Annotated in this window: 44 protein-coding genes, 4 tRNA genes and 2 riboswitches (2 of these 50 cut by a window edge); of the genes, 18 read left to right on the top strand and 30 right to left on the bottom strand. The window is 35.6% G+C overall.

Annotated features, from left to right (window positions below; genetic code table 11):
* Window positions 1–755, bottom strand: partial view of an oxygen-dependent tRNA uridine(34) hydroxylase TrhO gene (trhO, locus tag EG359_RS16495; protein WP_076353231.1) — the 5' portion only. It extends 622 nt beyond the left edge of the window; 755 of the gene's 1,377 nt are visible here — the first part of the coding sequence; it begins with the start codon at window positions 753–755; its stop codon lies off the left edge, out of view.
* A 407-nt stretch (window positions 756–1,162) separates the two neighbouring features.
* Between trhO and EG359_RS16490 the strand changes: the two genes are divergently transcribed.
* Window positions 1,163–2,692, top strand: coding sequence for a trypsin-like peptidase domain-containing protein (locus EG359_RS16490; RefSeq protein WP_076353230.1), 1,530 nt, complete (start codon window positions 1,163–1,165; stop codon window positions 2,690–2,692).
* Between the two features lie 72 nt (window positions 2,693–2,764).
* Here EG359_RS16490 and EG359_RS16485 read toward each other — a convergent pair whose 3' ends face one another.
* From EG359_RS16485 to EG359_RS22505, 3 genes are all read right to left on the bottom strand, one after another.
* A complete protein-coding gene (locus tag EG359_RS16485) occupies window positions 2,765–3,220 on the bottom strand; it encodes a hypothetical protein (protein ID WP_076353229.1) in 456 nt (151 codons plus the stop codon).
* Window positions 3,220–3,600: a RidA family protein gene (locus EG359_RS16480; protein WP_045491236.1), complete on the bottom strand. Its 381-nt coding sequence runs from the start codon at window positions 3,598–3,600 to the stop codon at window positions 3,220–3,222. Before EG359_RS16480 ends, EG359_RS16485 begins: the two co-directional genes overlap by 1 nt.
* A 127-nt stretch (window positions 3,601–3,727) precedes the next feature.
* Window positions 3,728–6,313: a putative LPS assembly protein LptD gene (locus EG359_RS22505; RefSeq protein WP_076353228.1), complete on the bottom strand. Its 2,586-nt coding sequence runs from the start codon at window positions 6,311–6,313 to the stop codon at window positions 3,728–3,730.
* A gap of 53 nt (window positions 6,314–6,366) precedes the next feature.
* On the opposite strand from EG359_RS22505, the gene EG359_RS16470 reads away from it, so the two are divergent.
* The 9 genes from EG359_RS16470 (at window position 6,367) to EG359_RS16430 (ending at window position 10,956) form a co-directional block, all read left to right on the top strand.
* Window positions 6,367–7,656 carry an N-acetylmuramoyl-L-alanine amidase family protein gene (locus EG359_RS16470; protein ID WP_174567016.1) on the top strand — a complete coding sequence of 430 codons (1,290 nt, stop codon included), beginning with the start codon at window positions 6,367–6,369 and terminating at the stop codon, window positions 7,654–7,656.
* A 59-nt stretch (window positions 7,657–7,715) separates the two neighbouring features.
* A tRNA-Glu gene (locus EG359_RS16465) sits at window positions 7,716–7,790 on the top strand.
* Window positions 7,791–7,801: 11 nt separating this feature from the next.
* The gene (locus EG359_RS16460; RefSeq protein ID WP_076353227.1) at window positions 7,802–8,122 is read left to right on the top strand and encodes a hypothetical protein; all 321 of its coding nucleotides are present in this window, start codon (window positions 7,802–7,804) and stop codon (window positions 8,120–8,122) included.
* A 66-nt stretch (window positions 8,123–8,188) separates the two neighbouring features.
* The gene (gene rpsT, locus EG359_RS16455; protein ID WP_076353226.1) at window positions 8,189–8,443 is read left to right on the top strand and encodes a 30S ribosomal protein S20; all 255 of its coding nucleotides are present in this window, start codon (window positions 8,189–8,191) and stop codon (window positions 8,441–8,443) included.
* A 10-nt stretch (window positions 8,444–8,453) separates the two neighbouring features.
* Window positions 8,454–8,525, top strand: a tRNA-Glu gene (locus EG359_RS16450).
* 87 nt (window positions 8,526–8,612) lie between these two features.
* Window positions 8,613–8,684, top strand: a tRNA-Glu gene (locus EG359_RS16445).
* 66 nt (window positions 8,685–8,750) lie between these two features.
* Window positions 8,751–8,822, top strand: a tRNA-Glu gene (locus EG359_RS16440).
* 362 nt (window positions 8,823–9,184) lie between these two features.
* On the top strand, window positions 9,185–9,958 hold the full coding sequence (locus EG359_RS16435; RefSeq protein WP_076353225.1) for a T9SS type A sorting domain-containing protein: 774 nt from the start codon (window positions 9,185–9,187) through the stop codon (window positions 9,956–9,958).
* A gap of 218 nt (window positions 9,959–10,176) precedes the next feature.
* On the top strand, window positions 10,177–10,956 hold the full coding sequence (locus EG359_RS16430) for a T9SS type A sorting domain-containing protein (protein ID WP_076353224.1): 780 nt from the start codon (window positions 10,177–10,179) through the stop codon (window positions 10,954–10,956).
* Window positions 10,957–11,223: 267 nt separating this feature from the next.
* Here EG359_RS16430 and EG359_RS16425 read toward each other — a convergent pair whose 3' ends face one another.
* The 19 genes from EG359_RS16425 to EG359_RS16335 form a co-directional block, all read right to left on the bottom strand.
* Window positions 11,224–13,503: a DUF5074 domain-containing protein gene (locus EG359_RS16425; protein ID WP_076353223.1), complete on the bottom strand. Its 2,280-nt coding sequence runs from the start codon at window positions 13,501–13,503 to the stop codon at window positions 11,224–11,226.
* A 29-nt stretch (window positions 13,504–13,532) separates the two neighbouring features.
* The gene (locus EG359_RS16420; RefSeq protein ID WP_123867422.1) at window positions 13,533–14,729 is read right to left on the bottom strand and encodes a cell surface protein; all 1,197 of its coding nucleotides are present in this window, start codon (window positions 14,727–14,729) and stop codon (window positions 13,533–13,535) included.
* 14 nt (window positions 14,730–14,743) lie between these two features.
* Entirely contained in the window at window positions 14,744–15,880 is a 1,137-nt protein-coding gene (locus tag EG359_RS16415; protein WP_076353222.1) for a YncE family protein, read from the bottom strand.
* Window positions 15,877–18,012, bottom strand: coding sequence for a TonB-dependent receptor plug domain-containing protein (locus EG359_RS16410; protein ID WP_317043346.1), 2,136 nt, complete (start codon window positions 18,010–18,012; stop codon window positions 15,877–15,879). The genes EG359_RS16415 and EG359_RS16410 overlap by 4 nt, the downstream gene beginning before the upstream one ends.
* Before the next feature lie 32 nt (window positions 18,013–18,044).
* Window positions 18,045–18,230, bottom strand: a riboswitch (cobalamin riboswitch).
* Window positions 18,231–18,434: 204 nt separating this feature from the next.
* Window positions 18,435–19,382 carry a transporter gene (locus tag EG359_RS16405; RefSeq protein WP_076353221.1) on the bottom strand — a complete coding sequence of 316 codons (948 nt, stop codon included), beginning with the start codon at window positions 19,380–19,382 and terminating at the stop codon, window positions 18,435–18,437.
* Window positions 19,383–19,395: 13 nt separating this feature from the next.
* Window positions 19,396–20,445, bottom strand: coding sequence for a cytochrome-c peroxidase (locus tag EG359_RS16400; protein WP_076353220.1), 1,050 nt, complete (start codon window positions 20,443–20,445; stop codon window positions 19,396–19,398).
* The gene (locus EG359_RS16395) at window positions 20,438–21,265 is read right to left on the bottom strand and encodes an MbnP family protein (protein WP_076353440.1); all 828 of its coding nucleotides are present in this window, start codon (window positions 21,263–21,265) and stop codon (window positions 20,438–20,440) included. The genes EG359_RS16400 and EG359_RS16395 overlap by 8 nt, the downstream gene beginning before the upstream one ends.
* Window positions 21,266–21,467: 202 nt before the next feature.
* On the bottom strand, window positions 21,468–21,839 hold the full coding sequence (locus EG359_RS16390) for a hypothetical protein (protein ID WP_076353219.1): 372 nt from the start codon (window positions 21,837–21,839) through the stop codon (window positions 21,468–21,470).
* Window positions 21,840–21,843: 4 nt separating this feature from the next.
* Window positions 21,844–22,518, bottom strand: a complete 675-nt coding sequence (locus EG359_RS16385; RefSeq protein WP_076353218.1) for a superoxide dismutase — start codon at window positions 22,516–22,518, stop codon at window positions 21,844–21,846.
* Between the two features lie 63 nt (window positions 22,519–22,581).
* Window positions 22,582–23,259, bottom strand: a complete 678-nt coding sequence (locus tag EG359_RS16380) for an SCO family protein (protein ID WP_076353217.1) — start codon at window positions 23,257–23,259, stop codon at window positions 22,582–22,584.
* Window positions 23,246–23,518: a YHS domain-containing protein gene (locus EG359_RS16375; RefSeq protein ID WP_084180369.1), complete on the bottom strand. Its 273-nt coding sequence runs from the start codon at window positions 23,516–23,518 to the stop codon at window positions 23,246–23,248. The genes EG359_RS16380 and EG359_RS16375 overlap by 14 nt, the downstream gene beginning before the upstream one ends.
* 211 nt (window positions 23,519–23,729) lie before the next feature.
* Window positions 23,730–24,092 (bottom strand): hypothetical protein, encoded by a 363-nt coding sequence (locus EG359_RS16370; RefSeq protein WP_076353216.1) that lies wholly within the window; start codon window positions 24,090–24,092, stop codon window positions 23,730–23,732.
* A 468-nt stretch (window positions 24,093–24,560) separates the two neighbouring features.
* Entirely contained in the window at window positions 24,561–26,210 is a 1,650-nt protein-coding gene (locus tag EG359_RS16365; protein WP_449384913.1) for a heavy metal translocating P-type ATPase, read from the bottom strand.
* A gap of 377 nt (window positions 26,211–26,587) precedes the next feature.
* The gene (locus tag EG359_RS16360) at window positions 26,588–27,007 is read right to left on the bottom strand and encodes a Fur family transcriptional regulator (protein WP_076353214.1); all 420 of its coding nucleotides are present in this window, start codon (window positions 27,005–27,007) and stop codon (window positions 26,588–26,590) included.
* Window positions 27,008–27,024: 17 nt separating this feature from the next.
* On the bottom strand, window positions 27,025–27,924 hold the full coding sequence (locus tag EG359_RS16355) for a cation diffusion facilitator family transporter (protein ID WP_076353213.1): 900 nt from the start codon (window positions 27,922–27,924) through the stop codon (window positions 27,025–27,027).
* Window positions 27,925–27,938: 14 nt separating this feature from the next.
* The gene (locus tag EG359_RS16350) at window positions 27,939–28,817 is read right to left on the bottom strand and encodes a bestrophin family protein (RefSeq protein WP_076353212.1); all 879 of its coding nucleotides are present in this window, start codon (window positions 28,815–28,817) and stop codon (window positions 27,939–27,941) included.
* A 133-nt stretch (window positions 28,818–28,950) separates the two neighbouring features.
* Complete coding sequence (locus tag EG359_RS16345) at window positions 28,951–30,180, bottom strand: efflux RND transporter periplasmic adaptor subunit (protein ID WP_076353436.1); 1,230 nt, start codon at window positions 30,178–30,180, stop codon at window positions 28,951–28,953.
* A 76-nt stretch (window positions 30,181–30,256) separates the two neighbouring features.
* The gene (locus EG359_RS16340; RefSeq protein ID WP_076353211.1) at window positions 30,257–34,618 is read right to left on the bottom strand and encodes a CusA/CzcA family heavy metal efflux RND transporter; all 4,362 of its coding nucleotides are present in this window, start codon (window positions 34,616–34,618) and stop codon (window positions 30,257–30,259) included.
* 136 nt (window positions 34,619–34,754) lie between these two features.
* Window positions 34,755–35,081, bottom strand: coding sequence for a DUF6660 family protein (locus tag EG359_RS16335; protein ID WP_076353210.1), 327 nt, complete (start codon window positions 35,079–35,081; stop codon window positions 34,755–34,757).
* Between the two features lie 349 nt (window positions 35,082–35,430).
* On the opposite strand from EG359_RS16335, the gene EG359_RS16330 reads away from it, so the two are divergent.
* The 7 genes from EG359_RS16330 (at window position 35,431) to EG359_RS16300 (ending at window position 45,173) form a co-directional block, all read left to right on the top strand.
* Window positions 35,431–36,270 carry a hypothetical protein gene (locus tag EG359_RS16330; RefSeq protein ID WP_076353209.1) on the top strand — a complete coding sequence of 280 codons (840 nt, stop codon included), beginning with the start codon at window positions 35,431–35,433 and terminating at the stop codon, window positions 36,268–36,270.
* A 6-nt stretch (window positions 36,271–36,276) separates the two neighbouring features.
* A complete protein-coding gene (locus tag EG359_RS16325; RefSeq protein ID WP_076353208.1) occupies window positions 36,277–36,762 on the top strand; it encodes a hypothetical protein in 486 nt (161 codons plus the stop codon).
* A 107-nt stretch (window positions 36,763–36,869) separates the two neighbouring features.
* Window positions 36,870–37,772, top strand: coding sequence for a SpvB/TcaC N-terminal domain-containing protein (locus EG359_RS16320; protein ID WP_084180368.1), 903 nt, complete (start codon window positions 36,870–36,872; stop codon window positions 37,770–37,772).
* On the top strand, window positions 37,729–43,569 hold the full coding sequence (locus EG359_RS16315; RefSeq protein ID WP_123867420.1) for an RHS repeat-associated core domain-containing protein: 5,841 nt from the start codon (window positions 37,729–37,731) through the stop codon (window positions 43,567–43,569). The genes EG359_RS16320 and EG359_RS16315 overlap by 44 nt, the downstream gene beginning before the upstream one ends.
* Window positions 43,559–44,053 (top strand): hypothetical protein, encoded by a 495-nt coding sequence (locus tag EG359_RS16310; protein ID WP_076353205.1) that lies wholly within the window; start codon window positions 43,559–43,561, stop codon window positions 44,051–44,053. The genes EG359_RS16315 and EG359_RS16310 overlap by 11 nt, the downstream gene beginning before the upstream one ends.
* A 72-nt stretch (window positions 44,054–44,125) precedes the next feature.
* Window positions 44,126–44,533: a hypothetical protein gene (locus EG359_RS16305; RefSeq protein ID WP_076353204.1), complete on the top strand. Its 408-nt coding sequence runs from the start codon at window positions 44,126–44,128 to the stop codon at window positions 44,531–44,533.
* 154 nt (window positions 44,534–44,687) lie between these two features.
* Window positions 44,688–45,173: a hypothetical protein gene (locus tag EG359_RS16300; RefSeq protein ID WP_076353203.1), complete on the top strand. Its 486-nt coding sequence runs from the start codon at window positions 44,688–44,690 to the stop codon at window positions 45,171–45,173.
* A 116-nt stretch (window positions 45,174–45,289) separates the two neighbouring features.
* Here the strand turns inward: EG359_RS16300 and EG359_RS16295 are convergent, their stop codons facing one another.
* Together EG359_RS16295 and EG359_RS16290 are read right to left on the bottom strand one after the other, a co-directional pair.
* Entirely contained in the window at window positions 45,290–46,783 is a 1,494-nt protein-coding gene (locus EG359_RS16295) for a RagB/SusD family nutrient uptake outer membrane protein (RefSeq protein WP_076353202.1), read from the bottom strand.
* A 17-nt stretch (window positions 46,784–46,800) separates the two neighbouring features.
* Window positions 46,801–49,737, bottom strand: coding sequence for a SusC/RagA family TonB-linked outer membrane protein (locus EG359_RS16290; protein ID WP_076353201.1), 2,937 nt, complete (start codon window positions 49,735–49,737; stop codon window positions 46,801–46,803).
* Between the two features lie 83 nt (window positions 49,738–49,820).
* A riboswitch (SAM riboswitch) is annotated at window positions 49,821–49,917 on the bottom strand.
* A 243-nt stretch (window positions 49,918–50,160) separates the two neighbouring features.
* Here EG359_RS16290 and EG359_RS16285 point away from each other — a divergent pair.
* Entirely contained in the window at window positions 50,161–50,568 is a 408-nt protein-coding gene (locus EG359_RS16285; protein ID WP_076353200.1) for a type II 3-dehydroquinate dehydratase, read from the top strand.
* Between the two features lie 153 nt (window positions 50,569–50,721).
* On the opposite strand, the gene pckA is transcribed toward EG359_RS16285, so the two are convergent.
* From pckA to bshC, 5 genes are all read right to left on the bottom strand, one after another.
* Complete coding sequence (gene pckA, locus EG359_RS16280; RefSeq protein WP_076353199.1) at window positions 50,722–52,338, bottom strand: phosphoenolpyruvate carboxykinase (ATP); 1,617 nt, start codon at window positions 52,336–52,338, stop codon at window positions 50,722–50,724.
* Between the two features lie 127 nt (window positions 52,339–52,465).
* On the bottom strand, window positions 52,466–53,371 hold the full coding sequence (locus EG359_RS16275) for a GYDIA family GHMP kinase (RefSeq protein WP_076353198.1): 906 nt from the start codon (window positions 53,369–53,371) through the stop codon (window positions 52,466–52,468).
* Window positions 53,372–53,382: 11 nt separating this feature from the next.
* Entirely contained in the window at window positions 53,383–54,258 is an 876-nt protein-coding gene (fabD, locus tag EG359_RS16270) for an ACP S-malonyltransferase (RefSeq protein ID WP_076353197.1), read from the bottom strand.
* Window positions 54,259–54,327: 69 nt separating this feature from the next.
* The gene (locus EG359_RS16265; RefSeq protein ID WP_076353196.1) at window positions 54,328–56,268 is read right to left on the bottom strand and encodes a LysM peptidoglycan-binding domain-containing protein; all 1,941 of its coding nucleotides are present in this window, start codon (window positions 56,266–56,268) and stop codon (window positions 54,328–54,330) included.
* A gap of 38 nt (window positions 56,269–56,306) precedes the next feature.
* Window positions 56,307–57,671 carry the 3' portion of a bacillithiol biosynthesis cysteine-adding enzyme BshC gene (bshC, locus tag EG359_RS16260; protein WP_076353195.1) on the bottom strand. 222 nt of this gene lie beyond the right edge of the window, so the window shows 1,365 of its 1,587 coding nt (coding positions 223–1,587); its start codon lies beyond the right edge, outside the window — the gene reads right to left on this strand; the stop codon is at window positions 56,307–56,309.

Genomic DNA, 57,671 nt, shown 5'->3' with positions numbered 1-57,671 from the left:
TGGTCAAATACGAAGTTTTTACCAATAAATTTACTTTCTATTCCTTCTTCCTTAATTTGACGGGTATATTCAATGATTCCACCTTCTAACTGGAAAACGTTCTTAAAACCTTGGTGTTTAAAGTAAGCACTGGCCTTTTCACAACGGATTCCACCGGTACAATACATTAACAGGTTTTTATCTTCTTTAAAATCTTGCAGTTGATCATTAATGATCGGTAGACTTTCTCTAAAATTTTCAACATCAGGAGTAATAGCTCCCTCAAAGTGCCCTACTTCACTCTCGTAGTGATTTCTAAAATCAACTACAATCGTGTTGGGATCCTCTAGCATATTATTAAATTCCTGAGCTTTTAAGTGAATTCCCTTATTGGTAACATCAAAAGTTTCGTCATTCAAACCATCAGCAACAATTTTATTTCTAACTTTTATGGTTAACTTTAAAAAAGAATGATTGTCCTGATCTACTGCTACATTTAGACGAATCCCTTTCATGAAGTCATAAACTTCCAGCGTATTACGAAAATCCTCAAATTGATCTGCAGGAACACTCATCTGAGCATTTATTCCCTCATGTGCAACATAAATACGACCTAGGGCATCAATGGCGTTCCAGGCTATAAATAATTCGTCGCGAAATTTTTTGGGATCTTCAATTTTGGCATACGCATAGAAAGACAAAGTAAGACGATCCTTACCAGCTTCATCAATAAGTTGAGCTCTTTCTTCTGCGCTTAAGGTGTTATACAGTTGCATGCTATAAACGTTTTAAGTGAGAAAAATATTTTCGCAAAGATAGTAATTTTTCAATTAATTGCATTTCTTAGACATAATCACAATTCAAAAAGCTCGATTAATGGAACTTTGCACGATGAGTAATAATTGATTACGAAAACACCACAATGGCATTGATTTTTCTATACTATACTCTTTTACATTACACTGTTAGATTATATGATGATGTATCATTTTCTTTAATATTTTTTTAATTTTTGTTAACTATCGTGTTAACAATTATGACATAATGTACAAAATGACATAATAGCCGTTAAATTTTAGTTAAAATTGAAACATAGCATACTAATTGCTTACTTATTTAACATTAAATTTGTTTACTCAAAAACATTAATAAGAAATTAATTAATAAACAAGAAAGATATACAATGAAGAGTACTTTAAAAAAACTATTACCATTTGCAGTAGTCGGAGTAATTTCAGGAGCTACTACCGTTGGAGCTATACAATATTTTGGACATACCTCCAACAACGGAGATCAATCTTTTTTCACAACATCCGCACCTACGGCAACATTTGCCGGAATGAATACCGGAGCGGTAGGTGATGACTTTGTAAAGGCGGCAAAGACAACCGTTCCTGCTGTAGTTACGATTAAAAATTATCAAAGTAGAACTGCAAACAGAGCATCTGAGCAGGATCTATTTGACTATTTCTTCGGAGATCCTTTTGGAGGAAGAGGCCAGCAAAGGCAAAAGCAACAGCAGGCTCCGGACAACATGCCTTCAGGGATGGGTTCTGGTGTTATCATCTCTCCTGACGGTTATATCATCTCGAATAACCACGTTGTAGCGGGTGCCAATAAACTGGAAGTTGTCCTGAGCAACAAAAAATCATATATAGCAACCTTAGTTGGTACTGATCCTAATACTGATATTTCTTTATTAAAGATTGAAGAAAAGGGACTTCCTTACCTAAACTTTGCAAACTCAGACAATATTGATGTAGGACAATGGGTACTTGCAGTTGGAAACCCGCTGGGATTAAACTCTACCGTAACAGCAGGAATTGTTTCTGCTAAAGGAAGAGGTATCGGAATCTTAGGAAGCCAAGGAAAGGCTGCTAATCCAATTGAAAGCTTTATCCAAACAGATGCCGCGATTAACCCGGGTAACTCTGGTGGTGCATTGGTAAACACGAATGGTGAACTTATTGGGATCAACTCGGCCATTCAGTCTACTACAGGATATTATCAAGGATACGGATTTGCCGTTCCAGCTAACTTAGCAAGAAAAATTGTTGAGGATATCAAGAAGTTTGGTATTGTACAAAGAGGATTCCTTGGAGTTCAGTCTTTAGATCTTTCCAATGATCAGCTAGTAGCAGCATACAATAAACAGTACAAGACTAATCTTAAGTCTGGCTCAGGAGTATATGTAACAGGATTTGGTGATAATAGCGGTGCAGAAGATGCAGGCCTTAAAAAGGGTGATATCATTACTAAAATAGACAGCTATGATATTACAGATTTTGCTGACCTGTCAATGTCTATCGGAAGCAAACGTCCTGGTGATAAGGTACAGGTAACTTATTCAAGAAATGGTAAAGAATCCACAACAAGTGTAACTCTTAGAGACCAGAAAGGAGGTACTTCTACCAGAACAAAGGCAGATCTTAGTATTGCAGAAAAGATTGGTGCCGAATTCAACCCTCTTAATGAGAGATTCAAGACAGAATATGGCTTAAACAGCGGTGTAGTTGCTAAGAATGTTTCAGAGGGTAGTGAAATGGCGAAAATCGGAATTGTAGACAACTATATTATCATTGAAGTCAATGGTAAACCGGTGAATTCACAGAAAGATGTAGAAAATATCCTGGATAAATACCAAGGAAATGTACAGATAAAATTTGTAGATGACTACGGAAGAATTTATACTAAAGGATTTAAAATGCCTTAATCAAAACTAAACAATAATTATTTTCATATCAACAAAAAACGCTGCAAATATTTGCAGCGTTTTTTGTTATTTTTATTTAGGTTTATTCATTTTTTCAGCGATTCTTTTCTTCTTATTCCGTTCATAGATCACTTCTACAATCTTACCACCAATCCAGGAAAACGGGAAAAAGGTAAGGAAGATAGAAATCTTATAGAATGTAGGATGATAAGGAAATATAATCACATCCAACATCGCAATGAAAAGCATAATAAAGCCGATAAGAATAGCATAGGCTACCTTGGCATATTTAACGATGATTGCCGTTGCTACACCTCCAATGGTAGTTCCTAATCCGGAAATAAATAACAGGAAGCCAAAAAAGGCCTTATCATCTTTCATACTGAAAAGAAACCTTTGCCAATGCTCAAATGGAGCAAAGGCCTCAAAAGTTACCCATTGCGGAAAAACTCTTATACCAAGAGTAATAATAAGCCCCGCAATACCAAGGCCTACCAACACCGCAATTGTATTTCTTATAAAATTCATTAATCCTGATGTGCAATCATAGAAATTTCGATATCCACATTTTTAGGCAGACAAGAAACCTGTACTGTTTCACGAGCAGGATAGCTTTCTGCATCTAAATAAGAAGCATAAATATCATTCATTACAGCAAAATCATCCATACTTTTAAGGAAAATTGTTGCCTTTACAACATTTTTGAAAGTCATTCCAGCTTCAGTAAGAATTGCCTCAAGGTTTTTCATTACCTGATGTGTTTCTTTTTCAATTCCCTCTACCAATTTACCAGTTGCAGGATCTACAGGAATCTGTCCGGAGATATATAACACTCCATTCGCCATATTAGCTTGTGAATAAGGCCCGATTGCTGCAGGTGCATTAACTGTGTTGATTATTTGTTTCATATGTGGATATTTATTTTTTTAATGCCATATGGAATCGCCCTCTTCATTTTTTCCTTTCCAGCCGATTTCATTAGATTTTATTTTGCTTGCAAATATAAAATTTATATTCACAAATGCCAATCTGATATTAGAAAGGTGAATTTGGCTGCGTAAAGCTTCGGTCTTTATACTTCAATGCATCGCTTAAGATATTGGCTTTGATCCCAATAAAGAAGTCATACACTTTATATTGCCCGAATGGCACCCAGTTAAAATTAATGGTAAAACTTCGCTGATCTCTTGAAAAACCAATCCTTGTGTATGCCAATTCTTTGGTCACCAAATCATAGTGGGTACTGCCATTGATGTTCCAATATGGGGTAAGCTTAATACTTCCGTCAAGACCAATGGATGCAATTTTGCTACCAAATCGGCTAAGACCTTTTGAATAAGCATAATTCGCATTAACATTCAAAGTCCAGGCTTGATCGAAATGAGCATAGTGATCATCATCAAAATAATAATTTTCATTTCGAATCTCTCCTTTCATGGAATACTTTTTAGCATAATCTTTCTTTTCTCCAAAAATTTCGCTGCTCAAAGGATAAGATAACTGAACATTGAATCCCTGTACTCCGAAATGTCCGAATTGCTCAGTTCTGATTCCGGTATCCTGTCCTGGTAAAAACTCAATTTTATAAGGTTCAAGGGAAAGACTTGTATTTACTGTAAGTTTGTTATTAAAGAAAGAAGACTGCCCATTGATGGTGAAAATAGACCAAGGGTGAGTTTTTGCAGCAAAGTTATAGCTCCCTGTAAGGTTTAGGGATTCAAAGATCTTGATCTTCTTCACACCAGTTGAGTCGCTTTTAGACTTTACCTTCATTTCGATATTATTCCCGATACTAAAACCTAATGCTCCTACCATACCACTTGACGGGCTTCCTATGATCCCTTTTTCAAAAATGGAATATGGAGTAATAGCACCTGTTGCATTATAGTAATTTCTATAATATCCGAAGTTAGGACTTGAAAAATCCGGAGCATATGTAAATCCAATACTTGGAGTCATCATATGTCTTATTGCCTCTACAGCAGATCCTTTTTTGAACTTCATCATCCCATAAAGCGTTGTCTGAAGACTGGCTGTTGTAGAGAAAGTAGAATATCCTGTGAAGTTTTTATTGATCTCATCCACTGTAACATTCTTTATAGGATCATAATATCTGTTAAGTGTTTTTGTCGTTAAACCATTGTCAATATTTGCACTTAAACTGAAAGTAAAATACTTCGCCAATGTAGTATTGGTAGCCAACGCAATATTGTTCTTAAGACCCGTCTGCATTTTATCCCACATTTCCTTTTTAAACAATTCATTTTCCTGAGTGCTTACAAAGTTGGTAAGATTGAAACCAGTATTTACCGTAATATTTTCAAGAAGTCCCTGTCTCACTCCCGTTTTTGATTTAAACAGATAAAACTGATTAACCGCTACGTTCATTTGTGGCAAACGAAGATCGGAAGAACCTGTTGCAAAATTCTGAGAATATGATGCCGTCCCTGTAATAGTAACCGGAAGCTTCAAAAACCTTTTGGTAAGAGTTACCGTAGAGTTCTGCTGAGTATTCAGGACATTCTGGTTGAAAATATTACTGTTGTTAAGTGTATTGTTATAAAACTTCGTACTTACGATATCCACCTGTGCACTAAACGTAAGGAAAGGGTTCGCTTTAACATCCTGTGCATGGCTCCAGTTAATTCTATAGGTACTGTTTTTATTATAATCATCCAATCCCTTGATTCCTCTTACCATTGTTCCAACATCTGCATTAAAGGTTCCTGAATAGCGGTATTTCTTCTGATAGTTCACCTGAGGACGCAGGTTCCAGCTTCCTTTGGTATAAATGTCAGCAAGAACTTTAAGGTCAAAATGTTCACCAATCGGCTGGTAATAGCCTATTCCATTTAGGAAGAAACCTACATCTTCTCTTTCCCCAAAACTTGGGATAAGAATACCTGCCGCTCTTTTATCAGAAAACGGTAAGATGGCAAATGGCAGATATAGAGGTGTAGGAACCTGTTCTATAAACATCTGAATAGGTCCGGTAACGATCTGAGATTTATTTTTGGTTTTGATAAGCTTGATATTGTAAGCTCTCATAAAATAATCCGCAGCCGTATCTTTTTTCTTTAAAAAATATTCATCTGTAGTATAGTCTGCTTTACGCATTGCAAACACAGAATCATTATATTTTTTTGTTTTTTGCGCTATAATTACCCCTTCACTTTCCTCCGTTCTGGCATTGAAAGCGATAGCCTGTTTGGTTTTTGTATTATAACTAAACTCGTTGGTTTCATATTTCTTCCCTGCCTGGGTAGTGATTACAGGTTCTATTATTTTTCCTAAAGAGTCTTGTTTCCCCCTGGCATAGATCAGATTTTTATTATCATCAATAGAAATATAATCTGCATCAATCTGCATATCCTGGTATTTTACCTGGGCATTCTTGTTAAGGAATGTCATTTTCTTGGGGATATCTCTTCGTTGATCATCTGCTTTTGTATGAAGTATATCATCTAAAGCTTCTTTTTTTACAACTATGGTATCCTTTTTGGAAATAGTATCATTAACCGCATTTTTAGGCAATTTCTCAGGCGTTTTTTGTGCTAAAAAATTGTTAAAAATTAGGATAATTAAAATTTGTAATATATTTTTGAGGACGGTTTTGGCCAATTTTATTATATATAATTAAGGCCCAAAATTAATATAATTTTTATAACTGTAAGATGCACAAACAAAATTTTAAAATAATTTTATCATTTCTCCTTATTCTAATGAGTAACTTTTTTTTCTCTCAAAAGAAATTTACAATCGTTTTGGATGCCGGACATGGAGGAAGTGATCATGGGGCTAACAGGTCCTATTCGGACATTGGAAGAATAGCAGAAAAAGACATTACGCTTGCCATTACCCTAAAGGTGGGGGCAATGCTTGAAAAAAACAGGGACTTCAAGGTTATCTATACCCGTAAGATAGATGAATACCCGTCTCTCTCAGACAGAACCAATCTTGCCAACAGAAGTAAGGCCGATTTATTTGTATCCATTCACTGTAACTCTTCAGCGAGACCTACAGCCTATGGAACAGAAACTTATGTACAGGGACCTAACCAAAACAACGAAAATCTTGAGGTTGCAAAAAGAGAAAATGACGTGATCTTTCTGGATGAAAAGGATAAGCAGATCTTCGGATCCTACAATCCTGAATCTCCGGAGTCTCTCATTGCATTAAAGCTTCAACAAAGTAAATATCTTGAGTCCAGTCTTCTTTTGGGAGGATTGGTAGAGGATAATTTTGTGAATAAGGACAAAAGATCTTCAAGAGGGGTATTTCAAAAGAACCTTCACGTTCTACGTATGAATGCCATGCCATCTGTACTGATAGAAACTGGTTTTATTAATCACCCGGAGGAAAGTCACTATATAGCTTCCGAAAAAGGCCAGAGTGAAATAGCAGAAAGTATTTACAATGCCATCATTGATTATAAAAAAGCGGTTGACAGAAAATCCGGAGGGTCATCTTTTACCTCCAGAAAACAAGAACCGGAAAAACCGGCTGAAACTCCGCTGAAAAATGATTTCAGAATACTATTGATGAGTTCTCCTACTAAATATAACGAGAATGACCCTGCCCTGAAAGGATTAAGCTATATTCTAACCCTTAAGGAAAACGGACAATACAAGTATTACTACGCGGTAACCAATATGGCTTCTGTAAAAGACATTAATCTAAAAAGCGCCAAAGACGCCGGATTTAGAAATGCCTTTGCAGTAGGGTTCATGCCAAACCAAAAAATAAGCATGGGTTATTATACCCTCGAAGTATACACTGGTGAAAAATTAAACGGAAATTCATACATCCTTCAAAACCTGAAAGATGTGGAAAGAGAAAAAGACAATGGGGTTTTCTATTACACCTACGGAAAGGTATATACGTTGGAAGATGCTGTAAAGCTTCAAAAAGAAGTTGAAGCTAAGGGCATCAAAAACACAGTGATACAAAAAGTATATAAATAATTTAAAAAAATAATTTTGAGGTTTAAAAGTTAATTATTACTTTTGCAACCTCAAAATTTGGCCTATTCGTCTAGTGGTAAGGACTCAAGATTTTCATTCTTGCAACAGGGGTTCGATTCCCCTATAGGCTACCAAATTTGATATCATGCCGGATTTAAAAATACAAGAAGCAAAATTGCTTTTTAAAAAAGTCCACTCTAACCCAAAAAGTTACGATTTACAAATCAATGAAGAAGGGATTACAGGCAGGGATGATAAAATAAGTTTCAGACTTTACAGGACTGGAGAAAGGGTTGCTTTTGAAGTAACAATAGACGAACTCACTTTCACCAATACAACTGGGGAATGGAACAACGCACTGATCATGCTTGGAAATACGATCAAAAAAATAGAAAAAGAACAGGAAAATTTAAAAATAGAACAAGCAATAGATAAGCTTAGAAAGTACCTTTCAGAAGAAAATTAAAAATTTTCAAAATAAATTTGGTAGTTAAAGAAAAAGTTTATAGTTTTGCACTCACATTTAAACGATATGGCAAATCATAAATCAGCTCTAAAGAGAATTAGACAAAACGAAACTAGAAGACTTCGTAACAGATATTATCACAAGACTGCTAGAACAGCATTGAAGACCTTAAGAAATGAGGAGAACAAAGCTGCAGCTACAGAACAGTTGCCAAAAGTTATCGCTTTATTGGATAAATTAGCTAAGAAAAATATTATCCACAAAAACAAAGCAGCTAACTTAAAAAGCAAATTAACAAAGCACGTTAATAAATTAGCGTAAAAATATAGCTGGCCCGTTCGTCTATCGGTTAGGACCTCAGATTTTCATTCTGGTAAGAGGGGTTCGATTCCCCTACGGGCTACTTAAATCTTTAAAAACCACTGTATAACATCAGTGGTTTTTTAAAGAAAAAGTAGAAAAGCTATTATTTTAAATAAAAAATCTAACCGGCCCGTTCGTCTATCGGTTAGGACCTCAGATTTTCATTCTGGTAAGAGGGGTTCGATTCCCCTACGGGCTACAAGATTAAGAGTTGATACTTATAAAAACAAAAACTAACACATTACCTCGGTAATGGAAGATAGAGGGCCCGTTCGTCTATCGGTTAGGACCTCAGATTTTCATTCTGGTAAGAGGGGTTCGATTCCCCTACGGGCTACAAAAAGGATTTTTTCGGAAATCCTTTTTTTTGTTTCTATACCCTCCTCTATTTATCTTTTTCATACAAAGCTTCATCATCATTGATCTTTTATAAAGATATACAACCTCACTTTTACTACTCCCTTTATCGGATATCCTTTATACTTTGAAATACCCGGACAAATACTTCCCTAGCAAACCACCGATAATCAATTCCTTTATTCTCCACAATAATCTTTAACCTTTACATTAGGTTTCAAACCATTTTATTCAGCAATATTAATTCCACCTTAAAAATCACCACAAATGGAAATATTATTTCTTACTCTTCCGTTAAATGCTTAAATTTGAATAAAACTATTCATTAAAAAAATAAATAACATGAAATTTAATTTACTTTTGGGAAATTTCTCCTCTTTTAAAGCTGCGTTAGTCACTTTATTTTTATTTTCAATGCAAGCTTTATCATTTGGACAAGATAGAATTTACGCTCACGCTCAAAGCTCAGGCGTATTTGGAGTAGCATGTCTGGGATGCCGTGTAGACAACCCGCTCAATGCCATTGGGGGTAACGAAGATGATTATTCTACAATGGTACTGGGAACAGCTCTATTAGGAGGAATCCAGCAGACTTTAATTTTTCCCGATCTTAGATCGGATACAAGATTGGTTGTAGGAATCGGAACAGACAATATTCCATTATCTGTACAGCTTTTAAGTGGTGTTACTCTTGAAACAATGAATGGAGGTACTTCTAACGAAGACCGTAGAACGATAGACATAAGTCTCCTTAAGCTAGGAGCTACCCCAAACAGAGGTACGGTAGAATTCAAGCCGGCCAAACCTTATGATGGAATAAGAATAGGCTTAACAGGAGGAGTACTAAGCCTTGGTGGTGGATTCAGAATTTATTATGCCTATCAGGATCCATTGATTAGCATAATGGCACACAGCCAGAACGGACAGGTTACTCTTGATGCCAATATTTCATTAGAAGGGGCAGAAATTGCTTTAACGAATACTTCAGGAAAAGAAGTGCATCGTTCCAAATTAAGATCCAAAACCTTTGAATCTAATCAGCCTGAAGGGGTTTACTTCATGACCGTTCAGACCAAGGAAGGAAAAACATATTCTAAAAAAATTATTATTAAATAATTCTCAGAAAACAAAAACGGCAATCTTTATAAGGCTGCCGTTTTTTTTATGCTTAATCACAGGGAAAATCAAATTATAAAACATATTATTTCTAATTCAAAAAATTATAGTTATAAAAACCAAATATTAATAAATCACAAAAAATAGAAATAAAATAATCAACATAATCATTTTATATGTAAATTTACAAAAAACTAAAAATCTTAAAATATCAACATATGAAAACCAATTTATTAGTGAGACAGCATGCTATAAAAGCAGCGATGTCAGCCCTATTTTTGTTCTTAATGAACTCCATGTCTTTTGCACAGATTGTAAAGTATTATGCCAGCAGCCAGACGAATCAAGTTCTTGGTATCTGCATAGGCTGTGGCGTAGTAAATCCTCAAAATGCTGTAGGAAGCAATGAGAATGATTATTCTGTTCTGCAGGTTTCAATAGGCTTGCTAGCCCGTACTGAACAAACCTTAATTTTCCCAAATAGTGCTTATACCAATAAGCTGGTAATAGGTATCGGGTCAAATGGAACTCCTTTATCTGCACAAGTATTGGGAGGTGTATCTATTGAAACATTTAATGGAGAAGTTTCAAATAATGATTACCAAAATCTAAGCAATGACATTCTTAAGCTAGGAGACACAGATCCAAGCAAAGGTGAGATTGAACTTACGATGAACAAGCCTTATGACCGAATTAAAATAAATGTGAATTCCGGTTTACTTAATTTAGGAGGTGAACTTAGAGTATACTATGGATACCAATATAAGGATCCATTTATCAGCTTACGTGCCCACAGCCAAAACGGACAGGTCACTCTTGATAAAAATCTTCCACTGGAAGGTTCGGAGGTTACCCTTGTTAATACTTCAGGAAAAGAAGTATTCCGTACTAAGCTGAATTCAAACACTTTTCAAACCAACCAGCCTGAAGGCATCTACATCATGACCGTTCAGACCAAGAAAGGAGAAACTTATTCTAAGAAGATCTTGATTAAATAAAATTTTAAACCCTGGAAACGGCTGGCTTTTTTAAGTCAGCCGTTTTTATTTTATACCTACATCAGACAAGCTTGATGATAATTTACTTCTCAATAGTTCTTTATTTATACTGATTAAAAGGGATATAATAATTAAGCATTGTTATATAAATTACTCTTGATTAAATAAGATTACTCTACATCATATTGTTGATTAATTATTATTTTATAAAAAAGCCCCGGCCAAAATTGGCCAGGGCTAAATGAAACAAAATTAGCTATGCTAAAATTAATTTTTAATTAGTTTTTGCTGATACACCGCTTTATCAGTTACTGCTTTCAGCATATACATTCCTTTTGGTAACATGCTTACATTTACTTGTCCATTGCTGAACTGTGTGTTAACCAATTTACCGGAAGCATCATATATTGCTATATTGATTACTTTTTCCTGTGTTTTGATATAAAGGATGTCTGTAACCGGATTCGGATAAATACCAAATTCAAGTTTCTTCACCTCAGCAGTTGCTAAAGTAGCCGCATTACTATTTACTGTAAGTGTTTTGTCAATAACCTTACCATTAGAATTGAAACTAATTACAATATTAGCTGTTCCAGAAGTAATTGGTGTAATTACCAGTTCTTCATTGGCATTAATTTCTGCAGAAACAACTGTAGGATTACTGTTTGATTTCACAGATTTAATAATAGATGACCCAAAACTATCTTCGTCAGAAACCATTGTTTTCAGATCAATGGAAGTCGCACTTGAGGCTGTTAACTGTGTCGGGAAAGTATTGCTTACAGTTGGAGCTGTATTATCCGGGAATACTGCTAATGATGGGAACCAATAATAATCATCCAGTGTTCTGGTATTAATCAAATTACCAGTAGCATCAAATGTGTGGATCCAGTTTTTTTGAAAATGGGCACCAAATCCGCTTTCTGTGGTATTCAGGATAAGATTTCCGGTGGATGGATTTACACGCAATGCTGCTCCGTAAGGAATCTGCTTATAGGTTCCTGTTTGCCCTGGAAGTGTAATAAATGCCTCGTTAAATCCTTTTGTGGTAACGTCAAATTTAACAATTTGATTTCCTGCAACAAATCCGCTTCCGCCTTTAATCCAATATAAAGTATTTTCTGTATTACTTGCTGTAAAGCTTCCTGCATTCCAAGCGCCCCATGAATCTGAGTATGTTGTAGTAGGGATATTATAATATTGTACTGCAAGAGTTGCTGGATTGATGTTGGCTAATTTCTGCTTCTGAATTGCCCAAACGCTTCCATCTTTTGCCTGAGCAATAGAAATAAAAGGCCCAGCAATTGTATTTACTAAAGTATCGGTATTAGGATCGATCACTAAAATACCTGCACCCTGCTTCACTGCAAAAACATATTTTGAAGTACGGATCATGTTCCCAATCTGCCCCGCATACTGACTTCCTCCACCTGTTCCGGTTATGAGGCTTCCCACCTGCAGATTATCAATATTAAATAAAAAAATTCCATTGGAAGCACCAATATACCCCTTGTGTTCGTTCACTCCCAGAAAAGATCTTCCATCTCCACCTCCGATATCATTGAATCCTGCAATTTTCTGCATGGTTTGTGCATTGGCAATGACCAATCTACCACCGGGTGTATATTGTGCATCTCCTGCATCAGCAGCCTGCTTGGATACAAAGTAAAATTTATCTCCATAGATTGTTCCGAATTGTGTAGTGGCTCCGAAAGCATGATTGTTATTCGCATTACTGTAAACGCGATTAGTGATCTGTCCGTTATTATCAATAAAGTTAACAGAACCGTTTGTATGTCCGTACCACTCTTCATTTACCATAAAGAATCCATTGGTAAAGTTTGTAGAACTTACGTAAGGAGAAACAGGTGTCATTGTAGAAGAAATTGGGAATGATCCTGACATAGGGCTATAATTCCATACATCCCATGAACCATTTTGAAGCACACGTGACGTAGCTCCTACTCCTGAAAAACCAAAGTCTGCATCTGTAGGATCTTTTACCCAGTATGACCAGAAGCCATTATACCATCCCGCATTCCAATGATCATTAGTATCCTGAGCTACATACTCATCAAAATCATAAGCTGTAGTGTTTACAATACCATCTAACGGATATAGTGGATAGGTAGCATTTCCTCCTTTAATAAGAGCTCTGCTGTTCTGTCCGTTCAGGTCAAAGCCAATCCCTCCTATTGCGGTTCCAAACTGAGTCCCCTGATATAATAATGTATAAAACCTATGGTCTGCCTTTGCAATAGCCTTAAGCATATCTTCTCCGGTAGCATTTCCGTCCCATTTAAATCCCCATACCAAGGCATCAGGATTTTTGCTATCATTCCACTGTACAACAAATGCAGCCTGATTGGAACCTGTTCCTACCCAGTACTGCACATCAGAAAAACTGAGCGTAGTCGTTGTATTATTAATGGTATTTAACTGATTATTCCCTGAAAGATCATTTCGGGGTACACCCTGTACTTTCATCTGAGCATTCGTGAACAATGCAAACAGAAAAAGCATGATAAAAATGTAAAACTTTTTCATTTTTTATTAATTTAAATTATTTCGTTGAATTATTTTTTATAATGTAGATCGTAGGCTCCGGCAACTTCCGTGGAAACTTCACCCAGCCATCCGGCTTCCTGATTGATTCCTGTATGCACTCTTACAAAATCAATTCCCGGTAATTTCACATATCTTCCGTTACGGTCAACAGCCCACGAGATATCAATATTGGAAGCTTCATCCGTATTGGGAGCATTATCAGCATATCCAAAGTCATATGATTTCCCTACCCAATACGTTCCAGTCCCGCTTTGATCATAAAAATTATCTTTAAGCCTAGTTCCTGTAAATCCGTAGGAAGCATCTGAAAACCACAAAGGATAGTAGCTTTGTGCGTGGAATGTATTCTTAGTTTTAAACCCGCTATTCCCAAGATTATCCTGCCATTTGATGTATTCGATATCGGTCTGCCAGCCATCATTTCCAGGAACAGGAACTTTATTTTCGTTGGGCTTGAAATAGGTTATGCTGTAATCCTTTGTTGTCGTATTTTTAAAATATTCACTTCCTGCAATTTCATACCATTCATTGTCATCGGGTTTTCCGTTTTTGTTTCTGTCGTAGGCAACCATAATAATTCCCGGCTCACAGCTTCCTGAACGGGGATCATTGGAGGCATTTCCAAAGAATGCATTTCCCAGAATCTTAAAATCTCTTCCGTTTAAATTGGGTATGGTATGATCAAATCCAAATACTACATATCCTCCGAAGCCTCCAAGACTTAACATTGTAGAATTGGAACCCACAAGAGAAGCGCTAGCTTTTTGAAGCATATCTGCAGAGGTGTTACCTTGAACATATTCAGGGATTTCATTCATGAACTGCCCTACAGCCGGACGAAAATCAAGTACCTTGGCAATGTATTTACTTAATGTTCCTGTTTCCTTGGTCACAACGATTTTAGAATGATATACTTTTTCCTCACCATTATGTCCGATCTTTAATGTTAAAGGAAAGGCATCTGCTTTTGCACTGATGAATTCCAATTCTGAGTTGTTGGAAATAATAGAATCATTAATGCTCCAGGTAAAACTTCCTGAAATATTGGTGGGAATATTCAGTACTTTAAAGCGCTCAATGGTGTAGGAGTCATCTAACCCGTTAAAGGAAAATTCATTATCATCATGCTTACAGGAAGCTATGATTCCTACAAAAAGAAGTGATAAGGCTCCGGTTTTTAAATAATTAGCAGTTCTTTTGTTCATGTCTCTCAGTTTTATTATTTATATAGAAAAGCGAAATGGGCAGGGATATTTCCACCCTCTGTTTTCCATTTAAAATGTCCGTTTTTATCAAAGCAATACACATATCCCATCGATACATAATTTCTTGCATCAGTAATGTAAATATCTTCGGTGATAGGGTTTACAGCAATTCCGTAAGGAGTTTTAATGATGGCTTCATACTCCGGATCAACAATTCTGTTGGCAATAATCTGCTCGGTCTTTACATCAATGATTCCGAATGTTTTCTTATAGGTATGGGTATTGTAATTGAATTCGTTTCCGTAGAAATAGAGCTTGTCATTAACGATTGTCATTTCATTGACAGCAAGGTGAAAGTCTTTTTTTATTGCTCCTGTAGAAGCATCTAGCAAATATAAATTGGAAGGAACATCATAGTAATCTCCTCTTGAGCTTACATACAAATCTCCATAGTTATCTTTTTTAAGACGATGAAGATTAATAGCAACATCAATCTTTTTGGTTTCTGTAAAGTTGTTTAAGTCTATAACGGAAACTGTTCTGTCATAGTTGGGAACCATATATCCTCCTGAATTGGCTACAAACAGCTTATTACCTACGATTTCCATTTCCTCAGGCTGATATCCTACGGTTACTTCTCGTTGGATGGCAAGAGATGCAGTATCAATTTCCACTACTTTTCCCTTAGGTGCATTGGGATTGATGTCTACAGGACCCACATAGCTGCTGGCATAAGCTTTTCCATTATTGAATGCTAAGTATCTGCAGTTCTGCAAATGAATTGATTTTATGCGCTTGGCTGTTTTGGCATCAAGAACTTCAATGGTGTTAGAAACGTTGACCACAATGTATAGCTTACCCCCATAGATTTTAATGTCATTTCCCACATCTCCCAATTCTTTTAAAACATTGGGATTAATTTCTGCATAGATATTCCTGTAGTACGTTCCTGTGGTATAATCAAAAAAATCCAATGTACATTTGTTACTTCCCATGTTCCCTTCATTCAATACATAGAACCCTTTTATGGCTGTATTTTCAGGAGGAGCAAGACCATCCACCACCTCCATCGGGATCACTATTTCATCCGTACGGCAAGCTACAAGAGAGACCAATGCAAAAAGTAAAAAAAAGATATTCAGTTTTCTCATAAGGTGAAGTTTAAAGTGAGTCTAAAGTTTCTTCCCGGCATAGGATAATTCTGTACAACATCATAGTACTGATTAAAAACATTATTCATTTCAAGGTTAATCTTAAATGGGTGCCCGGCCAGACTCAATTTTTTCTGAACGGAAAGATCATGGGTGTACCAAGGCTGAACAAAATTGTATTGAATATTATCCATCTGGCCGTCATAGCGCTTTCCTACGTAGATCATACTATAATTAAATCCCCAATCCTTATAGTCAGCCATCATGGTAAAAGATCCGCTATGCCAAGGGGTATAAGGAATTTGCTGGCCATAAAAGGTATCTCCTGGAATGATTCCCCATCCTTTATCTGTCTTATCCTTGGCACTTTGATAAGTATAGGATAGTAACGGCTTCAGCTTTACCTTTCCCAGCATCATTTCTGCCTGAACATTTACATCTGCTCCAATGATTTCAACTCTTCCAAGGTTAACCATCATCCAGCGAAACATATTCACAGTAGGTACTGCAACAATCTTATCCTTAACTCTGTTATAATATCCGTCTACTTTCACATAAAATGACTTTAGTAAAGAATTATTATATTTTTTCTGATAGGTAAACCCGATGTCATGCTGAAAGGTAAATTCGGGTTCCAGATAGGTACTTCCGATATTGGTGTAATACAGGTCATTAAAAGTTGGCAGTCTGAAAATCTTTTTATAGAAAGCTCTAAGGGTAAGCTCCGGAATGGCAGCAGGCTGATAGCTCATAAATAGAGCCGGAGTCCATTCTCTCCTGTCATCTGGTCTTTTATTTCTTCTTACTTCCTCAAAGGTAAAGGTACCCAAGAGGCTTCCCAGAAACTTTAATCTGTTCCACTGATAAGTGGTAGCCAATGCTACAAGTGTAGTATAACGGGTAGGATACGTAAAATTTGTTAAATCAGCATTCAGATTATTATACTGAAAATCTCCACTTAAACTTACATCCCAATTAGAATTAATAGAATATAAATTGGAAGAAGAAAGATACACTTCCCTTTGAATGTAAGTATTGATTGAACTTTTAACAGTCTGAGCCAGTACAGTGTCATTGAAATGAGTATAATCGTAGGCAAATTTCGCCTTAAGCTGGGTTTCAAACTTTGGAAATAGTTTCTTTCTAAAATTGGCCTGTACAAAATAGTTTTCATCAAGCATTCTCGCTCCTCTTGCCTTAAAGCGGTATTTTACAATAGGCGCCGGAATACCACGATCTGAAATATAACCGTAACCACGTATATTCCAGCTTCCGTTATTTAAAGTACCATTAACGGATGTTTCAAAACGTTTTGCCTTAATATCAGAGTCATATCTTTTAGCAATTGTATCGGTAGCGGTTTCCCCATTAGGATATTTTCTGGTATAACGAAATTTGTAAAGTCCATCACTTTGCAGAAACTCGGCACTAACGCTTGCAGAAATTCTTTTTGAAATCTTTTGTTCTAAACGGAAAGAGGGGTTAAATAAATCGATGGAAGCACTTTTGGCTCTAATGACCAGATTAGTCTTTCTGGTTCCTGTAAAAACAGGGGTCTTGGGCTGTAAATAAATAGATCCCGATGATCCAAAATCCTTTGCGGGCTGGAAGATCTCACTCTTTTGCCCGTTGTATAATGAAATCTCTTCCAGATCATCCAAGGAATATCTTCCTAAATCTACGACTCCATTTTGAGCATTCCCCAATTGAATTCCATCATAGAAAACTCCTACGTGCTGGCTTCCCATACTTCGGATATTAATGGTCTTCAAACCACCCATTCCTCCATAGTCCTTGATCTGGACTCCTGAGAAATACCGTAAAGCATCTGCCACAGAGTGACTGTTCAGCCTTTCAAGCTCTTCCCCCTGCAAGATCTGAGCAGGAAGTATTTCTTTAAAGTTCTTTTTGTAAATATTGACAACCTTAATGGTTTCTTCCTTAATGCTGTCTTTTTTCTTCGTTTGGGAAAACAAGAATTGAGATGTTAACACGAATACTGTGAAAACAACCTTATGAAATTGAGATGTAGTCGGTTTTGGCCCCATTAGCTCATTCAGGAATAATGATAACGCTAATGGATAGATATAAGAAAGCAACGATAAGGCACAGCTGTTACTGCACAAAATCATTGTTGTCCTAAGCTTTATTCCACGAAAGCGTCAAACGTTTATATTTTCTGGCAGGTCTTCTGACTTACTCCATTTTTGAAATCCTTCCCATTAAAAAAGCAGTGGATATATTCTTCAAAAACTTTGGTGTGGAGCTTACAGCAGCGGGTCTGTTCCGGATTTTCACCGGATTCCCTTTTAAGAGCTTTTTAGGGCTCACCAAATTTCGGCAAAGATAAACAATTATTAATATATAGACCTAAATAACAAAATGATTTACAATATCATAAATAAATGACTTTGAAATTTGATTTTAAATATAAGATGATTAAAAAAACAAAGTTTAATTTTTAGAATACATTGAGGAGAATAGACTCTAAAAATTAAACTTTGAAGAAAATAGAAAGCAATATCTTCTCAGCTCTTTTTGCTTTCTGTAAAAATTATATTCCAATATTCACAAAAACACTGAAACGTGATTTCGCTTCAATATCTCCTCCGGCAAGGTGAGTATAAGCCGGCAGCATGATTTCACTTCCCAGACTGAATCTTTTATAAGAGGCCTCAAATCCCAGTTTTCCATATAAAGCACTTCCGGCCGTATTAGGTAAGGCTTCATCAAACTGTTTGTTTTGAGCATATACTTCTCCCTGTACCCCTGCTTTTGCAGAAAAAATAGTTTTTTCATTTCCTGCAATCTGATAGAACCCTGTAGCAGCATAGTTCCATTGGTTTCCGAAACGATAGTTCTTTTTATTTTCCGTTTTTATGGTGTAATCTGTATTAATCAATACTGCAATTTTATTCTTTTGAAATTTATAGTTCAGCGCTGCCTGATAATCCCAGCTTCCAGTTCCCAACTGAAAGCTCGGGTTAACCCCTGAGATTCCTTTTTCATCAAACTTCCCCAAAGGAATTTTCACTCCTAATCCTCCACTTAGCTGATGAAAACTATCCTTAGAATTAAAAAGCTTATAAATTCCCATCAGATTTAAATCTCCTATTCCATTGATCCTGATATCACCCTGCATTGTTTTCTTCTCATGAAAATGGAATGGCAAACTTGCATATACACTCAGTTTTTGGGTTAATGGTATCTTTCCCCAAATCTGTAAGGTATTGAAATACTGATCCTGTGTCAAGTCCTTTACAAATAAATTTTCCTTTGCTTTGTAATGCTGCGCAAAGTATTTAATTCCTATAAATTGTGGATTCAATAAGGATTCAAAACCTGATGAACCGTTTCCTGCAGCACAACCGCAGGCATCACAATCGTCATCAAAATCTATTGTCCTAAAATTATTCTGTGAAATATCAGCGCTGTCCCTGATTGTTTTTGCCTGGCCCATTGTAAACAGGACCATACTTATGATTAAAATGATCTTCTTCATGTCTGTATTTAAATTATTCTGCGAATTTTGGATTGGTGATAAAACCTTTATCGGATAAGGTTTTCAGAAAGGTAATAATCAATTGCTTTTCCTGACTGTTCATGGCAATTCCAATGTGATTATTCTGTTTCAGTTGCGGATCCAGATTAGGATTATCTTCTACGTTGTCTGAGTAAAAATTAAGGACTGCTTCTAACGTATAAAATCTTCCGTCATGCATATAAGGAGCTGTATACTCCACATTTCTCAAGCTGGGTACCCGGAATTTCATCCAGTCATTCTGATTCAGGGTTACTCGATGAAGACCTGCATCTTTAAATTGATTATTGTAATACATTCCTGTATTTCTAAAGCTTTCATCAGTAAACAATCCTCCGCTATGGCAAGACGCACATTTCTGATTGAATAAAGCCATTCCCTGAGATTCTTCAGAAGTGAGACTTTCTTTTCCTTGCTTGAATCTGTCATACTTGGAATCGGCAGAAATCATTGATGCCATAAATTGTGATAATGCCTTTAAGATCCTTTCGCCTGTTACATTTTCATCTCCATAGGCTGCACTGAATAGTTTTTTATACTTCGGATCATCTTTTATTTTGGAAATAGCTTCCGGCATAGAGCTATCCATTTCATTCACATCCGTCATCGGGATAATGGGTTGTTCATTTAAATTATGAATCACCCCATCCCACATATACCTTTTGAGAAATGCCATATTCTGAATGGGGGGCACATTTCTAATTCCTATCCTATCATCAACACCGTGGCTTACCGTATGTCCGTGATGGGTAAAAGCATTTTCCTGAATATGACAAAAGCCACAGGAAATGGTATTATTTCTGGAAAGTCTTCCCTCATAGAACAATTTTCTACCCAGTTCTACTCCATTTTTGGTAACCGGATTGGCAGATTTATCAAAAGTCATTTCCGGAAAATAAGATGGAAACCTCAGATCATATGCTTCATTTTTATCAAGCGGCTGCATCACCTCATCCGAACAAGAAGTACAGCTCAGGAGAATAATCCCCAGAGCCAGTACTGTTTTTATGAAAAAATTAGTCATTGTGTACATGATCTACCTTAAACATTTTTGTAAGATTGTTGGTAACATCCACCAAATGCTGGCTTGAACCCATCATCATTGCATTAGCCTCCGTAAGAGTTAATGACTTATCTCCGCTTAAAAATTGGTTTAAATCTGCCAAAATATGAATGGATGGTCTTATTTTACCATTTACTCTTGCTGTTGTAGGAAGATTCAATGTAATTTCTCTGTACAGATCAGGAGTGTTATTCTCCGCAACTTTCCCCATATTTCCTGTATGGTTCATAAATTCGGTGGTTGCCGAACCTGTTCCGTATTTCCCTTCTAATTTTACAAAGACATAGCCTGCAGCCCATGACCATGACATCCCTTTTTGTTTCGCTCTGTTCCAGAATTCAGCCTGACCGTCCATTCCTAATAGATATGCATTTTGACTGATTCCCAATCCAAATTTTATTTTCTTATAATTATTTTTCGGGATTTCGTTAAGATTTAAATAAATAATTCCTGCTACGGCATCTGCCTGATCTATTATAAATGCTCCTTTATCAGGGTTATTTTCGTTGTATTTGAATTCATTCCCATTTTCATCAATCAGGGTAATGTTGCTGATGACGTACTTTAAGGTCGAAAAATTATGTTTTTGCCCCTGAGAAGAGGTTTGTACGGTTTGGTTCAGGACAATATCCCCAAGATTATTAAATCCGTTTTCAAATTTGATCTGAAGAGTTCCGGGGGTAGTATCCTGCGGATTATCATCATCCCTGCTGCTGCATGATGAAAAAGAAAATAAGGTAAGGGCAATAAAGAATAGTGATAAAAATTTATAAATTTTCATTGTTGATTTTTTAAGTTGAATTATAATTTTTGAATGTAAAAACATTCTTTTTTTACCACAAAAGACACAAAAGTTCTTACCCTTAAGTTTATTAAGTGATAGGCTTTATGCATCATAAGAACACTTAAGTTTTTTAAAAATCTTTGATTTTTAATTTAAATAAGCTTCTGTGACTTTTGTAGTTGAATAGTGATAGTTTAACTTAAAAAACCGGGGGTTTGAAAATGTGTTTCAGAAACAGAAAAGAATATTCTGTTTTATAGATAAAATTGAAATTGAAAAATGGGATTTTTTCTGTGATAGTAACCTCTGTAATATCAGGAAGAATATAAATATCAAGAATTTTCTGTCCTGAATTCTTCACCTTACTGAATGGTGTAGACTCTGCATTATCATTGGCTTTAGCCAGCTCCTTGCTCAAGTAACATTTTCCGTTACAGTGAACTTCCGGCTTGCTTTTGTTAATACATAAGGTATCAACAATATAATTATAATTTACAGCATACTCTACCAGTGGTATCAGAGGTCTGAACACCATATAAAGGGTAAAAAGTATGCCGTAAAATATTTTCATGAAGTTATTTTTTGTTTAAAGCTTCTTCATATCTTTTGCTCACTTCTTTCCAGTTCAATACATTCCAGATTGCAGAAAGATAATCTGCTCTTTTGTTCTGATACTTCAGGTAGTAAGCATGTTCCCAAACATCAATTCCTAAAATTGGAGTTCCTTTCTCTTCTACAATATCCATTAAAGGATTATCTTGATTTGGCGTTGAAGAAACAAACAGTTTTCCAGTTTTATCCACAGAAAGCCAAGCCCATCCTGACCCGAAACGATCTGCTCCGGCTTTACTCATTTTTTCCTTAAAGGCATCCATGCTTCCAAAGGTTTCATTAATTGCCTTTGCTAATTTTGCTGATGGCTGGCTATTTTTTTCCGGTGTAAGGATAGTCCAGAAAAGCTCGTGGTTGTAATGTCCACCTGCATTATTTCTTACTGCAGGACTTAACTTGGATGTTTCAGAAAGAATCTGAATCAAGGTTTCCTTTTCCTGTGGTGTTCCTGCAATGGCCTTATTCAGGTTAGCGGCATAGGCTGCTCCGTGTTTAGAATAATGGATCTCCATTGTTTGTGCATCTATAGAACCCTCCAATGCATTATAAGCATATGGCAGAGGTGTCTGCTTAAATTGGGCCATTGTAAACTGAGCCGCAAATACTGCTCCTAAAGCAGCAATTTTCAAAATCTTCATAACATTTTGTTGTATGGTTAAACAATATTTTTTTGTTAAATGGAAGCCCTATGCTTCCGCTACTTACTTTAAAAGCTTCTTGATATCTTCTATCAAAATTTCTCTGTCAGGGTGATATTTTCCGATTAGCTTCGGAGTTTTCCCCTCCGGATCTTCATAATTTAATCCTGAATAATATAGGATCGGCATATTTTCCTTGTTGTATCTGCATCGGATGTTTCCGTCCTGATCCACCAGGGCAATCATTCCGCTATGATTTAAACTTTCGCTTTCATCCTCTTTATCTCCTACATAAATATTGAATTTATCTGCAAGATTACCGATATAGGTTCTGTCACCCGTCAGGAAATGCCAGTTCGGAGATTTCGCCCCAATTCTTTGAGCATGTTCTTTTAAGGCTTCCGGAGTATCATTTTCCGGATCAATGCTAATGGAAATAATTCCGAAGTTAGGATCATTGATCTGGTTTTGAATAGCCTTCATATTGGTATTCATCACAGGACAGATGGTGGGACATTTGCTGAAGAAAAACTCTACCAAGTATACTTTTCCAAGCATATCCTTATTCGTAATCTTTTTACTGTTTTGGTCTGTCAGTTCAAAATTAGGAACCGGCATTACCGTATACAGATTCTTCTTGAAATACCCCATTCCTATGCCTATTCCCAGAAACAATAACGCTATAACTGCAATCGGGATGATAACCTTGCTCTTGTTATTAGTCTGTTTATTTTTGGGCATAACTTTCAGGATTTTTCTTGAATTCATCTTTACAATAAGAACTACAGAAACCGTACGTCTTATTTTTATATACCGCAGTATCTTTCAAAAATTCCGCCGTTTTCATATGACATATAGGATCTTCTTCGTTCACTACCTGTACATTTTTTATATTTTCCTTGGAAGAACTCATATTGTTTTTATGCTTCACCTGAGGTTCTTTTGCACAGGATAGCAATGATATTGACAGCAATGCCGCCAAAATAAATGGAGATTTCATTTTAATGTTAAATTGAAATTAATATTATTGAATAAAGGTATAACACTAAGCAATGCATCTTGAAAAAAATCCAAACTTTAACAAAATCACTATTGAAGCTCATTGGATTACAACGTAAAAAGACACAATGATTTTATTTAAAATTATCCTGTCTATTTAAATGGGTAAGATATTGCCAGTTATAAAACTAAAATTTTAGTTTATATTAAAATTAAATGAGTGGAGGATGAAATATCCTGAAAAAATAATCTGAAGAATGAAAGTCAAGATACTCTGAACCTGGATTTTCCACCAGCTGTTCAAAGTCTTTTTGACCCAAAAAGGAAAGGATATCGTTGGAAAGAAAAACATCCAGCCCCGCAATCTTTATAGTTTGTGAACTATTGGATTGCTTTTCTGTTTTAGCCAGTTCTTTTTCTACATAGCATTTTCCTTTACAGGTAGATTGAGGAATTTCTCTGTTTTCACAAAGATTATTTACAATATAATCATAGTTTACCACATAGTTTACCAGTGGCAAAACAGGGCGTATTGCAACTGTAAAAATGATAAATATGGAAATGAATACCTTCAACTCTTCAGTTTTGTGTTACAAATATACTATTTCGAAATTGTTTTATGCTCTATTTATGATGAATGTCATTGATGGTTTTTATTGTTTTGTAATTTTTATCTCTCGCGGATTTTGCGCATTAAGCTGATATTTCTAGGTTGGAAATTCGCCAGGACGCTAAGTTTTTTTTTTAAACTCTGTGGTAAGACGCAAGGATTTTATCTCCGATAAAATTAAAAGATTTTTTGGTAATTTTCATCTCGCGAATTTTGCGGATTAAGCTGATATTTTTGTTTGGAAATTTGCCAGGATGCAAAGTTTTTTTAAAAAAAATTCTGTGGTAAGGCGCAAGGATTTTTTGGTAATTTTTATCTCGCAGATTTTGCGGAATAAGCTGATATTTTTGGTTGGAAACAATTCACTAAAAAAGCTCCACTGAAAACAGCAGAGCCTTTATTAATATAATTTAGTTGTGTTATTATTTACTTTCTAGAACTTCATTCTCTGAATTCTTACCGCATTTAAAATAGCTAACAGCGCTACTCCAACATCTGCAAATACAGCTTCCCACATGGTTGCAAGACCTCCGGCTCCAAGTACTAAAACCACTGCTTTTACAGCAAAGGCCAGAATAATATTCTGCCAAACGATCTTTTTCGTTTGCTTTCCAATATTGATAGCCATTGGAATCTTGCTCGGCTTATCATCCTGAATAACTACATCTGCCGTTTCAATGGTGGCGTCACTTCCTAAACCACCCATAGCGATTCCTACATCACTTAAAGCAACTACGGGTGCATCATTAACACCGTCTCCTACAAAAGCTACTGTTTGATTTTTTGCCTTAATCTCTTTTACCTTATTTACTTTATCTTCCGGTAAAAGATCTCCAAAAGCATTGTCGATACCAAGTTGGTCTGCAACATATTTTACAACGGTTCCTTTATCGCCACTCAACATTGTGGCTTTTACGCCCATTTTGTGAAGATTATCAACTGTTTCTTTTGCATCTTCTTTTATACTGTCGGCAATAGTGATATACCCTGCAAATCTTTTATCGTAAGCTACTGCGATAAGGGTGTACACAATATTAGCATGGTTAATATCGTATTGGATATTGAATTTATCCATTAACTTGAAGTTTCCTACCAAAAGTTCTTTTCCGTTAACTGCAGCTTTTAATCCATGTCCTGCAATTTCCTCTACATTTTCCAGCGGAATGGAATAATTAATATCTCCTACATAGTTGTGAATGGCGGTTGCCACAGGGTGTGTGCTTTTGCTTTCCAGCACATTGACTAATTGAAGGATTTCATCTTTATTAAATTCGGAGATAATGCTTACTTTCTGAACTTTGAAGACTCCTTCAGTCATCGTTCCCGTTTTATCCATCACAACATTTTGAATCTCAGCAATGCTGTCCAGGAAGTTACTTCCTTTAAATAAAATTCCGTTTCTGCTGGCAGCTCCGATTCCTCCGAAATATCCCAACGGAATGGAAATTACCAATGCACAAGGACAAGAAATTACAAGGAAAATTAATGCTCTGTACAACCAGTCTCTGAACTGATAATCATTGACAATGAAATAGGGCAGGAAACAAATTCCTATGGCAAGAAAAACTACAATCGGCGTATAAACCTTAGCAAATTTTCTGATGAACAACTCAGTAGGAGCCTTTTGAGCAGTTGCATTCTGAACCAGTTCTAAGATTTTACTTAATTTACTGTCTTCATAAGCCGTAGTTACCTTAACAAGGGCTATACTGTTCATATTGATCATCCCTGCCAATACAACTTCACCTTTATTTTTGGTGTCCGGTTTACTTTCTCCTGTTAAAGCAGCTGTATTGAATGATGCCGAATCCGAAAGTAATTCCCCGTCCAATGCCAGTTTTTCTCCGGGCTTCAACTGGATGATATTCCCTACTTTGGTTTCTTTGGCTTTAATGGTTTTAGGCTGATTACTTTCCATAATCGTTACCTCATCGGGACGCTGATCCAGTAAGGCTTTTATATTTCCTTTTGCTCTGGTTACCGCCATAGATTGAAAAACTTCTCCTACGGCATAAAAAAGCATTACTGCAACTCCCTCAGGATATTCTGCAATGGCAAAAGCTCCAATAGTAGCAATGCTCATCAGAAAGAATTCTGAGAATACATCTCCTTTAATAATACTTTTATAGGCATCTTTTAATACCGGAAATCCCACAGGAATATAGGCTGCCAGAAACCATACTAACCTTACCCAGCCTGTAAACCATGCCGGTTGTATATAATTGTCAAAAGCAATTCCTAATAATAGGATCACAAAGGATATGATGGCCGGCAGAAACATCTGAAAGATCGTCTGATCTCCGGAATCATGGGAATGATCATGCCCGTCATGGTCATGTCCATCTCCTTCTGAATGATTATGATTGTGTCCTTTTGGTTCTATTTTTTCTGGGGTTGTACTACAGCACTTTTCCATAACTGATATTTTTATACAAATTTAATGGTGAGACGGATGCAATGCTATTGCAAACTTTCAAGACAGTTTTCACATATTCCTTTAGCAAAAAGCCTTATTTCATCAATCCTGAAATTGGTCTGAATATTTTCGGGAAAGGAAATATCCTCTTTACATGTCGTTTGTTTACATATTTTGCAATAGAAATGAAGATGCCAGTCCTTATGGGTTTTCTCATCACAATCGTCATCGCATAACTTGTATTTTGTGGTTGTATTTTCCTGTATGCTGTGAACAATTCCTTTTTCTTCAAAGGTTTTTAATGTTCTGTAAATGGTAATTCGGTCTGCATTATCAAAGTGATTTTCTATTTCAGAGAGAGACATTGCTGCGTCCTGTGAGCTTAGAAAATCGTATACCAGAATCCTCATACTGGTGGGTTTGGTATTTTTATCAATGAGCTTATTTTCTATATCTTTTTTCATTTTCAACAATTTAAAATTTACAGATGGACTTCATTTTCTTCGTAACCCTCTTCTTCTATCTGAAAAGTGGTATGACTTATTTTAAAGTTCTCCACCGTTTTTTCTGTTAATGTTTTTAATAATTGATTCTGTGGATATGTTTCTTCTTTCACAATGTGGGCACTCATTGCATTCACACTTGATGTTAAAGACCATACATGAAGATCATGAACGTTTTTTACCCCCTGTGTTTGCTCCAGCGATTTGCGCAGCTCATGGATGTCTACATCATTTGGAGTTCCTTCTAATAATACGTTGATTGCTTCTTTCAAGAGTCTCCACGTCCTTGGAAATATTAAAAGGCCAATGGCTGCAGAAATCAACGGATCGGCATAATACCAGCCTGTTGTCCACATAATAACTCCGGCAATCATTACTCCTACAGAAGTTAACATATCTGAAAGAACTTCAAAATAGGCTCCCTTCATATTAAGACTTCCCTCTGAATCTTTTCTTAGAATCATCATTCCTACAATGTTTACTACCAGCCCTATCCCTGCCACAATCAGCATAGATTTACTCTGTACTTCCGGTGGATCCTGAAAACGTCGATATGCTTCAAAGAGAACATATATTGAAATTCCTAACAGCACCACTGCATTAATAACTGCTGCCAGTATTTCTGTACGGTAATATCCGTAGGTTCTGGAAGGGTCTGCTTTTTTCTCACCTATTTTTATGGCAATAAATGCCAACAATAACCCTACAACATCCGTCAGCATATGTGCTGCATCGGCTAATAAGGCAAGGCTATTGGTAACAAGCCCTCCTATCACCTCAGCAATGAGATAGGTGCCACTAAGGCATAGTACAATCAGGAGTTTTTTTTTATGTCTGCTCCCTGCAGAGGGAAGTTGTGTTTGTGTTTTGGTTTCCATATCTGCTGGATTAATTACATTTCATAATAGGATGAATTTTCTTTTTTTAAAGGAACATTTTGCTCCCCAATCATTTGTCTGATATTGATTTCTATAGTTTGCGCAAGAGAAGTCACAGGAGTATCCACCGGGCCATTTTCGAATGGATCCTGCATAATGATAGATGTTTTTTCTATCGTAATAAACACTATTGGAACCAGAAAAGTAATCATAATCTCTACCGTCAGCTGTGAATCATCCAGTCCAAATGGCAATATAGCGGCAAACACATAGATCAGGATATGCACTAAAACACTGTAAGACCTCGGAAAAACGGTGTTTTTTAATCTTTCACATTTTCCCATACTGTCACAAAGCCTTGTAACCATATCATTCAGTTGCATCTGCTGGAAATCTGTAAGCCCTTTTGAAGCAGCAATTTCCCTCAGCTGTTTGGAATGAGCATCTAGAAGTGCATTAGGAATATTAACCGCACTGATCTTGTTTTCATCCAAATATTTTTGAACTTTATCAGAAAAAGGCAGCTTTCTCAAAGATTCTCCCAATGCATAAGTCCAGATGATCTGTCTTTCTGCAATGGCTCTGATATTTTTATCTCCCTCAGGTAAAAACTGATTGACCAATCTCACCAATGTTCTGGAATCATTCACAATGGCTCCCCACACCGTTCTGGCTTCCCACCAGCGTTCATAGGACTGTGAGGTTCTGAACGCCAGCAATAATGAAACCGCAGTTCCTAAAAGTGCAGGAATGTTCAGTGGAAGTGAAATTTTTTGAAACCACGGCAGCATGTCCAAAAGTCCAATAACCACGGCGAATATTCCGATAAACAGAATTTGAGATTTTATTTCACGGATGAAATACCAGACTGATATTTTTTTGTTTAATAACATAGTTGGGCAAGTATTAAATTTTATAAGATACACTTTGCTTTCCCTCAGTCGTTTTACTTCAATAAAAACTATTCCGTAAACAGCTCTAATTTAAGTATAAAAATCGACATTTCATTGGTTTTAAAGACTTTCATTAATGTTCATGTTCTCCTGAATTCACGAGCTTGGCATTTACAAAAAAGGCTCCTTTTACAACAATTTTGGCATTATCCGGAATTTGTCCAATAGATGTAATGGCGGTGTATCCCATGTCTGAAGTTCCTTTTACTACTTCCATTTTTTCAAAATTCAGGGTCTTCGGATGTGGTTTTCCTTTTTCGTCATGCTCTTCTTCTACCTTTTTATCAGTTTGTACAAAGACATAGTATTTTCCGTCTGCTTCTACGATGGCTTCGGTAGGAACTGCAGGCGTTGTACTTTTATCAAGGCTTACCAGTCCTGTAATGTTCATCCCGTCAATCAGCCCTGATTTATTTCCTATCACTTCGCAGTGCATTGAAATGGTCTTGCTTTCGTTTTCAAAGGAAGATCCAATGCTGTAAATCTTTGCATCATATTCTGTTTCGGGATTATTGGTCAGTTTAAAATGAACAATCTGCCCTACCCTCATTTTGGGAAGATCTTTTTCAAATACCTGAAGATCCAGATGGATGGAACCATTATCAATTACTGTAGCAACAGGGGATGAAATATCTACATAACTTCCTATCTGTGCTGTAATACTACTAATTGTTCCACTGATCGGAGCTGTGATTACCAAACCTGACTTCATGTTACCATTGTTTACACTTCCCGGGTTTATTCCCATCATTTGAAGCTGTTTCAAAAGGGAGGCTCTTTTGGTTCTTAAGGTCTTCAATTCTGCATCTGCACTTTGAAGATTCTTTTTTGCGCCTGCATCATTATCGAAAAGCTCCCTTTGTCTTCTGAATTCCTGTTCAGCATAGGCAATCCTGCTATTGGTAGTCAGATAATCTTCCTGAAGCTGTATATATTCAGGATTGGCAATGGTTGCGATAACCTGTCCTTTTTTCACAATACTTCCAACCTGGATATTTATTGTTTTAATAATTCCGCCATATAGAGAAGTAATGGTTGCCTTATTACTGTTCGGCACACTCAAAAGGCCATTTGCTTTGATGGTTGAGGTAAGCTCTTTCATTTCTACCGATCCCAAATCCACTCCTACCGACTTCATCTGCTCTTCTGTTAATGAGGCAATAGTTTCAGGTACTTCTTCATGTGCTTTCTCTTTCTGTTCTGTTTTTTCCGGTGCTTTTTCTTCTGTAGATTCTTTTTTTCCACAGCTTATTACCACCAGAGAGATTAATACAAGAGATATGATATTATATTTGAGTTTCATATGTGAATATTTATTTTTTCTAAAATCGTATGCCATCATCTTCATTGGTGAATTTTCTGTTAATAGCGACTTCATATTATTTGTTAATGATTGAATTAATGATAACTACAGATTGATTCACCTGCTGGATGGATTCCAGATATTTTAATTGAATATTGGTAGCTGTCTGTAAGGCAAAAAGATATTCTACATAGGAAATTTCCCCTGTTTTATATCCTAATTGAGCTGCCTTTACAATTTTCTCGGCATTAGGCAGCGCCTGATTGGTATAGTAATCATACTGCTGCGTATCCTGCTGATATTGATTAAATGCATTTTCCAACTGGGCAGAAAGTTGTTTTTTCTGCATTCTCGCGTTAGTTTCTGCCACCTGTTTATCATATTCTAAAGCCTGCATTCTTGCCTTTGTAGCACCAAATGTCAAAGGTATTGCCACTCCTACCGTTGCTGATTGAAAACGCTTCCCGGAATCATAGAAATTTTCTTGTCCGTTTATGGTATGGAATCCTATTAATGATTGGTTTGTATATCCCAGGCTGAAATCCGGTAAACCGAGGGCCTTTTCTACCTTTTTATTCTTCTCCGCAATTTCCATTTCATGATAAAAAGCCTTTACTGTAGGGTTATTGGCTACCACCGCACTATCCAATACATTTTCTGCCTTTAAAGGTTCATAATCTGTTTTGAATGGGACTTCCAGGTTTTCTGAAGTATTCAGGAGTGTTTTTAAATTTTTATAGGCATTATTCAGAAATACTTCATTTTGTCTCAGTAAAAGGTCTATTTCTCCCTTTTGGGTTTCTGCTGTATTGATTTCGATCTTTTTGATGTCACCAGCTTTAAATCTTACTGTTGCAATTCTGATAAATTCTTCATAAAAACCAGCCAGACTGGTCAGCTTTTCTTTATTATACTGAAGATATTCAATCTGGTAATAATAGGTCCGAACATCTTTAACAAGCTCGTTGGCTGTAACTTCTTTATCAATCTGCTTACTCTTAATATTTTCATTAATGAGCTCCTTTCTTGCCTTAAACAATGTGGGAAAAGGAATGCTTTGTGAAATAGCAAAAGACTGGTCGAATTTTGGGCTGTTATATTGGCCCAGCTGAGCATCAAAGCTTAATTTGGGAAGTTCCTTTACCGTAGGTCTTAAAGCTTCTGCAGATTTTATGCTTAAGTCCTTAGACTGTAGCGTTAAATTATTATTCATCGCCATTTGCACAGCCTCTTCCACGGATATGGGTCGGGTTTGAGCTTTAAAGGTATGTCCCATCATCATTAGTCCTAAAACAAGAATGATTGTAAATGATCCAGTCTGGTTATTTTTTCTTTTCAAAATCTTTGTATTAAAAATAATGTACAGCATGGGTAGAACGAATAATGTAAGGAATGTTGCCGATACCAATCCTCCAATAACTACTGTTGCCAAAGGTTTTTGTACTTCCGCACCCGCTCCTGTAGAAATCGCCATGGGTAAGAATCCCAGTGATGCTACAGTGGCCGTCATCAAAACGGGTCTCAATCTTGTTTTTGTTCCTTCAAAAACACGTTTTAAAATATCTGTCTCGCCATCTTTTTCCAATTGATTAAAGGTTCCTATCAATACGATTCCGTTAAGAACCGCTACTCCAAAGAGAGCAATAAATCCGATTCCGGCACTGATACTGAATGGCATATCTCTTATAATCAAGGCAAAAATACCTCCGATGGCACTCATGGGAATAGCTGTAAAAATTAATGCAGCCTGCTTGAATGAACGGAATGTAAAATACAATAGCATAAAAATAAGAAGCAGTGATATTGGAACAGCAATCATCAGACGTTTGCTTGCTTCCTGTAGATTCTCAAACTGCCCGCCATAGGTAAAGTAGTATCCGGATGGTAATTTTACCTTATCCAGTTTTGCCTGAATGTCCTTTACTACACTTTCCACATCTCTACCTTTTACATTGAATCCGATTACAATTCTACGTTTTCCCTGTTCACGACTGATTTGGGCAGGACCAAGCTTATAGCTCACATTGGCAACCTGCGACAATGGAATCTGTGCTCCTGTACCTGAGGTAATCATCAGGTTATTCACATCTGAAATATCTGTTCTGTGAAGACTGTCCAAACGTACTACCAGATCAAAACGTCTTTCATTTTCAAAAACCTGTCCCGCAGCTTTTCCTGCAAAAGCAGTACTTACCGCATTGTTGACATCTTCTATATTTAATCCGTAATTAGCAATTCTTGTTCTGTCATACTGCACATTGATCTGCGGAAGACCGCTTACTCTTTCAATCTGAGGAGCCGTAGCCCCATCTACAGTCTGAATGATCTTTCCAACTTTATCAGCATACACGGCCAATGAATCTAGGTTTTCCCCGAAGATTTTCACTGCAACATCCTGTCTGATCCCTGTCATCAGTTCATTAAAACGCATCTGAATAGGCTGGTTTTTCTCGAAGAATACCCCAGGAATTGTTTCCAGTTTTTCACTGATTTCATCTGCCAATTCGTTGTAGGATTTTTTAGTTTTCCATTCGCTTTGTGGTTTTAGTACAACAATCATATCGGTTGCTTCTGGCGGCATCGGGTCTGTAGGCACCTCAGCAGATCCTGTTTTCCCTACTACCATTTTCACCTCATCAAATTGCTTGATGATTCTGGAGGCCTGCATGGAGGTTTCTATACTTTGGCTCAAGGAACTTCCCTGTGGTAAAATACAGTGAAATGCAAAATCTCCCTCCTGCAATTGTGGTATAAACTCACCACCCATATTTTTAAAGGTAAATGCTGAGATTACAAAAACCGCTACTGTTGCTGAAACAACAATATATTTTACTTTGATTGCTTTCTGCAATAATGGCTGATAAATTTTCTGAAGACGATTCATCATTTTATCTGAAAAAGTTTCCTTGTGTGATATTTTTTTGGATAAGAACAAGGCACTCATCATCGGGATGTAGGTTAATGACAGGATCAAAGCTCCAAGAATTGCAAATCCTACTGTTTTTGCCATTGGTGTGAACATTTTCCCTTCTACACCTGCTAAGGTAAGGATCGGAATATATACAATCAGGATGATGATTTCCCCGAATGCTGCACTGCTTCTAATCTTTGATGCAGACAAGAAAACTTCTTCGTCCATTTCAGACTGTGTTAAAGTCCTCATTGATTTCCTTAGTCCCAGATGGTGCAAGGTTGCTTCTACGATAATCACAGCTCCGTCCACAATCAACCCGAAGTCTATTGCCCCAAGGCTCATCAGATTGGCACTCACTCCGAAGACATTCATCATTCCCAATGCAAATAATAAGGAAAGCGGAATGGCAGAGGCAACAATAAGCCCTGCTCTAAGGTTTCCAAGAAAAACAACAAGAACGAAGATAACGATCAACGCCCCCTCAATCAGATTTTTCTGAACGGTACTAATAGCCCTGTCAACTAAATCCGTTCTATCTAAAAACGGCTCTATTACAACATCATCCGGAAGCGATTTCTGAATGGTAGGAATCTTCGCCTTGATATTACCAACAACTTCATTGCTGTTTGCTCCCTTTAGCATCATCACTACTCCACCCACGGCATCTACTTTTCCGTCATAGGTTAATGCTCCATACCGTACAGCGCTTCCTAAGCGAACATCAGCAACATCTTTTATAAAAATCGGAACGCTTCCTGTTTCATTTTTAACGGCAATATTCCTGATGTCTTCCAGGGAAGTGACAAGTCCTATTCCACGGATAAAATAAGCGTTGGGCTTTTTATCAATATAAGCTCCACCTGTATTTTGATTATTCTTTTCAAGGGCTGTAAATATTTCAGTAATACTGGTTCCCATCGCCTTTAAACGATTGGGATCAATAGCTACTTCATATTGCTTTAATTCTCCCCCAAAACTGTTGATTTCCGCAACTCCCGGAGTTCCGTTAAGCTGTCTGCGGACAATCCAATCCTGCATGGTTCTTAATTCCTTGGCATTGTATTTCTTTTCGCTTCCTTTTTTCGGATGAAGAATATACTGATATACTTCTCCAAGACCTGTACTTACGGGAGCTAATTCAGGAGTACCCACTCCTTTCGGAATTTCCTCTACTGCATTTTTTAATTGCTCACTAATAAGCTGTCTGGCAAAGTAAATGTTTACATCTTCCTTGAAAACCACTGTAATTACAGAAAGTCCGAATCTTGAAATACTTCTTGTTTCCTGAATATCCGGAACATTTGCGATACTTTGCTCAATGGGAAAGGTGACTAACTGCTCTACTTCCTGCCCAGCCAATGTAGGACAAGCGGTAATGATTTGCACCTGATTGTTTGTAATATCCGGTACTGCATCTATGGGCAATTTTGTGGCACTCCAGGTTCCCCAGATGATCAGTATCAGGGTCATAATACCAATAACAATCTTGTTTTTGATACTAAATTTTATGATTTTATCTAACACGATTTATATTTAATTTTTATTGAAAATACATTGCGTACAGCGTAATACTGCAGCAAAAATATCCTGAAAACCTCTGCAATAGTATTGCAAAGTTTCAAACACGTTTAGAAAGATAACTTTCTAAAAATCAATAAAATTAAATTTTAGGGGGCTGCCAGACGTGATCATACACCTGGTAGGCAAAATCGTTTTTATGAAATAAGATTTTCTTTGAAAAATAAGCAGGAATCTGCTCCGGAATTTCCAACAAAGGGTCCATCTTAAATGCTGAAACCGTGATCTGACAACAGCTGCAAGCACAAAGCGGTGAACAAATATCGCCCTTTTCTGTTGAATGAACTCCCTGGATGTTTAATGAAATCTTTTTATCTCCTGAGTCTGATGAAAGATGAGACACGTCTTCACAGGGCATCAATGATAACGCCATGAAATAAATTGCCAATATCCATCTTAACAAGTTCATTGTGACAAAGGTAAAGTTTTTTTCTAAAATGGGTAAAGTTTCAATTTTAAATACATGATAAAAATCATTAAAAATATTAATTTAAAAAAAGAAAAAATACTTTTTAAAGCATGAGTCCTTTATTGTCAAATAATACAATATTCTCAATCAATAGATTTATTATATTTCACAATTTCACAAATACCTAAATACACTTAAGATACTATAATAAAGTCTATTAACAGCAACAAATATATCATTCAGTATCTTTGCAAAAACTTAAATAACCATTTTAAAGTGATAAAACAATTCACTCTTCCTAAAGAAATATTCTCATTTATTTCAATTTCAAAACAAATTTAATTTATATATGAAACGAACATTACTATTGGTTTGTACTATCACTGCGTCCAGTATTTTTGCACAAAGCTGGAACACAATAGGAAACGCAGGTACAAACTCTTCAAACAACTTTATTGGAACTACAGACAATCAGGATTTAGCATTCAAAACCAATAATACTGAAAGAATGAAAATCAGTTCTACAGGTAGTGTAGCAATAGGAGGCCCTGTAGTGGATCCTAATATAGCTTTCAAAACTTATGGTAGAGCACAATTTCACTCAAATGCTAATGCTGATGCTTTCCAGATAAGTAATTTACTTCCTAATCTTAATGCAGGGGTTGACTTAGCATGGTTTGTTTATGATAAATACCAGCCTAATGATGTTGGACTATTAACTCTCTCTGCTCCTCTTTTCTCAGGTGATTGGGCAAAGCCTTTATTTTCAGTAAGAGCAAACGGAAAAGTCCTTATCGGAACATCAATGAACACGGCGCTTTCCGGATGCAGTGACTGTAACGAATACAGATTATTTGTCAAAGATGGAATCAAGGCTGAAAAGATAAAAGTTGAAAATCCATCAAGCAACGGTTGGGCAGACTACGTGTTTAAAAAAGATTATAAACTTAGATCTTTGGAAGAAGTAGAAAAACATATTTCTGAAAAAGGACATTTACCCAATATTCCATCCGCAAAAGAAGTGGAAAAAGACGGGATTAATCTAGGTGAAATGGATGCTAAACTTTTGGAGAAAATAGAAGAATTAACTCTTTACTCTATTGAACAAAACAAGCAGCTCAAATCTCAATCTGAAGAGATTAAAGAACTTAGAGAACAAGTACAGCAATTAATTTCTACCAAAAAATAAACACCCATGAAAAGAAAATTACTTTCTCTGTTTTCCCTGTTCATTGGATTTTTAGGTTTCTCACAAACTGAAGTCTACTTCAAATATGATGAAGCAGGAAACCAACGATACAGAGGAACTAACACTGCGGGTAAAAACGTAGAAAATCAAATCCTAAAAGAAACAAAAGTGGAGGAACAGTCCAAAACAGCAGCCATTACCAAACAGGCTCCTACTATGGATGAAACGACTTTCTGGAAACAGATCAGACTCTATCCGGTTCCTGTGAATGATTATCTTACGATTGACTGGACTGAAGAAGTGGATGGATTAATAGAATCGGTTTCTCTCTACCAGCACAATACCGTTCATTGGAAATTCCAGCAACAGAATATTCCTGGATTAAACCGTCAGCTTAAAATCAATATGACCGGTTATGATTGGGGGATTTATATTCTACGCTTTACGTTAAAAGATGGAAGGGTCTTTGCCAGAAATGTCACCAAAAGATAAAGAGTAAAAGAAAAATGTAAAGGCATTGAAGGAGTTTTCTTTGCTCTTACCAGTATTTAACAGTCTTTATTAATTTAATTATCACTTATAAAATAACCAATACAAATATGAAATTTATTTCATCATTGATATTATCCTTGTGTTCAGTAATGGTTTTTTCACAAACCATACTGTACCAGGCAGAAACTACAACACGTACGGTTCAGGATCCGCAAACGGTAGTTCTTGCCCAAGGATTTCATGCTAAATCGGATGCTTCGAATCCCTTTATAGCAAAAATAGGTCCTGCTACAGAGAATCCAGGTGGAGGACCAACAGACTCCCAAGCTGGGGCAAGTAATCCAACTGGAACCTCTACTCCTGACGGTCAGAGTTTTCACGATACCAAAGGAAATATAGAAGTAAATGGAGCCGGACAATTACAATTTACTTTACCCATTACTTTACCTCCTGGGGTTAAAAACGTGGCTCCACAGGTAAATCTCACCTATATTAGTGGCTCAAATAATGGATTAGCAGGGTATGGCTGGAATATTGTTGGAGTTACATCTATTTCAAGAACCGGAAGAAATGTAGAAAAAGATGGAGATGCAAAAAAAGCACAAATAGACTCTTCTGATTATTACAGTTTCAATGGTCAGAGATTAATCTTAAAATCCGGAGAATATGGTAAAGACGGAGCTGAGTATTATACCGAAAAATATTCTAACATTAAAATCAAATCTTTAGGAAATATTCTGGGAATTTCCGGTCCTGACTATTGGGAGGTAACTTTTGAAGATGGATCACAAGCTAAATATGAAAAAACATTTCTTGATAATTTTACAGGAGAAATAGGAACAACCCCAGCACTCGACTATAATATTACCAAATGGAAAGATGCTCAAGGGAATTATATTACATATAAGTATGCTCATGACAATATTAGTTCAGAAACAGGGACGTGGGGATTAAGACCTCCAAGAGGTGGAGTTTCAAGAATATCCAATATTGCTTGGGGGGGGAAATGAAAGTTTAAATAAACCTCATTTTAACTCAATTGAATTTATTTATGTTAACAGAGACTTAATAGAACAGTCCTATGTACAAGGACTGGAATATTCTCAGAGTAACCTTTTATCCGAAATTAAAGTAAATTCAAACGGGAATTTATTTAGAAAATATTCTGTTAACTATTCAAAAAACGGAACTAATTATCAGTTTTTAGATAAGATTACAGAATATAATAGTAAAGGACAGGCTGCTAATCCCATTACATTTTCCTATCCTAATTTTGTGGGATCTCAAATAGATTATGATGGTGTTCTACCTTATAATAAGGACAATTTTAATAATATTAAGTTTACTGGAGACTTTAATGGAGATTCTTACCCGGATTTCGTTATGGCTGATGGAACAGTAAAACTTGGAGCTTTTAATGATGCATACTCAGATATTTCAACAGGGAAAACTTTTAATTTTGATGCTAAAGTTGTTAATACGTTAATAGATGAAGAAGGACAGGTCCATAATGGAAATGGAATTGTTCAATATGAAAATGGTAAAGTTGTTGGTTATATTTTCAGAGATAATATTTTCGTTAAGGTATTTGAAAAGCAAGTATATGATTTATCCAACTGTACTAACGCAGGTGAAAAATGTACCTTGTATGCTAGTAATTTAAATGAAGGAGATATTAATGGAGATGGAATATCAGATGTATTTATTTCATTAAACCTAAAAAAATGTATTACTGTATCTAATCCAGACTGCATTGAGCCGCCACTTAATTTAAATGTAAGTAATGATGATAAAGCAGTTGTGCCCATTAAATGCATAGAAACAATATGTAGTACAAATCTTCTAGGTAATTTTATTATAGATCTGAAAAATACTAACAATCCTGTTTCTCAATATACCGTTAATTCCGGCATTGATGAAAGTTTATATACAGATCAAAGATATGTAGATATTGATCATGATGGTAAAGTTGACATTATCAATGTATCTAATAGTGCATATACCATATTTGAATTTGTTAAAACTGCACCCAATCAATATCTAAAGAAAATTAGATTCTCTGATAGTTTAAAAGAGGCTAAGGCACCCGAAACTCCAATAATGTTTGGAGACTTCAATGGAGATGGAAATCTGGACTTTACTATTCCTATAACAGATACCCAGGATGCAGATAACTGGAGATTTTATATAGGAACAGAAAAAGGATTTGAAAATGTTTTAAAAACGAATTTTTTAAAATATAGAAAACCCTCTAATCCCAACACATGGTCTTTAATGGATCATCATTACTATTCTATATCTGATATCAACAAAGATGGAAAATCTGATATTACTTTCATATATTCTAAAAATACAGTAGGATATGTGAATGGTAACGGAAATGCACAATTTAGAGTCTTACAATATGAAGTTAAAACAATGCAAGCCAATGGGGGAACTAATTTCATTCTGGGTTTAAATACAACAAGTCCTTCTTATACTGTTCCAGGAGGGGATTATGAGCTATTTCAGCCTTTAAGTATTCCAATCAAATCTAACAATAGCTACTACGATATCTTTCTATTTAAAAATGCGAGAGTTCATAAATATAAATCCCAAACTTCCTTAGCAGAATTATCACGTATTCAGTCTATCACTCAAGGTGAAGTTACTACATATATAGATTATTCTGAAATAATTCCTGATAATACAATTAATCCTAATTTTTATAAAAAAACTAAAAAGGAATATTACCCCTATTTTTCTTTAAACAGGTCTGATCAATCCTTTGCGGTATCACAACTGAGACAAGAAGGAAAGAAGCAAGATTTCAGGTATAGAGGAATGACTGGACATATGCAAGGAAGAGGACTAATGGGGTATAATCAAACAGCTCGTTCTTCCTGGTATGCCAATGGATTAGAAAATACTAAAATTTGGAATGGCGTAGAAACAGATCCATTGAATGAAGGACTACCTGTGAAAGAATGGTCTATCAGAACAACCGATGAAACTAAAGTTTTTCCTACTGATCTTTCTGAAAGTAACACTCAGCTTCTAAGTCTGAAATCTACAACTTATGAAACAGATAAATTAGTCAATAATCAGGCTGTTACCTCTGTTGTTGACACTGACAAACCAAAAGTAGTTACAGTAATAGTTCCTAAAAGTACAAAGACCAAAGATTTTTTAACTGGTACTACCACCGAAAGCAGTGTTACCTATGGAGCATATTATCTTCCTAGCCAAAGTGTTTCTAAGATCAATAATGGGTATGGAATAACCACTTCTACATTCGAATATATTTATAATCCATCTGGTAACGGAGCAGATTATTATATAGGACGTCCTAAATCTAAAACAGATGTAGTACAAGCTTATGGTGACACAAAGTCTAGTAAAGAAGAATATACATATGAAAATAATCTCCTGAAAAATCAAAAAAATTGGAATAGAGATAATACAGGTTGGCTACAAGTAACTTATAATTATGACAGTTTTGGAAACACCATTCAAAAAGAGACCAAAAATAGTATAGATTCTCAAATCCAAACTGTAAAAACAACCTATGACCCGAAAGGAATATTTGTGATAAAGAAAACAGATAACCTGGGGCTAGAGACCCACATTGAATACGATGATTGGGGCCAGATAAAGAAGCTTACAGATCCTCTAGGAAATATACAGGAAAATACATATGATCATTGGGGTAAGCTTTCAAAATCTAAAACCAATTTAGAAGGAACAACCACCTATCAATATGAAAAAGATGATAATTCCAACAGGATTGTTACAGGATATGAACCAGATGGCAACATCGCTAAAAAGTATACCAATAGATTGGGCCAAGAATATAAAATATCTTCCAAAGCATTTGGACAAGGACAGTATATTTCTAAAGAAACCCAATATGATATTTTAGGAAGAAAAGTAAAAGAATCTGAACCCTATTTCGAGGGACAAGCTGCTAATCAATGGAATACCATTGCATATGATGATTCTGTATTTCCGGCTAAAATAACCGTCAATGCATTTAATGGTAAACAAATGGAGACTTCTGTTTCCGGTTTAACAACAACGGTGAAAGAATTGAATGGCTATGGAAGAACAACTGTTAAAACCTCAGATGCCTTAGGAAATACAATTTCTACCACCGATAAAGGGGGAATTATACAGTTCTTTTATAACGCAGCAGGGGAACAGATCAAAGCTCAATATGCAGAAAATATTGTAACCACACAATATGATGTTTGGGGTAGAAAATCAGAATTTAATGATCCTTCCAATGGAGTTTATAAATATGAATATGATGGTTTTGGACAGCCTAAAAAAATAATAAGTCCCAAAGGAACTAAAGAATACACTTATAATAATCTTGGACAGCTTATTTCTCAAAAAGAACTTTCTGCAACAGATGGAGGGCAAGCAACCAACAAGACCATTACTTTCAAATATGATGATAAAGGAAGATTGATTTCTAAATCCGGAACTTCCAAAGGAAATGCTTATAGTTCGAATGTAACCTTTGATCCTCAGGGGAGAGTGCTTTCATCATCAGAAAGTGGAAATGGTAAATATTTTATTCAGAAAGGAATAACTTATGATGATAAGGCAAGAGTGATTTCTTATGAAAAACAGCTCTATTCATCAGGCATATTAACTAAAATATTAATAGAAAATGTATACAGCGCATGGAACGGTGAACTGTATCAAGTAAAGGATAAAAATTCCGGTAAGCTTCTTTGGCAGCTTAATGAAACCAATGCAAAAGGACAGGTACTTAAAACCAAGCTTGGAGCTGTTGATATCAATAATACATATGACAACAATGGGTTCCTGGCTACTATTAACCATTCATCTGCTATTAAACCCTCCATTCTGCAATTATCCTACTCATTTGATGCTATTAAAAATGAACTAAAAAGCAGAACAACCGGAGGAGATTTCAATATCACAGAATCGTTTGATTATGATGATAATAATCGTTTGATTAACTGGACCAATCCGGTAACAGGTGTAAAGCCTTCAACGAATCGTAATGTATATGATATCAAAGGAAGAATTCTGGAAAATGACCAGCTTGGAAAGATCAAATTTGACAATCCGGCAAAAATTTATCAGGCAACAGGAATGACCCTGAATACCGCAGGAGTTCAGAATTACAACAATGATTTGATCCAAAGTATCACTTACAATGAAAATAATGACCCAGTATTCATTGATGGAGAAAAAGGAGATGTGGCATTTCAATATGGATTAACAGCCATGAGGCAGAAAGTTACTTATGGTGGGAATTTTGGAAATGACAAGGAAGGAAAATTGACAAAGTATTACAGTGAAGATGGTAGTTTTGAAATCATAAAAAATAATACAACTGGTAATGAGAAACATATTTTGTATATTGGTGGAACGCCTTATGATAGTAATATTGTATATTTAAAAGACTATAACGAGAGCAGTGGTTCTTATAAATTCTTGCATAAAGATTATATCGGAAGTATCTTAGCTATCAGTGATGAAGCAGGAAATAAACTGGAACAGAGACACTTTGATGCTTGGGGTAACTTCACGCATCTTCAGATAGGTAATGGTCCTGTAGAAACGAATGCAGACAAGATAAAAGAAATTGTAAATACCGGAGGTCTATCATTGGAAAGAGGCTATACTTCCCATGAGCATTTTATGGAAGTAGGCATCATCCATATGAATGGTAGATTATATGATCCTCTATTAAGAAGGTTCCTCAATGCAGATGAAAACATTCAGGATCCTACCAATACCCAGAATTATAACAAATACGGATATGTAATGAACAATCCGTTGATGTTTAATGATCCGAATGGAGAGTTTGTTTTTTTTGCTCCAATAATTGCGTGGGTGGCGGCTCATGCAGTTGCTATTGGAACTGGTGCATTAATTGGTGCAGCCATAAGCATTGCTATGTATGCGGTACAGGCTACTTTTTATAATAACTGGTCATTGGGAGGATTTACAAAAGCGGTCTTAGTGGGAGCTCTTACAGGAGCGGTCTCGGCAGGAATAGGACAAGTGTTTAGTGCAGGGGGCTTGTGGGCAACCGTAGGTGTAGGAGCTCTTTCAGGCGGTACCATTGGAGGGATTACTGCATTAATTAACGGAGATAACTTCTTGAAAGGATTAGCAACAAGTGCTGTTATTGGTGGTGCTGTAGCTGGAATTAGCTATACTATTAGTTATTATGCTAATGGCTATAATAAAATTAAATATAAAACAACAGCAACGGATGCTAGTTCATCTGACCCAACATATGATATCGATATAAGCAGAGAAACGATGCAAGAAAACATAACAGAAATGAGAAATGACAATTTCACTAATGCTGAAATCAAGGAATTTGGTGTCGGTACAGATAAAATTGGGTTTGGTGGATCTGATGGATATATATATCCAGGAGATGGTAGCAAAGTATATGCATATACTACACCAAAAAATTTTTGGACAGGTAAATCCAATATTGTATACGCACCTATAACAGCTCAAAATAAAGACCTTCTAGCCGCAACAATGGTACACGAAACAGGCCATGCCTATTCTCAAAAAATAGGATTGTATGATATACAGATAAACAAAGACACTAGTGAACATTTATCTATGGCTAAATTAGAACATGTATATGCAGATAAGAATCTTATATCTAAATTAAGGAGATCATATAATACCTTTTATACTAAACCATCAATTATTGCAAGAAGGTATAATGAATTAAATCAAATTTCTCGAAGTATAGTTGATAAAGCTTATAATAAACTTTTACCAGTATTTAACCGATTTATGTATTATGGAAAATAAAAACGTAATATTAAAAACTTTATTTTTGACTTTGTATATCATTAATTATCAAAGCTGCATTGCGCAAAAAAAAGATGAACTTCGCCTGACATATAGAGATATTCTATATGATAATAAAGCAATTGATGAAGTTAGATCTTATGATAGTAAAACCGGTATTTATGAAGTAAAACAACTACATAATTCTGATGGATATAAAACTAAAAGCATTATTGTGAATCTAACCAAAAAAAATATTAAAGAAATTTATGATTTATATTTAAAATTACAACCTAAAAGCTTGCAAAATTGTGTATTTGCTAATGACAATGAAATTATATCAAGTTCAACAATCAGTTTTAATAAAAACAAACCCACAGAAAGTCTGCCATGTAATATTGATTGGGAGGATAAAGAAAAATATAATAAAATAGAATCTAAATTGTATGAGCTTATTCTACCAACATATAAATTAAAATACCCTAATGAATTTATCGGAAAATAGGATGATATTTAACCCCTTAAAATTATTCTCCTCAGATACAAAAGATGAGTATTATGAAAAAAATATTTTAAAATGTATCGTAATATTAAGCTTTTATTATTCTTAGCATCCATTCTCTGTTTAATAGGTTTATTTATCTATAATAGCAATCCAAATCAAAAGTGGATTATCCATAATATTAAATATAGTTTTCAAGGTATAATTATAGAAAAAGTAGAAGTTCGAAAAGGAGTTCTTTCCCATGCCAAGATAAAAATAGGCCAAAAAGATACTTTGATTTTTTTGAATAAAGTAGAGATGGTAAGTATTGGTGATAGCATAAAAAAGTTTACTAATAATCCTTTCTATTATTATAAACATAACGGCTTATGGCATAAACAAGTTTTTGAAATTATATCTCAAGATTTACAGAATAGCAAAAATTTTCCAAAAGATTGGAAAAATAAATGTGATGGAGAATGGAAAGAGGCCTGTTTGTAAATTAGAGTGGTAATATTAACGGGGAGAGCTCAAGTACAAAACGATTACTCAAAGTTAAATTATACCAGATAATTAACAAAAAGACTATTTCAAAACGAAATAGTCTTTTTAATCCCTTAACGTCATACTCCTCGGATATAAAAGATAATTATTTATGAAAAAATACAATTTTATTTTAATTTTGCTCTTCTTTTTTCAATCATGTAAAGCTCAAAAAAAGGAAGCTTCTAATTTTATATATCATACAGCTGATTATTATGAGTCTGGAATAATTCGAGAAGAAAGTATATATAATAGCTCATTAGGCATTTACGAGTATAAGCAATATTCTGATGATAGTCTCAATGGTATTGTTAAGAATATAAAAATTTATATAAGATTTACTCAACAAGATTTAAATGATATTAATCAATTACATAAATCATTAAAATCAGAAATGAGTGATTGCTATTTTCAAAACAACATAATTGTACATAAATCAACTATTACATTTGATTCTCTAAAAGATAATTTTGATTCAATAAATTGTGCAAATAATGAAAATTCTGATTTTATTAAGATTGAAAATAAAATTGAAGCCAGTATAAATTCTTCTAGCATATATAAAACAACTTTTTATTGGAAGTTTTATAAAAAGTAAACTATTAAGATAAGATATGCCTACCTCAAAATGAGGTAGGCATATTATTTTTTATAAAATAAAAAACCACCGCAAAAGCGGTGGTTTAAAAAATCAAATCTAATTATGGACTGTAATTATAAATTGGGATTATTTTCAATTTCTTTCTGTGGAATGCTGAATAAATAATAATTACTGTTCGGAGTAAATGCTTTCTTATTAGGAAGATCAAAGATTGAATGACCTCTACCATCAACCGTTTTTATAGTTCCGTTTGGTGTTGTTATCTGAACTTTGATAGGCTTTCCATCCGCATCTACAAACGGTTTTCTTTCCACTGTTCCCTGTGTTCTGATAATATCTGAAAGTGCAAATCCTTCTCCAAATAATTCTTTTCTTCTCTCGATCAAGATTTCATTCACCACATCATTCTGTGCAAGTGGTCCGCTATATACATTAGCATTTCTTGCTGATCTCAATTGATTTAAAATTGCTACTGCCTGTGCCGGATTTCCGTTTCTCGCTTCTGATTCTGCTTCAATCAGGTACATCTCAGCAGCTCTCATATAGACAATATCTGCAATAAGATTAGGTTTAAATTTAAATTTAGCATATCTCAGCAATCCCTCTCTTGCCGGAAGACCATCCCATGAGAATAACTGGGATCTGATATCATTGGTATCAAACAAATTTTTAAAGAAAGGATCCGCCATAAAACTGTAATAATAACTTCCTGATGAAGATACATCCAAGTAGTGGAATGCATAACTCGCGTCTGATTGTTCCTGAGTTTGTGCATGCCCCCAGATCCACTCTACATTGTTAATATCATTAAAACCTTCCTTATACTTTTCCGGAGCCATTAACGTAAATCCTTCTTTTGCAATTTTTGCCGCAGCAGAAGCTTTGCTCCATTCCCCTGTATTCAGATAAACCCTTGCTAAAATTCCGTTTACTACGTTTCGGTTGATTTTATCTTTATTATTTCTCGTATAGTTTTTCAATAAATTATCGGCATCTGTAAGATCACTTTTAATTAAAGCATAAATATCTTCCAGACTGGATTTTTTCTTTCCTCCTGTACTTGTAGATGATGGTTCTGTATAAATAGGAGCCGTTAAAGCCGTTTTATCCTTAAGGTAACTGAATTGGTAAAAGCTTGCAATATTTAGATAACAAAAAGCACGTAATGCTTTTGCCTGGCCTTTCACCTGATCCTTTTTTTCCTGGCTACCCTCTGTTCCGTCTATTCTTGCAATAACATTATTCATATTATTGATGGTGGAATAAAGCATGGTCCAGATAAACAACGGCCGACCTAATGTATTGTTGACCATTTCCGTAAAACCATAAGTAGAGGCGAAACCATATTTATTGGTAAGCACTGCAACATCACTCCCCATAGCATCACTTGCTCTTAAAACAGTTGAATATCCAATATTAGCAAAAGTGGTCCCATCATTGTTAAATTTCGCCCAGGTTCCGTTGATAACTGTTTCAGCATTTTCTGCTGTTTTAAAAACCTCTACACTATTAGCCTGATCAGTTGGAGCCGTATCCAATTCACTTTCACAGCTTGTTAGCGACCATAATCCTATTAGAGCAAGAGATACATATTTTAATTTTTTCATTGTTTCAATTTTAAAGATTAAAGAGTTGCCTGAAGACCAAATGTAATGGTTCTCATCGCAGGATATCTATAGTACGTTGTACCATCTAATGCCTGCTCAGGATCCATTCCCTTGTGCTTATAGAATGTCAGAAGATTCTCTGCCTGAACATAAATTCTGAATTTCTTAAGCCCTATTTTTTCAAAATAATCTGACGGAAGTGTATATCCTAAACTCACATTTTTAAGTCTTGCATAAGTTCCAGAGTATAAAAATCTTGTAGAGTTTGAAGTCCAGTTATTTGTTCTTGTACTTAAGGCAGGAACATCTGTGTTGGTATTTTCCGGGGTCCATCTGTTCAACATTTCAACACCCCATGCACGTCCTCCAGAGCTTCCGTTATGCAAAACAGAAGTGTAATCTGTATCTAAGATTTTTCCACCAATCTTAAACGTCAGCAATGCCGAAAAATCAAAGTTCTTATAGGCAATACTTGTATTAACCCCTCCCGTTAGCTTAGGTAATGCAGAACCCTGCAATATTTTTGTTGCCTTTGCGTATTCAGAAGTTGTTCCCTCAACTATATTTCCATTGGCATCTTGAGAAATTGTTTTCCATAACGGATTTCCGTTACTAGGATCTACACCCGCCCATTCCTGGATATAAAAGTCATATACGGAACCTCCCTCTCTCAGCATCTTGGTTTGTCCTACAACAAGAGGTCCTTTAGGTAATTTGGTTATTTTATTATTTAAAGTACTCAGATTAACATCTACATTCCACTGAAAATTATCCGTTCTAACGGGTGTGGTGAATAATGAAAGTTCAAAACCTGTATTCTGTATTGTTCCGATATTCGCAGGATAATCACTGATTCCTATAGACGGAGCAACCGGTACGTTGAACAGAAGATCCTGGCTTTCTCTTTTAAAATATTCGATATTTCCTTTAATTCTGTTATTCAAAATGGCAAACTCTAATCCTACGTTTAAGTTGAGATTGGTTTCCCATTTTAGATCCGGCGTACCTGTTTTCTCCAGTGTTGTTCCAGATTCTCCACCCAGATTAAAGGTTTTGTATAATTCCTGATAAGCGTAATAAAGCGGCTGTCCATTGGGTCTCAATAATTTATCATTTCCTTGTCCTCCATAACTCGCACGTAGCGTTAACTGGTTGAAGAAATTCAGATTTTTGATAAACTCTTCATTCGAAATTTTCCATGAAGCACCTACAGACCAGAATCTTCCCCATCTGTTATCTTTACTGAATCTTGAAGAACCATCTGCCCTACCTGAAGCCGATAGGAAATAGGTATTATTAAAATCATATTCAACTTTTCCAAGGTAACTTAACAGGCTTAATTTATCACTGTTTCCACCAAAATCTACCAATAAAGAAGCGGCATCCGGCTCATAGTAATATGGTAAGCCAAAACGGTTTCTTGTCCCGGAAATAGTCTGATAATCATATTTATAAAATTCCTGTCCTGCTAGAACATTAATGTGGTGCTTTCCAAATTTCTTATCGTAGGTCAGAATATTACTCGTAGTATAAGAAAGCGTTCTTGTATTGGATTTCGTCACCGAACCTCCAGTATCAATTCCTTGTCCAAGAAGCGGATTGGTATAATAATGTCCGTTATAGTTAACTAAATCAACAGAAAAGCTGGTTTTGAACTTCAATTCCGGAAAGAATGTAAACTCCATGAACCCTTTCCCCGAAAAGTTATCTTCTTTATTTTCATTTTTATCTAAAGGGAGACTTGCTGCAGCATTTTGATTCTGAAGAGCTACAGTAGGTCTGTATTTTCCGAAATCATAAATTCTGTTTCCATCAGCATCAAGTACATAAGATCCGTCTGCATTTCTTTCATAGTAAGGATAAAATGATGGAACAAATCTCGCAGCATTGATAATGTTACTAGCCTTGGAATCCGAAGAGGTTGGAGCCTGCTGAAGGCTATTTGTGTAACTTAAATTCACCCCAACATTCAACCATTTTTTCACCTCAGAATTAATCTTTAATCTGGTATTGTATCTTTTAAACCCAGACTCAATGGCCATTCCTTTATCATCAAGATACCCCAATGAAAAGAAATAGTTACTTTTTTCACTTCCACCACTAATATCCAGATCCACCTGATTTCTGGAAGCTACTCTTTGCAAAATATCCCTCCAGTCATCATTCCATAAAGGAGTTGCTCCCGGCAATAATTTCCCGTCTGTTCCTACAGGCTTTGAATAATTAACTCCATACGGGTTAATTCCCAGAGCTGAAACAATATTATCCGTTGCCATCTGCCCTGCCTGCTGTGCATTCACTTTATCGGACTGATATCCGTTTCTCATAGCTTCCCAGTATAATTGAAAATACTGGTCTGTATTCACCTGTTCGTAATCTTTTACGGCTCTTCCAGAAAATCCCTGACTAATATTAAGATTAACTTTTGATTCTCCTTTTTTACCGGATTTTGTTGTAATGATGATAATCCCGTTCGCACCTCTTGAACCATATAATGCACTTGCTGTAGCATCTTTTAAAACACTGATGGATTCTATGTCATTAGGGCTTATTGCATTTATATTTCCGTCAAAAGGAATTCCGTCAACAACAAATAAGGGATCACTGGAAGCACTTACCGAACCAATTCCTCGGATTCGAATAGTAGATAACGCTCCCGGTTGTCCTGAAGCTCCTGTAGTCTGAACTCCGGCAATCTGCCCATCCAATGCTTTTGTAATATTGGTGATAGGTCTGTTATTGATCTTATCCCCAGAAAGAGTTGCCACAGAACCGGTATAGCTGTTTCTTTTAGCTTTTCCATAGGCTACCACCACTACTTCATCAATCTCCTTTTCTTTAAGTGTATCTTTTTTCGGCTTGGAATTCTGCGCACTTACGCTGACAATTCCCAAGAAAAATGCAGCAACCGGTGGAATCCAAACTTTAGAATTAATTAAATTTTTATTAATCATAATCAATTTTATTTATCATATATTAAAATTTTACCCTTTGCAGAAAAGTCAGCAAAGGGCATCGATAAATACGATAAACCAAATGCTTATTTTTCCTTTAAAGGCTGAATGTAACACCTTACACGAAGCAGGTTGTCAAGATTTCACAGGGTCAGTTCCCTCCATCTTTCTTTATAAGCCGATCGAAATATGGTTGCAAAGCTATAAACTTTTAGTCTACAAAACAAGTAGACTTATTATTTTTTCATGATAAATTTTCAAAAATTAACATAAGATTATATTAAAAGCCATTAAAATAAGGAGTTGCAAAAATTATCAATTTTTTAAATATGACAAATATCATTAAATATAATTCAATTGGCAAAAATCAAAGACTTACAGAATTTTTAAGCTTTAATTAAAAAAACTTTTTAATTTTATAGAATGAAAGTTTTGATTATAAACGGGCCTAATTTAAATCTTCTAGGCACAAGAGAACCTGAAATCTATGGCACAGTTTCCATGGAAGCTTATTTGGAGAATTTAAAATCTGAGTTTCATTCTCACGAATTAAAATATTACCAGTCTAATATTGAAGGAGAAATCATCAATAGACTTCAGGAGGATGATTTCGATGCCGTAGTGATCAATCCCGGAGCATTTACTCATTATTCTTATGCGATAGCTGATTGTTTAAAGAACATTCGCAAACCTAAGATTGAGGTTCACATCAGTAATATTTACAAAAGAGAAGAATTCAGACAAAAATCTGTAACTGCAGCTAATACTGATGCGGTTTTGTCCGGATTTGGAATGGATGGATACAGGTTGGCTTTATTAAGTTTAAAGTAAATCAAATAAAGGATTGAAAGGATTCACAAAATGTTACTGAATATTATAACTTTATATGCATAAAATATTGTTCGCAAAATTTGTATAATCTGCCTGAAAAATCAAAAAAGCCTCATCAATGATGAGGCTTTTTTATCTATATAAACAATGCTATTAGATTGTTTGCTCCTGTAGTTGAGGTCCTGAAGGGATTAATCTTTTACCCTCTTCAGTATCACAATACTGTTCAAAGTTCTTGATATATCTTGAAGCAAGATCTTTTGCTTTTTCTTCCCAGTCAGAAGCATTTTCATAAGTTTCTCTAGGATCTAGGATACCTGCAGAAACGTTTGGAAGTTCAGTAGGAATTTCAAGATTCATAATTGGAACCTGAGTTTTAGGAGCATTATCAATAGATCCGTCAATGATTGCATCAATGATTGCTCTTGTATCTTTTAAAGAAATTCTCTTTCCTGTACCATTCCAACCTGTATTCACTAAGTAAGCCTTAGCTCCGTGCTCTTTCATCTTACCAATCAAGGTTTTAGAGTACATTGTTGGGTGTAAGGTAAGGAACGCTTCACCAAATGCAGGTGAGAAAGATGGCTGAGGTTCTGTAATTCCTCTTTCAGTTCCAGCTAATTTAGATGTATAGCCGCAAAGGAAGTGATATTGAGCCTGATCTTCATTCAAGATGGAAACTGGAGGAAGTACTCCGAATGCATCTGCTGAAAGATAAACGATCTTCTTAGCATGACCAGCCTTAGATGGTAATACAATTTTATTGATATGATAGATTGGATAAGAAACTCTTGTATTTTCAGTAATAGATCCGTCTGTATAATCTGCTACTCCATTGTTGATGACAACGTTTTCAAGAAGTGCATCTCTTTTGATTGCTCTAAAGATATCCGGTTCTTTTTCTTCTGAAAGATCAATAACTTTAGCGTAGCATCCTCCTTCGTAGTTGAATACTCCGTTATTATCCCATCCATGCTCATCGTCACCGATAAGATATCTCTTTGGATCCGCAGATAAAGTAGTTTTTCCAGTACCAGAAAGACCAAAGAATAAAGCAACATCACCTTTTTCTCCTACGTTTGCAGAACAGTGCATTGAAGCCATACCTTTTAATGGAAGATAATAGTTCATCATTGCGAACATTCCCTTCTTCATTTCACCTCCGTACCAAGTACCTCCGATGATCTGTAATTTTTCAGTAAGGTTGAACATAACGAAGTTTTCAGAGTTCAATCCTTGAGCTTCCCAGTTCGGGTTTGTTGTTTTAGAACCATTGATTACAGTGAAATCAGGCTCTCCAAAGCTTTCCAGCTCATAATGAGAAGGACGGATAAACATATTAGTAACAAAATGCGCCTGCCATGCTACTTCAACGATAAATCTTACTTTAAGTCTTGTATCTGCATTTGTACCACAGAAAGCATCTACAACATAAATTTTCTTTGCATCAGCAAGTTGGTCCAGCACTAGTTCTTTACAAGACGCAAAAATTTCTGTAGTAGTTGGCAAGTTTACTTTACCATCCCAGAAAATTGTATCTCTTGTAACATCATCCTGAACAATATATCTGTCTTTAGGTGAACGACCTGTGAAAATTCCTGTTTTTACTGATACCGCGCCAGATTCTGTAAGTTCAGCTTTCTCAAATCCCTGATTTTCAGGAGAAACTTCAGCTTGATATAATTCTTCGTACGAAGGATTATACACTACTTCATAGTTTCCTTTAATCCCTAATTTCTCTAAATCCTGGATGATTTTAGTGTTTTTCATTTTACTTATATTTTCTATTTCTTTATTGAATTCAACAAAAATAATATTAATTATTTGTTAAAGGTGGTTTAAATATACTGATATAAGTCAGAATGGCAAATAAAAAAAGAGTGTCGTAAAATATTGATTATAAATCAATTATATTTGACCATTCAAAAATGGTGGTAAAACCTTTCTCCCAAAAATAGTCTTTAAAGCCCCCAAATTTGGCACTCATCACAAAATCTCCACCCCAAGCGCCCAAACTTTTGACGAAAGAAGGACAGTCTGAGAATATTTTTTCTTTAACTGTGGAAATTTCAAGAAAATCAGCAATTTTACGCTCATGAATCATCATTAATTCAGAAAATTTTTCCAATTCATCGCATAATAAAATTTTCTTTGTGATATCTGAAAATTCGTTAACGAGTTCCGGAGACTTAATTTTGGATTTGTAAAGATTGATTCCTTCTCTGCTATCTTGCTTTTGATTTAAGTGGATAAAAATCAATTCATTTTTAAAGGAAGGATTAAAGTTTACCTTTTCAACCTTAATCTCAGGCTTGCTTTGAAAAAGAATGGCAGATTTCTCCTTTGCAACGGCAATATCGTATCCGCTGCCTCCCAAACTGATGGTATTTAAGTGAAAAGGATCTATTTCAGCCCATTCTGCAAGGTTGTTCATTAAAGTAGAACTGCTTCCAAGGCCGAAATCAGCAGGAAACTGAAGATTTGTCTTTAAATGGTAGGTAAGATTGTTTTTGAATTTGGTAGTAGAAAGCTGCTGAACATTCTTTAATGTTTTTAAGATAAATTCAGCGCTTGATGGAATATTGGTTTCCAGAATCTGCCATTTTTTATAATCTATGACAGCGGTTAACCAATGTTTATCTTGATGGAGAGCTTGCCAAAAAATCAGAGATCTTTCATCATCTTTTTCGTCAAAAAAAAACTCTTGTCCCAGCTTGGTAGGTACCGCTAAGACAAGAGCTCCATCGATTGCGAAATATTCTGAAGTAAGCATAAGCTTTCCCGGTGAAAATATCGCGTTCATATTTTTCTTAATTAGATAGCAGAAGCAGCATCTACTGATCCATCAATTTTCTTGATTAATCCCTGAAGGGTTTTTCCTGGGCCAACTTCTACAAAGTTAGAAGCACCATCTTTGATCATATTTTGAACAGACTGTGTCCATTTTACAGGACCTGTAAGCTGAGCAATAAGATTTTGCTTAATCTCATCAGGGTTTGTTACCGCTGTAGTAGTGATATTCTGATAGACAGGAATTGTTGCTTTTCTGAACTTCGTGTTCTCAATGGCAGCGGCCAATCTTTCTTGTGCTGGCTGCATCAATGGTGAATGGAACGCTCCATTTACCGGTAATAATAAGGCTCTTTTTGCTCCTGCTTCTTTTAGTTTAGCGCAAGCTTCTTCTACTGCAGAAGTTTCACCTGAAATTACCAATTGTCCCGGACAATTATAGTTTGCAGGAACCACTACCCCACTGATCTGAGCACAGATTTCTTCAACCTTAGCATCTTCCAATCCTAAAATAGCTGCCATAGAGCTTGGATTCGCATCACAAGCATCCTGCATAGCCTTAGCTCTTTCAGATACTAACTTCAAACCATCATCAAAAGATAAAACGCCATTGGCTACTAATGCAGAGAATTCTCCTAGGGAATGGCCTGCTACCATTTCAGCCCCAAGGCCATTTACTGCTTTTAATGCTGCTACTGAATGTATAAAAATTGAAGGCTGGGTAACCTCTGTTTTCTTTAGATCTGCATCTGTTCCGTTAAACATAATGGAAAGAATGTCGAAACCTAAAATTTCATTAGCAGATTCCATCAGATCTTTAATATCTTTTCTGGAATCATACAATTCTTTTCCCATTCCTATGAACTGAGAACCTTGACCTGGAAATACAAGTGCTTTCATGTATTGAATTAAATATTATGCAAATATAGCTATAATGTTAACAATATTCCTTTTTATGAAGTATATCATTTAAGGAACTAACCTAATTACCCTGTAACCAGTGTTTACATAAGCTCCATTAGCTTTTGATTTTACAAACTCAAATTTCGTTGCCAACTGAGTCTGAACTTTATTCATCTGCTTAAAAATCTCTCCTTTTTTATTTTCTCTTGTCAACATATCATTAACAACATCAAAACCTACGATGGCATATTTTGGAGGTGTTTTGCAGTATTTACTTTTATAGGCTGCTAAAATTTCCTTTTCAAAGTTACCATCTGTATTGATTTTTCTATCCATCAGATACACCAAGCTAGCCTGGCTTAATTCATCCACTTTCTTTTCAAAAATCGGAGCATAGAACATACTGAAAGCCTTTACTCCCTGTACTTCTTTAGAAAGAACTGTGATTTTGTTTGCAAAAGCATCTCCCATATCATCATTTGCCAAAATAGCAATAACCGGAGCAGATTGCCCAGTCATCATATTCTGGTCCAGCTGAATATCTGCCGGAGAATTAACAATAACAATATTAGGATTCTTTACAGCTTTTTCAAGACCAGCCTTAATGTAGTTTGCATTTTCTTTTTTAGCATCTGCCACTACATATATTTTTTGATCTGAATATACTGCTTTTACTTCTTCTACAATTTTGTCTGCATAGGTCTGATTATTTGTTTCAACAATAATCAGGTTGCTATAGTTGTACAATTCCGGTGTATTAGCAAATGGTGCTACTACTGGAATTTTTTGATTTTTAGTAAAATCTAGAACATCAATTACATTTGACTTAAAGAATGGACCAATAATAAGGTCTGTATTATCAGGATTGATCTGTGTTAGAGAATTTTTGAAAGAAGCTTCGTTTCCTGAATCTACGATTTTTATATCTAGTTTCTGTCCTCCTCTTGCATTTCTCTCAATGGCTAATTTGGCACCCGTCAAAAAGTCAAGAGCCATTCCTCTATATTGCGTTTCATTTGTGCTGTATCCGAAAGGAAGCATTAATACTACGCTTAGGACCTCTCCATTTTTCTTAACATATGCAGCATCCAGTTTTTTGATTTTCAAAACCATTCCCGTCTTTAATCCATGTGAAAGATCTGGGTTCAACGCAATCAATTCATCGATTGAAACTCCAAATTTATTTACGATTGAAAATACAGTATCACCTTGCTGAACAGTGTAAGTTACATAATCATCTCCTACAACCACATTGGAAGGAGTTGATGATTTTTCGTTTCCTGAATCCATTTTTTCTTTTGGATTAGCAGCAGGTTCAGTAACGGTAGCTGTATTGGTATTTGATTTTTTTATTTTAATGGTATCACCAGGCTTTAATCCTTTCTCTTCCAAACCTGGATTTAAAGCAAAAAGATCCTGTTGGCTAATACCAAATTGTTTTGTAATTCTGTAATAATTATCCTTAGCCTGAATCACATAAGCTTCTCCTTCGGTAGCAGCAGGTGTAGCTGTTACTGTTTTTTCAACAGGAGTTTCTACAGGTTTTGTAGCAACTACAGCCTGCTGATCTCCACCATATTTTTTTATGCTTGCAAGAGGTAATGTAATCTCATCGCCAATTTTCATGTGAGAATCCAATTCAGGATTCAACTTTCTTAAATCGGTTTCAGAGATTCGGTACTGTTTTGTAATTCCGTAGATTGTTTGCTTAGGCTGTAAAATAATTTTACCAACTGATGTACCTGCAGTATGGTTTACCTTTTCAGCAACGACTGCCTTGGTAACAACCGGAGTTGTTGTTTTATCTGTCTTAATGGTTAAAACATCTCCAATAGCCAGTTTGCCATCTTTATGCTTTGGGTTTAGCTTCAGCAATTCATCTACTGTTATTCCATACTTTTTTGCAATGTTGTAAGGGTTATCACCTTGTACAACCGTATGTGATTTCTGGGCTGAAACTCCCAAAACCATAAATAAACTGGATAGAATAAAAAACCTCTTTATCATATTAGATAATTATAATTTACAAAAATACTTCTTTAAAATTAAATGGCAACAATTATTAATTTGGAATCTTGAACCACCATCTCTTCCAAACAATTTTCAAGCCACGAATAGCCGTAGTCTGAAAAGAATACACTAAAGTTGTAGACTCTTTCCTGCCAGGTTTTAGATGGGTGTACATCTAAAAACAAATTTTCAAGTCTTTCCAGCAATTCATTTTGTTTTATTTTTTCAGCATGAAGCAGACGTTTTTTCATTCTTTTAAAAGATTTCAACTGTCTTACTTCTTCTGCCTTCACCATATTTCCAAAGGATTTTTCTGTGGATTCCGCAGAAACTTTTAGCTGAGCAAAATTGTTAATTAAAAGCTCTTCTTTTTCTTCCAGCAATTTTAAAACAGGATTATCCTTTAAAATTTTATGATTGGTAATTACGGTAAAGTTTTGGAAAAAATCTTCAATTTTAAGATCAAGCTTCTCAATTTTCCCTAATGTTTTCTCCTTTAGGAAAAGCATAGAATTTCTTGGGATCAGGATTGGGAACGGAATCTTAATTTTTGAAAAATAATCTTTCAATTCCAGCCAGTACATAATTTCTGCATTTCCTCCAATATAAGCTAGGTTTGGTAATACTTTCTCCTGATATACCGGACGCATTAAGGCATTTGGACTGAATCTTTCAGGATGATTTTCCAACTCTCTGATGATTTCTTCTTCTGTAAACTGGATATTTGTATCTACAATAATATATTTCTGCCCATTAAAATCAATTCTGTCCCTTGTTTCAGAAAGATAAAAAAGATTGATATCACGAGGGTTTACCTGGACCTTTCCGTATTTTTCTGTCAGGAAATCTACTTTATTTTTTGACGTTTTTTGCAAACTGAACTGAAGCAATTCATCTTTAAAAACATCTTTGATCTTTTCTTTAAGCTCTCTCGAATCTCCATCTAATATCAAAAGTCCAAACTCGGAAAAAAGACGGTTGACCAATATTTTGATGGCTTGCGTTAAAGTATTTCCAACTTTATAGGCCTCTTTCATCATTAAGATCAATTCAGTTCCAAAAACCGAATCCTTGAATTCTTTTTCAAATTCTGAAATAAAATAGGTGTCATTAATTTGAATTCTACCTACTGGACCACCGGATATCTCGTTAGTTTCGTAGTAATTATTCTCGGTCTTGAAGTGGTTAATTTCCACAAAATCATGGTCCTCAGACGCCATCCAATAAATTGGCACAAAGTTGAAATCCGGAAAATTTTCTTTCAGATAGACACATGTCTTAATGGTCTGCAAAATTTTGTAAACAAAGAAAACAGGTCCTGAGAAGAGATTTAGCTGATGTCCTGTTGTGATCGTAAATGTATTTGGTAACTTAAGATTTCCCAGATTCTCTTTCTGTTT

It is taken from the genome of Chryseobacterium joostei, assembly GCF_003815775.1.
In the GTDB taxonomy this organism is placed as follows: Bacteria; Bacteroidota; Bacteroidia; order Flavobacteriales; family Weeksellaceae; genus Chryseobacterium; species Chryseobacterium joostei.
This window is presented reverse-complemented; position numbering and strand designations above follow the sequence as displayed.

Coding starts and splice junctions, on each gene's coding strand:
- EG359_RS16490 (WP_076353230.1), top strand. CDS start 1,163: ATGAAGAGTACTTTAAAAAAACTATTACCATTTGCAGTAGTCGGAGTA.
- EG359_RS16395 (WP_076353440.1), bottom strand. CDS start 21,265: ATGAAAATTTATAAATTTTTATCACTATTCTTTATTGCCCTTACCTTA.
- EG359_RS16300 (WP_076353203.1), top strand. CDS start 44,688: ATGAAAAAATACAATTTTATTTTAATTTTGCTCTTCTTTTTTCAATCA.
- EG359_RS16355 (WP_076353213.1), bottom strand. CDS start 27,924: ATGGAAACCAAAACACAAACACAACTTCCCTCTGCAGGGAGCAGACAT.
- EG359_RS16410 (WP_317043346.1), bottom strand. CDS start 18,012: ATGATTTTGTGCAGTAACAGCTGTGCCTTATCGTTGCTTTCTTATATC.
- EG359_RS16460 (WP_076353227.1), top strand. CDS start 7,802: ATGCCGGATTTAAAAATACAAGAAGCAAAATTGCTTTTTAAAAAAGTC.
- EG359_RS16305 (WP_076353204.1), top strand. CDS start 44,126: ATGTATCGTAATATTAAGCTTTTATTATTCTTAGCATCCATTCTCTGT.
- EG359_RS16375 (WP_084180369.1), bottom strand. CDS start 23,518: ATGAAATCTCCATTTATTTTGGCGGCATTGCTGTCAATATCATTGCTA.
- EG359_RS16330 (WP_076353209.1), top strand. CDS start 35,431: ATGAAACGAACATTACTATTGGTTTGTACTATCACTGCGTCCAGTATT.
- EG359_RS16335 (WP_076353210.1), bottom strand. CDS start 35,081: ATGAACTTGTTAAGATGGATATTGGCAATTTATTTCATGGCGTTATCA.
- pckA (WP_076353199.1), bottom strand. CDS start 52,338: ATGAAAAACACTAAAATCATCCAGGATTTAGAGAAATTAGGGATTAAA.
- EG359_RS16360 (WP_076353214.1), bottom strand. CDS start 27,007: ATGAAAAAAGATATAGAAAATAAGCTCATTGATAAAAATACCAAACCC.
- EG359_RS16435 (WP_076353225.1), top strand. CDS start 9,185: ATGAAATTTAATTTACTTTTGGGAAATTTCTCCTCTTTTAAAGCTGCG.
- EG359_RS16415 (WP_076353222.1), bottom strand. CDS start 15,880: ATGAGAAAACTGAATATCTTTTTTTTACTTTTTGCATTGGTCTCTCTT.
- EG359_RS16485 (WP_076353229.1), bottom strand. CDS start 3,220: ATGAATTTTATAAGAAATACAATTGCGGTGTTGGTAGGCCTTGGTATT.
- EG359_RS16400 (WP_076353220.1), bottom strand. CDS start 20,445: ATGACTAATTTTTTCATAAAAACAGTACTGGCTCTGGGGATTATTCTC.
- EG359_RS16365 (WP_449384913.1), bottom strand. CDS start 26,210: ATGAGCATTGCTACTATTGGAGCTTTTGCCATTGCAGAATATCCTGAG.
- EG359_RS16320 (WP_084180368.1), top strand. CDS start 36,870: ATGAAATTTATTTCATCATTGATATTATCCTTGTGTTCAGTAATGGTT.
- EG359_RS16345 (WP_076353436.1), bottom strand. CDS start 30,180: ATGAAACTCAAATATAATATCATATCTCTTGTATTAATCTCTCTGGTG.
- EG359_RS16310 (WP_076353205.1), top strand. CDS start 43,559: ATGGAAAATAAAAACGTAATATTAAAAACTTTATTTTTGACTTTGTAT.
- EG359_RS16480 (WP_045491236.1), bottom strand. CDS start 3,600: ATGAAACAAATAATCAACACAGTTAATGCACCTGCAGCAATCGGGCCT.
- EG359_RS16265 (WP_076353196.1), bottom strand. CDS start 56,268: ATGATAAAGAGGTTTTTTATTCTATCCAGTTTATTTATGGTTTTGGGA.
- EG359_RS16350 (WP_076353212.1), bottom strand. CDS start 28,817: ATGTTATTAAACAAAAAAATATCAGTCTGGTATTTCATCCGTGAAATA.
- EG359_RS16385 (WP_076353218.1), bottom strand. CDS start 22,518: ATGAAGATTTTGAAAATTGCTGCTTTAGGAGCAGTATTTGCGGCTCAG.
- EG359_RS16275 (WP_076353198.1), bottom strand. CDS start 53,371: ATGAACGCGATATTTTCACCGGGAAAGCTTATGCTTACTTCAGAATAT.
- EG359_RS16425 (WP_076353223.1), bottom strand. CDS start 13,503: ATGAAAAAGTTTTACATTTTTATCATGCTTTTTCTGTTTGCATTGTTC.
- EG359_RS16325 (WP_076353208.1), top strand. CDS start 36,277: ATGAAAAGAAAATTACTTTCTCTGTTTTCCCTGTTCATTGGATTTTTA.
- EG359_RS16430 (WP_076353224.1), top strand. CDS start 10,177: ATGAAAACCAATTTATTAGTGAGACAGCATGCTATAAAAGCAGCGATG.
- rpsT (WP_076353226.1), top strand. CDS start 8,189: ATGGCAAATCATAAATCAGCTCTAAAGAGAATTAGACAAAACGAAACT.
- EG359_RS16405 (WP_076353221.1), bottom strand. CDS start 19,382: ATGAAGAAGATCATTTTAATCATAAGTATGGTCCTGTTTACAATGGGC.
- EG359_RS16290 (WP_076353201.1), bottom strand. CDS start 49,737: ATGATTAATAAAAATTTAATTAATTCTAAAGTTTGGATTCCACCGGTT.
- fabD (WP_076353197.1), bottom strand. CDS start 54,258: ATGAAAGCACTTGTATTTCCAGGTCAAGGTTCTCAGTTCATAGGAATG.
- EG359_RS16285 (WP_076353200.1), top strand. CDS start 50,161: ATGAAAGTTTTGATTATAAACGGGCCTAATTTAAATCTTCTAGGCACA.
- EG359_RS16295 (WP_076353202.1), bottom strand. CDS start 46,783: ATGAAAAAATTAAAATATGTATCTCTTGCTCTAATAGGATTATGGTCG.
- EG359_RS16420 (WP_123867422.1), bottom strand. CDS start 14,729: ATGAACAAAAGAACTGCTAATTATTTAAAAACCGGAGCCTTATCACTT.
- EG359_RS16470 (WP_174567016.1), top strand. CDS start 6,367: ATGCACAAACAAAATTTTAAAATAATTTTATCATTTCTCCTTATTCTA.
- EG359_RS16390 (WP_076353219.1), bottom strand. CDS start 21,839: ATGAAAATATTTTACGGCATACTTTTTACCCTTTATATGGTGTTCAGA.
- EG359_RS16380 (WP_076353217.1), bottom strand. CDS start 23,259: ATGCCCAAAAATAAACAGACTAATAACAAGAGCAAGGTTATCATCCCG.